Source organism: Acidisoma sp. S159, assembly GCF_009766125.1.
Classification (GTDB): Bacteria; Pseudomonadota; Alphaproteobacteria; order Acetobacterales; family Acetobacteraceae; genus Acidisoma.
Map to the genome: position 1 here is coordinate 167,802 of NZ_LMUG01000002.1, position 57,671 is coordinate 225,472.

47 protein-coding genes (1 of these 47 only partly in view) are annotated in these 57,671 nt (G+C 62.7%); 15 read left to right on the forward strand and 32 right to left on the reverse strand.

Annotated features, from left to right (window positions below):
* Nucleotides 1-107 precede the first annotated feature (107 nt).
* The 9 genes from GSQ92_RS01005 to GSQ92_RS01045 form a co-directional block, all read right to left on the reverse strand.
* Complete coding sequence (locus GSQ92_RS01005) at nucleotides 108-704, reverse strand: hypothetical protein (RefSeq protein ID WP_158801033.1); 597 nt, start codon at nucleotides 702-704, stop codon at nucleotides 108-110.
* Nucleotides 701-1,279, reverse strand: a complete 579-nt coding sequence (locus GSQ92_RS01010; protein ID WP_158801034.1) for a hypothetical protein — start codon at nucleotides 1,277-1,279, stop codon at nucleotides 701-703. Before GSQ92_RS01010 ends, GSQ92_RS01005 begins: the two co-directional genes overlap by 4 nt.
* Nucleotides 1,276-2,406 carry a succinyl-diaminopimelate desuccinylase gene (gene dapE / locus GSQ92_RS01015; RefSeq protein ID WP_254066537.1) on the reverse strand — a complete coding sequence of 377 codons (1,131 nt, stop codon included), beginning with the start codon at nucleotides 2,404-2,406 and terminating at the stop codon, nucleotides 1,276-1,278. The genes GSQ92_RS01010 and dapE overlap by 4 nt, the downstream gene beginning before the upstream one ends.
* Nucleotides 2,403-3,245 carry a 2,3,4,5-tetrahydropyridine-2,6-dicarboxylate N-succinyltransferase gene (gene dapD, locus GSQ92_RS01020; RefSeq protein WP_159012835.1) on the reverse strand — a complete coding sequence of 281 codons (843 nt, stop codon included), beginning with the start codon at nucleotides 3,243-3,245 and terminating at the stop codon, nucleotides 2,403-2,405. The genes dapE and dapD overlap by 4 nt, the downstream gene beginning before the upstream one ends.
* Before the next feature lie 58 nt (nucleotides 3,246-3,303).
* Nucleotides 3,304-4,161 (reverse strand): hopanoid biosynthesis-associated protein HpnK, encoded by an 858-nt coding sequence (gene hpnK, locus GSQ92_RS01025; protein WP_158801037.1) that lies wholly within the window; start codon nucleotides 4,159-4,161, stop codon nucleotides 3,304-3,306.
* Between the two features lie 133 nt (nucleotides 4,162-4,294).
* Nucleotides 4,295-4,801, reverse strand: coding sequence for a hypothetical protein (locus GSQ92_RS01030; RefSeq protein ID WP_158801038.1), 507 nt, complete (start codon nucleotides 4,799-4,801; stop codon nucleotides 4,295-4,297).
* Between the two features lie 73 nt (nucleotides 4,802-4,874).
* On the reverse strand, nucleotides 4,875-6,305 hold the full coding sequence (gene hpnJ / locus GSQ92_RS01035) for a hopanoid biosynthesis associated radical SAM protein HpnJ (RefSeq protein WP_158801039.1): 1,431 nt from the start codon (nucleotides 6,303-6,305) through the stop codon (nucleotides 4,875-4,877).
* Nucleotides 6,302-7,507 (reverse strand): bacteriohopanetetrol glucosamine biosynthesis glycosyltransferase HpnI, encoded by a 1,206-nt coding sequence (hpnI, locus tag GSQ92_RS01040; protein ID WP_158801040.1) that lies wholly within the window; start codon nucleotides 7,505-7,507, stop codon nucleotides 6,302-6,304. Before hpnI ends, hpnJ begins: the two co-directional genes overlap by 4 nt.
* Nucleotides 7,508-7,511: 4 nt before the next feature.
* Nucleotides 7,512-8,144: an ABC transporter substrate-binding protein gene (locus tag GSQ92_RS01045; RefSeq protein ID WP_158801041.1), complete on the reverse strand. Its 633-nt coding sequence runs from the start codon at nucleotides 8,142-8,144 to the stop codon at nucleotides 7,512-7,514.
* Nucleotides 8,145-8,452: 308 nt separating this feature from the next.
* Here GSQ92_RS01045 and ispH point away from each other — a divergent pair, with 308 nt between their 5' ends.
* Both ispH and hpnH read left to right on the forward strand, forming a co-directional pair.
* Nucleotides 8,453-9,382 carry a 4-hydroxy-3-methylbut-2-enyl diphosphate reductase gene (gene ispH, locus GSQ92_RS01050; RefSeq protein ID WP_158801042.1) on the forward strand — a complete coding sequence of 310 codons (930 nt, stop codon included), beginning with the start codon at nucleotides 8,453-8,455 and terminating at the stop codon, nucleotides 9,380-9,382.
* Nucleotides 9,383-9,500: 118 nt separating this feature from the next.
* Nucleotides 9,501-10,676, forward strand: coding sequence for an adenosyl-hopene transferase HpnH (gene hpnH, locus GSQ92_RS01055; RefSeq protein ID WP_158801043.1), 1,176 nt, complete (start codon nucleotides 9,501-9,503; stop codon nucleotides 10,674-10,676).
* A 64-nt stretch (nucleotides 10,677-10,740) separates the two neighbouring features.
* Here hpnH and GSQ92_RS01060 read toward each other — a convergent pair whose 3' ends face one another.
* The 15 genes from GSQ92_RS01060 to GSQ92_RS01130 form a co-directional block, all read right to left on the reverse strand.
* Nucleotides 10,741-11,385, reverse strand: a complete 645-nt coding sequence (locus tag GSQ92_RS01060; protein WP_256367060.1) for a hypothetical protein — start codon at nucleotides 11,383-11,385, stop codon at nucleotides 10,741-10,743.
* A gap of 1,874 nt (nucleotides 11,386-13,259) precedes the next feature.
* Nucleotides 13,260-13,523 (reverse strand): hypothetical protein, encoded by a 264-nt coding sequence (locus GSQ92_RS01065; protein ID WP_159012836.1) that lies wholly within the window; start codon nucleotides 13,521-13,523, stop codon nucleotides 13,260-13,262.
* 1,078 nt (nucleotides 13,524-14,601) lie between these two features.
* Entirely contained in the window at nucleotides 14,602-16,548 is a 1,947-nt protein-coding gene (gene shc / locus GSQ92_RS01070; protein WP_158801093.1) for a squalene--hopene cyclase, read from the reverse strand.
* Between the two features lie 7 nt (nucleotides 16,549-16,555).
* On the reverse strand, nucleotides 16,556-17,812 hold the full coding sequence (gene hpnE / locus GSQ92_RS01075; protein WP_256367061.1) for a hydroxysqualene dehydroxylase HpnE: 1,257 nt from the start codon (nucleotides 17,810-17,812) through the stop codon (nucleotides 16,556-16,558).
* Between the two features lie 124 nt (nucleotides 17,813-17,936).
* Entirely contained in the window at nucleotides 17,937-18,809 is an 873-nt protein-coding gene (gene hpnD, locus GSQ92_RS01080; protein ID WP_158801047.1) for a presqualene diphosphate synthase HpnD, read from the reverse strand.
* The gene (gene hpnC / locus GSQ92_RS01085; RefSeq protein ID WP_158801048.1) at nucleotides 18,806-19,642 is read right to left on the reverse strand and encodes a squalene synthase HpnC; all 837 of its coding nucleotides are present in this window, start codon (nucleotides 19,640-19,642) and stop codon (nucleotides 18,806-18,808) included. Before hpnC ends, hpnD begins: the two co-directional genes overlap by 4 nt.
* Entirely contained in the window at nucleotides 19,635-20,762 is a 1,128-nt protein-coding gene (locus GSQ92_RS01090) for a glycosyltransferase (protein WP_174246612.1), read from the reverse strand. Before GSQ92_RS01090 ends, hpnC begins: the two co-directional genes overlap by 8 nt.
* A gap of 76 nt (nucleotides 20,763-20,838) precedes the next feature.
* Entirely contained in the window at nucleotides 20,839-21,846 is a 1,008-nt protein-coding gene (gene hpnA, locus GSQ92_RS01095) for a hopanoid-associated sugar epimerase (RefSeq protein ID WP_158801050.1), read from the reverse strand.
* A gap of 1,657 nt (nucleotides 21,847-23,503) precedes the next feature.
* Nucleotides 23,504-25,966, reverse strand: coding sequence for a phenylalanine--tRNA ligase subunit beta (pheT, locus tag GSQ92_RS01100; protein WP_158801051.1), 2,463 nt, complete (start codon nucleotides 25,964-25,966; stop codon nucleotides 23,504-23,506).
* Between the two features lie 159 nt (nucleotides 25,967-26,125).
* Complete coding sequence (gene pheS, locus GSQ92_RS01105; RefSeq protein ID WP_158801052.1) at nucleotides 26,126-27,193, reverse strand: phenylalanine--tRNA ligase subunit alpha; 1,068 nt, start codon at nucleotides 27,191-27,193, stop codon at nucleotides 26,126-26,128.
* Nucleotides 27,194-27,283: 90 nt separating this feature from the next.
* Nucleotides 27,284-27,676, reverse strand: a complete 393-nt coding sequence (gene rplT / locus GSQ92_RS01110; RefSeq protein ID WP_158801053.1) for a 50S ribosomal protein L20 — start codon at nucleotides 27,674-27,676, stop codon at nucleotides 27,284-27,286.
* Between the two features lie 14 nt (nucleotides 27,677-27,690).
* A complete protein-coding gene (gene rpmI, locus GSQ92_RS01115) occupies nucleotides 27,691-27,894 on the reverse strand; it encodes a 50S ribosomal protein L35 (RefSeq protein ID WP_158801054.1) in 204 nt (67 codons plus the stop codon).
* A 145-nt stretch (nucleotides 27,895-28,039) separates the two neighbouring features.
* Nucleotides 28,040-28,198, reverse strand: a complete 159-nt coding sequence (locus tag GSQ92_RS01120; protein ID WP_158801055.1) for a hypothetical protein — start codon at nucleotides 28,196-28,198, stop codon at nucleotides 28,040-28,042.
* Nucleotides 28,199-28,550: 352 nt separating this feature from the next.
* Entirely contained in the window at nucleotides 28,551-28,814 is a 264-nt protein-coding gene (locus GSQ92_RS01125) for a hypothetical protein (RefSeq protein WP_158801056.1), read from the reverse strand.
* A 143-nt stretch (nucleotides 28,815-28,957) separates the two neighbouring features.
* The gene (locus GSQ92_RS01130; protein ID WP_158801057.1) at nucleotides 28,958-29,422 is read right to left on the reverse strand and encodes a DUF2147 domain-containing protein; all 465 of its coding nucleotides are present in this window, start codon (nucleotides 29,420-29,422) and stop codon (nucleotides 28,958-28,960) included.
* An 81-nt stretch (nucleotides 29,423-29,503) separates the two neighbouring features.
* On the opposite strand from GSQ92_RS01130, the gene dapF reads away from it, so the two are divergent.
* Nucleotides 29,504-30,343, forward strand: coding sequence for a diaminopimelate epimerase (gene dapF, locus GSQ92_RS01135; protein WP_158801058.1), 840 nt, complete (start codon nucleotides 29,504-29,506; stop codon nucleotides 30,341-30,343).
* Nucleotides 30,340-31,569 carry a tRNA (N(6)-L-threonylcarbamoyladenosine(37)-C(2))-methylthiotransferase MtaB gene (gene mtaB / locus GSQ92_RS01140; RefSeq protein WP_158801059.1) on the forward strand — a complete coding sequence of 410 codons (1,230 nt, stop codon included), beginning with the start codon at nucleotides 30,340-30,342 and terminating at the stop codon, nucleotides 31,567-31,569. Before dapF ends, mtaB begins: the two co-directional genes overlap by 4 nt.
* Nucleotides 31,570-32,199: 630 nt before the next feature.
* On the opposite strand, the gene GSQ92_RS01145 is transcribed toward mtaB, so the two are convergent.
* The gene (locus tag GSQ92_RS01145) at nucleotides 32,200-33,024 is read right to left on the reverse strand and encodes an IS5 family transposase (RefSeq protein ID WP_159012837.1); all 825 of its coding nucleotides are present in this window, start codon (nucleotides 33,022-33,024) and stop codon (nucleotides 32,200-32,202) included.
* A gap of 138 nt (nucleotides 33,025-33,162) precedes the next feature.
* Nucleotides 33,163-33,573: a hypothetical protein gene (locus GSQ92_RS01150; RefSeq protein ID WP_159012838.1), complete on the reverse strand. Its 411-nt coding sequence runs from the start codon at nucleotides 33,571-33,573 to the stop codon at nucleotides 33,163-33,165.
* 1,852 nt (nucleotides 33,574-35,425) lie between these two features.
* On the opposite strand from GSQ92_RS01150, the gene GSQ92_RS01155 reads away from it, so the two are divergent.
* Nucleotides 35,426-35,821: a hypothetical protein gene (locus GSQ92_RS01155; protein WP_159012839.1), complete on the forward strand. Its 396-nt coding sequence runs from the start codon at nucleotides 35,426-35,428 to the stop codon at nucleotides 35,819-35,821.
* Nucleotides 35,822-35,856: 35 nt separating this feature from the next.
* Nucleotides 35,857-39,207 carry a CHAT domain-containing protein gene (locus GSQ92_RS01160; protein WP_159012840.1) on the forward strand — a complete coding sequence of 1,117 codons (3,351 nt, stop codon included), beginning with the start codon at nucleotides 35,857-35,859 and terminating at the stop codon, nucleotides 39,205-39,207.
* 141 nt (nucleotides 39,208-39,348) lie between these two features.
* Here GSQ92_RS01160 and GSQ92_RS01165 read toward each other — a convergent pair whose 3' ends face one another.
* The 4 genes from GSQ92_RS01165 to GSQ92_RS01180 all read right to left on the reverse strand — a co-directional run bounded on the left by GSQ92_RS01165 (nucleotide 39,349) and on the right by GSQ92_RS01180 (nucleotide 44,134).
* The gene (locus tag GSQ92_RS01165) at nucleotides 39,349-42,459 is read right to left on the reverse strand and encodes a DNA polymerase domain-containing protein (protein ID WP_159012841.1); all 3,111 of its coding nucleotides are present in this window, start codon (nucleotides 42,457-42,459) and stop codon (nucleotides 39,349-39,351) included.
* A gap of 32 nt (nucleotides 42,460-42,491) precedes the next feature.
* On the reverse strand, nucleotides 42,492-42,851 hold the full coding sequence (locus GSQ92_RS01170; protein ID WP_159012842.1) for a hypothetical protein: 360 nt from the start codon (nucleotides 42,849-42,851) through the stop codon (nucleotides 42,492-42,494).
* Nucleotides 42,852-42,860: 9 nt separating this feature from the next.
* Entirely contained in the window at nucleotides 42,861-43,217 is a 357-nt protein-coding gene (locus tag GSQ92_RS01175) for a hypothetical protein (protein ID WP_159012843.1), read from the reverse strand.
* A 290-nt stretch (nucleotides 43,218-43,507) separates the two neighbouring features.
* A complete protein-coding gene (locus GSQ92_RS01180) occupies nucleotides 43,508-44,134 on the reverse strand; it encodes a hypothetical protein (protein ID WP_159012844.1) in 627 nt (208 codons plus the stop codon).
* Between the two features lie 527 nt (nucleotides 44,135-44,661).
* Between GSQ92_RS01180 and cas1 the strand changes: the two genes are divergently transcribed.
* The 6 genes from cas1 to pip all read left to right on the forward strand — a co-directional run bounded on the left by cas1 (nucleotide 44,662) and on the right by pip (nucleotide 51,506).
* On the forward strand, nucleotides 44,662-45,792 hold the full coding sequence (gene cas1, locus GSQ92_RS01185) for a CRISPR-associated endonuclease Cas1 (RefSeq protein WP_159012845.1): 1,131 nt from the start codon (nucleotides 44,662-44,664) through the stop codon (nucleotides 45,790-45,792).
* Between the two features lie 288 nt (nucleotides 45,793-46,080).
* Entirely contained in the window at nucleotides 46,081-47,301 is a 1,221-nt protein-coding gene (locus GSQ92_RS01190; RefSeq protein WP_159012846.1) for a hypothetical protein, read from the forward strand.
* A gap of 627 nt (nucleotides 47,302-47,928) precedes the next feature.
* On the forward strand, nucleotides 47,929-48,855 hold the full coding sequence (ftsY, locus tag GSQ92_RS01195; RefSeq protein ID WP_158801060.1) for a signal recognition particle-docking protein FtsY: 927 nt from the start codon (nucleotides 47,929-47,931) through the stop codon (nucleotides 48,853-48,855).
* Nucleotides 48,848-49,297 carry a thioesterase family protein gene (locus GSQ92_RS01200; protein WP_159012847.1) on the forward strand — a complete coding sequence of 150 codons (450 nt, stop codon included), beginning with the start codon at nucleotides 48,848-48,850 and terminating at the stop codon, nucleotides 49,295-49,297. The genes ftsY and GSQ92_RS01200 overlap by 8 nt, the downstream gene beginning before the upstream one ends.
* 82 nt (nucleotides 49,298-49,379) lie before the next feature.
* Nucleotides 49,380-50,540 (forward strand): DegT/DnrJ/EryC1/StrS aminotransferase family protein, encoded by a 1,161-nt coding sequence (locus tag GSQ92_RS01205; protein ID WP_158801062.1) that lies wholly within the window; start codon nucleotides 49,380-49,382, stop codon nucleotides 50,538-50,540.
* An 18-nt stretch (nucleotides 50,541-50,558) separates the two neighbouring features.
* Nucleotides 50,559-51,506, forward strand: a complete 948-nt coding sequence (pip, locus tag GSQ92_RS01210; RefSeq protein WP_158801063.1) for a prolyl aminopeptidase — start codon at nucleotides 50,559-50,561, stop codon at nucleotides 51,504-51,506.
* Nucleotides 51,507-51,698: 192 nt separating this feature from the next.
* Here pip and GSQ92_RS01215 read toward each other — a convergent pair whose 3' ends face one another.
* A complete protein-coding gene (locus GSQ92_RS01215; RefSeq protein ID WP_254065449.1) occupies nucleotides 51,699-52,988 on the reverse strand; it encodes a DNA recombination protein RmuC in 1,290 nt (429 codons plus the stop codon).
* Between the two features lie 207 nt (nucleotides 52,989-53,195).
* Nucleotides 53,196-55,049 carry an alpha/beta hydrolase gene (locus tag GSQ92_RS01220; RefSeq protein WP_158801065.1) on the reverse strand — a complete coding sequence of 618 codons (1,854 nt, stop codon included), beginning with the start codon at nucleotides 55,047-55,049 and terminating at the stop codon, nucleotides 53,196-53,198.
* 163 nt (nucleotides 55,050-55,212) lie between these two features.
* Here GSQ92_RS01220 and GSQ92_RS01225 point away from each other — a divergent pair, with 163 nt between their 5' ends.
* The 3 genes from GSQ92_RS01225 to GSQ92_RS01235 form a co-directional block, all read left to right on the forward strand.
* Complete coding sequence (locus GSQ92_RS01225) at nucleotides 55,213-56,253, forward strand: OmpA family protein (RefSeq protein ID WP_158801066.1); 1,041 nt, start codon at nucleotides 55,213-55,215, stop codon at nucleotides 56,251-56,253.
* A 70-nt stretch (nucleotides 56,254-56,323) separates the two neighbouring features.
* Complete coding sequence (locus GSQ92_RS01230) at nucleotides 56,324-57,541, forward strand: LL-diaminopimelate aminotransferase (protein ID WP_158801067.1); 1,218 nt, start codon at nucleotides 56,324-56,326, stop codon at nucleotides 57,539-57,541.
* Nucleotides 57,538-57,671, forward strand: the 5' portion of a protein-coding gene (locus GSQ92_RS01235; RefSeq protein ID WP_158801068.1) for a homoserine dehydrogenase. 1,159 nt of this gene lie beyond the right edge of the window; the window shows 134 of its 1,293 coding nt (coding positions 1-134); its start codon is at nucleotides 57,538-57,540; the stop codon falls past the right edge of the window. The genes GSQ92_RS01230 and GSQ92_RS01235 overlap by 4 nt, the downstream gene beginning before the upstream one ends.

Sequence of the window (57,671 nt, forward strand, 5' to 3'; positions counted from 1 at the left end):
TTGCCTTAGGCGACGAAGGCAAGGCATGGATGGCGCAGGGTGCCCCGCACGCCTTCGCGTGCCATGACGGGGCGTCGGGCCGTCTTTAAGGACTAATTCCCCTTTCCCTAACCAATAGAAAGCCCCTGGGACGGCAGCGTCGCAAGCAGTCCCAGGGCGACCGTCAGCCCGACATCCACCACGACCAGGAAAGCGGCCGCCAGCGGCGTCGCCTCCAAGGCCAGACGCGCGACATACCATTCGAGCCACAGCGCCCAGCCAAAGCCCACCAGCGCGGCGGTCTCGGCCACAATCGGCTGGACGTGAAACAGCGTCGGTAGCCCGGCGACCAGCAGCAAAACGTATTGCGCCAGGTTGCACCAGTTCCATGCCGTGATGTAGCGCGGCCATTTTCGCTCCTGCCCCATCTGCCGAAGGATGGGGCGAGAGAGCAGCACGAACCCCGTCCAGCCGATGACATAGGACAGAAGATCGATCGCCAGGGCGTGGGAGGTCTCCGCCGGTGCGACACCCGCGATCCAATCCAACAGCCGCAACAACACGAATAGGGGGAGGGCGATGACGGCAGTGATGAAGCTCCGACGGGTCGCGTCTTCGTCGGAACCGAAAAAAGCGATGCCGCGCTGTTTTCCGATGGTCAGAAGCGCGATCCCATGCGCGCCACGAACCATCTCGGCGCCAAGCCGCCGCAAGTCCGACTTCATCCAGCGCCGCCGATAAGATAGCGCTGCGCGAGTTGCGGCCCGACGGCCAAAACCATCGTGCCCAGATTCACCACGATGACGAGCACCGCCGAACGGCCCGGCGGCAGGCCGAGGCCATGCCGCGCGAGGAACCAATGCAGCCACAACGCATAGCCAGCGAGCAACAGCAACCCGATCAACCCAAGCACGGCAATCGGCGCACCGGCATGCAGCAGCGCCGCTCCGATGAGCAGCAACACGGCGGCGATCAGCGGCAGCATCCACTGGCACCAGTTGAAGGCGGTGGCGAAATGCGCCCACATCGCCTCGCGCCGCCAATACCGTGCCAACGCATGCGAGATCACTGGCGGCGCCAGCACAGCGCAGAGCGTGGCAAGGAAATCGGTGGCGGCGTCACGCGGCAGGCCGCGCGACAGCATGAGCAGACTGCCGACCAGGGGAAAGGCGATCATCGGCGCCAGGCTCGACAGGAAATCCTGTGCGCCAGTGCCGATCTCGTCGAACCCCTCGACCCGTCCCCGGCAGAGCAGCACTACGCCGCGCAGCAGATTGCGCGGCTTCGCGGAAGCCTTCATCGGCCGAAACTCTCCAATACGGCCTGATAGGCGACGGCCAGCGCGCGCAACTCAGCAACCGGCACCTGTTCATCCACCATATGCATTGTCGCGCCGACCAAGCCAAACTCGGCCACCGGGCAGAGCCGCGTGATGAACCGCGCATCCGAGGTGCCGCCGCCTGTATCCAGCCGCGGTTCAGCACCGAAACTCGCTTTGATCGCCCGCGCGAGCGTCGCAACGTGGCTGCCTGGATCAGTCAGAAAGCTGCCGCCGGTGTGATGCACGGCAACCTCGGAACGGGGCGCATGGGCCGCGACGGCCTCGCGAATCCAGGCTTCCAGCGAGGCGCCGCTATGCTCGTCGTTGAAGCGGATATTGAGCCGCGCGCGCGCCTCATCCGGGATAAGGTTCGTCGCAGGGTTGCCCACGTCGATGCTCGTCACCTGGAGGCTTGACGGCTCGAACCAGCGGTTGCCCTCATCCAGCCGGCGCCCGGTCAACACCGCCAGAATCGCCAGCAAACGGTGGACCGGGTTATCCGCCCTCTGCGGGTAGGCGACGTGACCCTGCACGCCGCTCACGGTGATCGCCGCATTCAGGCTGCCGCGCCGGCCGATCTTGATGACCTCGCCGAGCCGCGCGGGGTTGGTCGGCTCGCCCACCAGGCAGAAGTCGGGCACCTCGCCATGATCCCGCATCCAGTCGAGCACACGGGTCGTGCCATCAAGCGCCTCGGCTTCCTCGTCGCCCGTTATGAGCAAGCTAATGGACGATGGCGCCGTGCTGGCTTCGATAGCCCGAGCCGCGCCGGCGACGAAGGCCGCGATACCGCCCTTCATATCGCAAGCGCCTCGACCGTACAGGATCCCATCCTCGATCTCGCCCCCGAAGGGATCGTGGCGCCACCCCTCACCCGGCGGCACGACATCCGTGTGGCCAGCGAAGCAGAAATGCGGTCCAGCCTCGCCACGCCGCGCGTAAAGATTATCGATGCGGCCGAAGCGCAGGTGGTGAACCGTGAAACCCAGTCTCTCCAGCGCCGCCGCCAGAACCGCTTGCGCGCCACCATCCTCCGGCGTGACGGACCGGCAGCGCAGCAGCGCCTGCGCTAGGCCGAGCGGATCGCGGAGGTCCCCTTCGCTCACGTTCTGAGCAGCTCGTTGATGGAGGTCTTCTCCCGCGTCCGCGCGTCGACCCGCTTGACGATGACCGCGCATGCGAGCGACGGGCCGGGAGTGCCATCGGCCAGCGCCTTGCCCGGCAGGCTGCCCGGCACCACCACTGAATAGGCCGGCACGCGGCCATAGCTCACCGTACCGGTCGCGCGATCCACGATCTTGGTCGAGGCGCCAAGAAACACGCCCATCGAGATGACGCTGCCGCGCTCGACAATGACACCCTCGGCGACTTCCGAGCGCGCGCCGACGAAGCAGTCCTCCTCGATGATCACCGGATTGGCCTGTAGCGGCTCCAAGACGCCGCCAAGGCCGACGCCGCCGCTGATATGGCAATTCGCCCCGACCTGCGCGCAGCTCCCGACCGTCGACCAGGTGTCGATCATCGTCGAGGCGCCGACATAGGCGCCGACATTCACGAAGCTCGGCATCAGCACAACGTTTTTGCCGATGAAAGCCGAGCGGCGCACTACCGCGCCGGGCACCGCGCGGAAACCGCCCTCGGCAAAGCGGTTGTCGCCCCAGCCCTCGAATTTCAGCGGCACCTTGTCGTAGCCCGGACCACCGCCGCCGGCACCCGGCATGACGATCGAGTCGTTGAGGCGGAAGGATAGCAGCACCGCCTTCTTGAGCCATTGATTGACGAGCCAGCCCTGCGGCCCCGGCTCGGCGACCCGCGCCTCCCCCGCTTCCAGCAGCCCCAGCGCCTGCTCGACCGCGTCGCGATCGGCGCCGCGGGTGGCGGAGGAGAGATCCTGCCGGCGCTCCCAGAGCGCATCGATGGTCGCGGCCAGGCTCTCGGTCGTCATCGCCACTTCTCTCCTCAGCGTGAAGCGGCCGGACCATGCAAGCGGCGCGGAGGCGCTGTCAACGCGATGCGGCGTAGGTCGTACGCAGGACACCCTCACGTTCGAGGGCGGCTGGCAGCCGGGGGCTGAGCAGCGCCGCGAGTTCGGCCTCATGCTCGTAATCCGGCATGAGGCGGTCGAGCAGCGGATCGCGCCCGGCTGCCGGATGGAAGTAGATCTCGCTGAGGCCGGGCGGCAGACGCGAGATCAGCCGCAGCACGCGAGCGGTGGTCATATGGCCACTCCAGGCGAGGCCGAAGACATGGTCGTTGGCGACGAGCCCGGCGCGACGCGCCTGGGCGCGCAGCAGCCGCGTCCAGCCGAGCAGCGCGCGGGCGCCCGCTGTCAGTGGCGCGCCGAGTTCCGCCATCACCGCCGCCGGTTCAGCCGGGATGCGAAGCGCGCGAAGGCCATGCGCCAATCCGGTCTCGATCAATAGCCGCCCGACGAGGGGATGCATGTGCATATGTTTATGCGCGTTGGCGTGATCGAGCGTCAGGCCGCTCGCCGCGAAGGCCCGGTATTGCGCCGCGATCTCGGCGGCGAGTTGCTGCCGGGTGGCTGGACTGAAGGCATAGCGCCGGCCGAGGGCGAATTGTTCGCTGGGGAACTGCCCATAGACATCCACCAGATCGGGGATCACTTCGGGTGACAGCACCGCAGGCCCCTCGATCACGACGAGGTGCAGTCCAACGCGCAGGTCAGGCAGCCGCTTTGCGCGCCGGATTGCATCGGCGGCGGCATCTCCGGCGACCATCAGGCTGGCGGTGGAAAGGATGCCCTCGCGATGCGCCCGCTCGATGCCTTCATTGACGGCGAGGGAGAGGCCGAAATCATCGGCCGAGAAGATGGCGCGGCGGCTGTAGTCGGACGCCATCGGAACCACCTGCTAGGGACGGCCGGAACTCTGGATCGAATGCGGCCACGATAACATAGATGATTGAATGGCAATTGCTCAGATCAAGTCCGAGGATGAGCGCCCAGCATCAACGTTTTTTTGGCAATTGCGCCTAGCGCCTCTCGTTCTTTGCTTGTGCGAACGCACCGCGATCTAGTGCGCGGTGCGTACCGCCAGGAACGGGAATTTGAACGAATCGATTGGTGCTAATCCGATCTACTTGTCCCGGCCGCTTTTGGGCCCGCGGCGGAACTAGGTTAACTTCCTCGTCCCAGGCAACCAATTTGTCGTATTCGACACGGATCTCCTTCCACATCTTGGTCAACGAGAGGTTCGGACCGAGGCGCAGCAGAAGGCCATATTTCACGTCGCGCCCTAGGACGCCTATAGGCGCGTCGACCAGTCTGCGCTGCTGTTCAATCAGTTTTTTCCGTTCAGACGGCGGCAAAGCCTGGAAATTCAACTTCTTCCGGAACTCCCCCGTATTGATAAACACGTGAGTATTGCCGGGGCCAGGATGGTTGACGAACTCATGTGTTCCGACCTGCGTAAAACCACCCGGCTTCGGCGCGTCATTCATATGGGCCAAGCGTGGCAGACCATTAATTGTAGCAGCCATGTCCCAGCTCCCGACTTGAGGGTGCAGAAGTAAACCTGCGCCCTTAAGCTGGGATGAACTTCAGGCGCCCTCATCAAGCCGCGATCTTGTTCCGCTCGCGTAGAAACTGGAAGAACTCGACGCCCTCGCGCAACCGGCGGACCATCATCTGCGGGCTGACCACCATCTCGCCCACGATCGAGGCGATCTTCGGCGCGCGGAAATAGAACTTCTTGTAGAAGGTCTCGACGTTGTCGAAGATCTCGGTGTGATTGAGATCCGGATAGCTCAGCGGCGCGATCTGAATTCCTGTCTCGTCGATCAACTCGGCATGTCTCACATCCAGCCAGCCATTCTCCAGCGCCTGCTTGTAGAGCGCGGTGCCGGGATAGGGCGCCGCGAGCGACACCTGGATGGTATGCGGATTGATCTTGGTCGCGAAACGGATGGTCTCCTGGATCGTCTCCTTGGTCTCCCCGGGCAGGCCGAGAATAAAGGTGCCGTGAATCTTGATGCCTAGCTCGTGGCAGTCCTTCGTGAACTGCTCGGCAACCTCGATCCGCATGCCCTTCTTGATGTTGTAGAGGATCTGCTGGTTGCCGCTCTCATACCCGACCAGTAGCAGCCGCAACCCATTGTCTTTGAGAATCTTCAGCGTCGAGCGCGGAACATTTGCTTTCGCATTGCATGACCAGGTGACACCGAGCTTGCCCAATTCGCGCGCGATAGCCTCAGCACGCGGCAGGTTATCGGTGAAGGTATCGTCGTCGAAGAAGAACTCGCGCACCTGCGGGAAATAGGCCTTCGCGAGCTTGATCTCTTCCGCGACATGCTCCGGGCTGCGCACGCGGTAGCGATGGCCACCCACCGTCTGCGGCCACAGACAGAAGGTACAGCGGGATTTACAGCCGCGCCCGGTGTACAGCGACACATAGGGGTGCATCAGATAGCCGATGAAGTAATCCTCGATCTTGAGGTCGCGCTTATACACATCGGTCACGAAGGGGAGCTGGTCCATATCCTCCAGCACCGCCCGGTCCTTGTTATGCACGATCAGGCCATTGCGGTCGCGATAGGAAATCCCGTCGACCGCGGCAAAGTCCCGCCCCTCGGCGATCTCCTGGATCGTGAAGTCGAACTCGTTGCGCGCAACGAAATCGATCGGCGCGCCCGCCGCCAGGCTCTCGGCCGGCTGCACGGCGACCTTGGCCCCGACGAAGCCGATCTTCACCGAGGGATTCGCATCCTTCAGCTGCTGCGCCACTTTCACGTCGCTCGCGAAAGACGGTGTCGAGGTATGGATGACGACGAGGTCCCTGCCCTTCACATCCGCGAGGACCGGCGCCATGCCCATCCGCGCCGGCGGCGCGTCGATGAGGCGGCTGCCCGGCACCATGGCGGCGGGCTGCGCCAGCCAGGTCGGATACCAGAAGGACTTGATCTCGCGCTTGGCCTGATAGCGCGACCCGGCGCCGCCATCGAATCCATCGAAGGAGGGCGGCTGCAAGAACAATGTCTTCATCATGAGTGACTTATACCTCGTGGGAGCGGCGTTGTCCCGCTTCGTCTCAACTTCAATTTCCACCGCCGCGGGCGCGACCCGACACGGCGCAGATCATCTCCGGCCACGGCCTGCATGGTGGTGCCCCGCCAGACAACCTGGTTGCCGAGATAGGCCGCTATGACGATGCCAACCGAGAGCATTTCGCGCAGCGGCAGCAGCCAGAGCGGGAAACCGTTTTGCCGAAGCCTCACACTCAGGGCTCGGGCCGCGGTTGCACGCAGCAGCCAGACCACAACCAAAAACACCCAGGCCCATAGCCGGGGTCCAGCGACCGCCAGCGTTACCAGCGACCAGAACAAAGGGTATTGCAGCAAGGAGGTGGCATAGAATACTGGCGCCAGCGAACGGATGGTGCGCGCCCAGCGCAACTCATGCCGCAGCAGGGCGCGCAGACTACTCTCCGCCACGGTGGTCATAACGATGATCGGGGCGAGTGCCACCTGAAGGCCAAGACCATGGGCAAGGCGGCCTAGCGCGGCGTCATCGGCCAAGTGAGGCAGTAGCGCCAGCAGGCCACCGATCCGCGCGAGAGTCGTGCGCCGCAGGGCAAGCGCCGCGCCCAGGCAATCCTCGCGGCCGAGCATGTGGCCGGCAAGCACACCCGGCAGAAACACATGGTTGATATGAGCGGCGCCGAGCCGTGCGGGCAGGCCTGGGACACCGGCAACCCCCGTATACAGCGCGGTAACAACGCCAACCTCCGGGTCGATGAGGCCCGCGATCATACAATCGATGAAGGTCGGCGACACATGAACATCGGAATCCGAGAGGATCAGAAGGTCATGCCGCGCCTGCGGCAGCATATTGATGAGGTTGGCGATCTTGCCGTTGCCGCCATGCGGGGTCGAATCGATTACCAGGGCGACATCCCGCTCAGGGAAAAGCCGCCGCAACCGCTCCACCACGGCGATTGCCGGGTCCGTGCTGTCCTGCACGCCGAAGACGAGCTGATAGTTGGGATAGGCCAGCGTGAAGAATGAGGCGAGCGCCGCCTCCAGCAGCGGCTCGTCGCCCTTCAGCGGCTTGAGGATCGAGACCGGAGGTTGTTCCCCGGGCGGCATGGCCGCCCCGCCAAAGAACCGGTGCAGGCCGGCAACGCCCATCCCAGCCTGGACTAGGCCGATGCAGGCGAAAGCGGCGGTCGCATCGGCGAGCAGGGGCAAGTGATCAGGCGTTCATCGAGCCGTCCGACAGGACGGAGACCTTCTGGTCCAGGCTGCCGATAAGGCGGCTGGCATCACCCTGCGATAGCTGTGAGGCGAAGTCCGACCTTTGGACCGCGACTCGGCTAATCGTTCCATCGAGCAGGATGTCGCGCACTCTCCAACCCATCGGCGTCTCGTGCATGACATAATCCATACGAAGCGCGTCACCCTGCGGCTTGTCCAGGGTAGTGCTGATGACACGATCCGCGCCAACCGTCCGGATCGTCGGCGAAATCAGGAAGGTCTGTCCGTCGTAGGATTTGAAGTTCGACACGTAGGTCGCGATGATGAAACTGCGGAAGGCCTGCAGCAATTTCCTCTGCTGCGCCGCTGGCAGTCCATTCCAGTACGATCCGACCGATACTCGTAGCACGTCCTCCAGATCGAAGGCCTGATCCACGGCTGGCGCCAGCATGTTGTAGCGCTGGGGAAAGGGCGTTTGCTTTCCTAAACGCATGACGGCGAGCAAAGCATTGCCGAGCGTGCCGATCGGCGCGGTGAGCGCCCCGTCGGCCTGGGCGAAAGCGGGCGACGCGGAAAAAACGGCGGCAGCGACCAGGGCCTGTCCGAGAAAATTTCGACGACTGCGAGTCATTGTCTATTCGGCTCTTTGAGCCGTCTCCCTCATAAGCGCGTCGTCGGCACGGACGAGCAACACCGGGCATTGCGCCGGATGTGGCACGGAAGCGGTTTGTAACAAGCGGCGACCTGAAGGCAAGCCTGTCACGCCGGGGGCGTGACACTTAGGCCACTAGTGTGGTCTTGCGGCCACGCAATGCAGGGCTCCATGGGGTGCGGTGCAGCAAGTGGTTGCCGCATCTTCCAAAAATGGCCTATCTCACCCTGGCGCGTCCCCGTGGCTTTCTAGCGCCCCGGACGCCCGATCGGAGAAGACGAAAGAGAATGCGTGTCCTCCTGGCTCAGCCCCGCGGCTTCTGCGCGGGCGTCGTCCGCGCGATCGATATCGTGGAGCGGGCGCTCATCAAATACGGTCCGCCGATCTATGTGCGGCACGAAATCGTCCATAACCGCCATGTGGTCGAGGATCTGCGCCAGCGTGGCGCGGTCTTCGTCGATGAGCTCGACGAGGTGCCGGAAGGCGCCATCACCGTGTTCAGCGCCCATGGCGTCGCCAAGAAGGTGCAGGACTCGGCGGCGGCACTCGGGCTGCCGGTGATCGACGCCACCTGCCCGCTCGTCGCCAAGGTCCATGCCGAGGGCCGCCGCTATGCCGCGCAGGATCGCGAGATCGTCCTCATCGGGCATGCCGGCCATGCCGAGGTCGAGGGCACGATCGGGCAAATCCCCGCCAAGGTGCATCTCGTCCAGACCGCCGAGGATGTCGGCAAGCTCGAAGTCGCGGACGAGAACAAGCTCGCCTATGTGACCCAGACGACCCTCTCGGTGGACGACACGCGCGGCATCATCCAGGCGCTGAAGGACCGCTTTCCCACCGTCCAGGGTCCCGATGTGCGGGACATCTGCTATGCGACCCAGAATCGCCAGCAGGCGGTGCGCGACCTAGCGAAGTCGGTCGAGGTCATATTGGTGGTGGGATCTCGCAATAGTTCGAACTCGAATCGGCTCAAGGAGCTTGGCGAGGAACTCGGCTGCACGTCATATCTTATCGATGATGCGGACGGGCTGCGGCCGGAATGGTTCGAGGGCGTCCAGACGGTTGGCCTGACCGCGGGGGCCTCGGCGCCTGAGATACTGGTGCAGGGCGTTTTGGACGGGTTGCGTCGCTTCGATGAGGTCAGCGTGGGCCTGTTGAGCGGCGTGCCGGAGGATGTGCGTTTCCGCTTGCCGCCTGAGGTTGCGGATGTGGCATGAGTGTTATTTCCTTGAACTAGCTGCGTTTTTCCGTAAATTCCACGCCTAGTTGAGCGGCCCGCGGCTTTGCCGTGACGTCGTGCCGTTCATTCGAGCCAGCCGAGGAGCTCACACGCCTATGGGTGTTCCGCTAAACCAGGCCGTGAAGGTCGGTAGCTATGTCATCAAGCAGCATCTTTCGGGGCGCAAACGCTATCCGCTTGTGCTGATGCTGGAGCCCTTGTTCCGCTGCAACCTCGCCTGTAACGGCTGCGGCAAGATCGACTACCCGTCCGATATCCTCAATCAGCGCCTGACGGTCGATGAATGCCTGGAAGCCGCCGACGAGTGCGGCGCCCCTGTCATCGCCATCGCGGGCGGCGAGCCGCTGCTCCACCGCGAGATGCCGGAAATCGTCGAGAAGCTGCTCGCCAAGGGTAAGTTCATCTACCTTTGCACGAACGCGCTGCTGCTCGAGAAGAAGATGGAGCTGTACAAGCCCCATAAGAATTTTGCCTGGGACATCCATCTGGATGGCGATCAGGAGATGCACGACAAGTCGGTCTGCCAGGACGGCGTGTATGACATCGCCGCCAGGGCCATCAAGAAGGCCAAGGACGCCGGCTTCCGGCTCTGCATCAACACCACGCTGTTCGATGGCGCCGAGCCGGAGCGGGTCGCGCGCTTCATGGACGACGCCATGGCGCTGGGCATCGATGGCGTCATGATCTCCCCGGGCTATGCCTATGAGCGGGCGCCTGACCAGGCGCATTTCCTGAACCGGCAGAAGACGAAGGAGCTGTTCCGCGGCATTTTCCGCGCCGGCAAGGGCAAGAAGTGGAAGTTCAACCAGTCGGCGCTGTTCCTCGACTTCCTCGCCGGCAATCAGGAGTTTACCTGCACGCCATGGGGCAAGCCGACTCGCAACGTCTTCGGCTGGCAGCGCCCCTGCTATCTGCTCGGTGAGGGTTACGCCAAGACCTACAACGAGCTGATGGAAACGACGGACTGGGACAGCTACGGTACCGGCAATTACGAGAAATGCGCCGACTGCATGGTGCATTCCGGCTACGAGTCGACCGCCGTGGTCGCCGCCGTGCACAATCCGATCGCCTACATCAAGACCTCCATCTTCGGCCCAAAAACTGAGGGCGCCATGGCGAGGGAGATCCCGCTGGAGGGCCAGCGCCCGGCGCAATACGTCTTCGGCAAGCATGTCGAAGACAAAATGGCGAGCATCAAGGCGAGCAAGGCAGGCCGGGTCCGGGTGACACGCAGCTCCTCCTCGGCTGAGGTCGCGGGTACTGCTGACTGAGCGGATGCCTGAGGGGCGAGGCCATTTCGGCGCCTCGCTCCTGATGCCGACAGGCGCTTTTGGCCTAGCGTCCTAGCGCGGCCAGTCCTGGCGCCGCTTTAAGCAGCGCGGACCGTGCGCGAGCAGCATCTCTCCCGAGCGCGATAAGCCCAAAGATCTGCGCCGGATCGCGGAGCAAAGCCGCAACGAGCTTGAACGGGGCGATGCGCCCCGCCGAGTCCAACCCCTCCATGGCTGCTCTCGGCAGGTTCCGGTCTGCTCCGTCACAGATGGCGCGGAGGACCGCGAAGGGTATTCCCGCCTCGGTGGCGAGTTCGGCGACAGCGCCGCTCTCCAAATCCACCGCCGCCGCGCCGGACTCGGCATAGAGGCGAGCCTTTTCGCGGGCGGTCGCCACGATGGCGTCCCCTGCGAGCAACAGCGGGACGCTCCGGACGCCGAGACGCCGCACGAGCGCCGCGTCGCAAGGGAATAGCCGCCCGCCCGACAACACTGTCTCGGCCGCCAAAAGATCACCAGGCGTGAGCGCGGGATCCAAGCCACCAGCAAGACCAAAGCTGACGAGGCTTCGCGCGCCTTCTTGCAGCAGCTGCTCCGCCGCTACGCGCGCGCCTTGGGGTGTGCCACCGCCAATCGCGATCGACAGCCCGGACCGCCGGGCGATCCGCGCCTCGCTAGCCATGCCGACAATGAGCGCGCAGTGAATCACACGGTCAGACTAACCCAGCGGGCGTCCGGCGTCTCGAATATCCGAAAAAGATCTCTCGGGCGCGGATTTGTTCAGGCTAGCCCGACAGAAGCCGCAATCTCGTGAGCGACATTCTTGACTCTCTCGACACCTTTTCTCGCACGCTTGAGGTCGCCTTCCAGAACGTTTTTGTTGAGTGCACATCTCCCCAAGTGTATTAGCGCCTTTGTCTTCGGCAAGAATACAGCGAGATCTTCAAGAATTTCCAACGAAAACTCAACCTGCTGCCGGAGACTCTCGGTCTCATCATGGGTAGGATCGTGTGGAACTGCTCGTACATACGGATCCGCGTTCCGCACATTCGTACGGACCTCGTTGCCCTGCTTTTGGTTGGCACGAGCAAGGGGTCGCATCTGCTCGCGCACGTTAAAGCGCTGCGTAGTTCCCGTGCTTGGACTTTCGACCGCCGGGCGACCACTCACCTTTGAAACGCCCATCACGAGCCTCCAATGTTCACATTTCGGAAAACTCATGATACGAAATAATAATGAAAATTTGACGATTATTCTGAGCAGACTTGGCGCCCCGCCAGGCCATTCCATCCAGGTTAAAGTCTTTGCAGCGGACGCCAAAACCTCAGCGCACGGCGAGTCTTTTCGCGAGGAATCGCAACACTGGCATTCGCCGCGAATGACAGCTGGATGCATCTCAACAGACGTCACGCAACGGCATGCGCGCTCCTCGTGTGTCGCTGCGAGTTCCAATAATTGCCCGGATCACCAAATGATCCGGGTCTCCCTTAGAACGCAGACAACGAGAGCACGGCGGCTCACTCGACTAAACCGGCCTCCCCGACCGCGCCCCGCTCATCTGCTAGCGCTCCGCGGAGGATCCGCGCTTCGCCAAACGCTACTATCGATGGACGGGCAACAAAATGGGGCCAAGAAAGTCGCCGATTGCTGTCTTCAAGCCCGAGGAAAACCGGCGCGGCAACAAAGGTGGAGAGCCGCTTTTCGCATATTTGTGCATCGCCAATGCAACGGCTTTGAAATGGGGCCTGCGCTCAGGATCGACATCAAGGGCCAACGTGGTATACGAGTTCCGCCGCTGAAGCGACGGTGTCAGGCTAGGTGTCCGGGGAGACAGTGACTCTCGTGCTTTTGCTGGCTTCGGCTGGAAGTCGTGTGGCACTGTCTGGTAACGCCCTTGCTCGACCGCGCAGTTCCATACCCCGTCGATAGATCCCATGACCAAATCCTTATGAGTTACAGGCCAAAGCGAAGTCTGTCGAAGAACGCTCAGTATTGAGTGCTATTGTGTTAACATTTGGTTTCTTTGAGCCTACGCAAAGAGCGGCGTTGAGCCAAAAGCAACTTTACGGCGCCAAAGAACTTCGCTAGAACACAAGGCATCTAATTCGAAGCGATAAGTTCGCCCAACTCAGTCGCTATACCTGGAACTGGCGGGGCTTCGTGTTGCCGAGCAAAGCGATGTAGTTCTCCTCTAACACGTCGATAATGGGTACTGTTTTCCAGCCGCAGCGTAAACTCGACGCTCGCCAGCCGTTTGCCCATCCACACCTGTTCTTTGAGTATCCGTCTGATTTCCGTGGGCAGATCCAGTCGCCTCTTTCTGCTCTCGACGAGGTGGCCCTCGAATCTGGCGGTTGCCGCCCGTTCCGTTCGGGGCCTCGCATTGCTTCGAGGCAAGTTGGAAATTGAACTTTTGCTGGCCATGTTCAAGCTCTTTCACTTTCGGCGCACTGGCCGTGGATGAAGACGACCCTTCAGGTTAGTTGCGTCGCGCCGCCGCGCACGCGGCGCGCATTAACTCAGCGTCTCCGTCTTGGATCGCCAAGGCTTGTTCCGATGGGCGGTTGCTCGTCTTGCATGACGTTATGGGCAATTAGCTCGCAGTCTCTCGACCTCCTCCCGAAGTTTCCTGATTCGCTCTTTCAATAGAAACTGGTTCTTCAGGATGGCTTCGAGCGCCTTGGGGTAATTAAGTTCGGGCTTCCTGGAATTGACGATCGGTGGGCTGCGTAACTCCGACAGCGGGATCGGCGTCGGACCCTGCCTTCGGACTTCGAAACGCTCGCCAGGCCCCTGCACCAGCTCGATGGCTCGTGAGTTCGGATCGATTGGCTTAATCTCATTCATGATGCTTTCTCCCTCCGGCCGAGATTTTTAATAAGCGTAAAGACCTCGAGCGTGTGGTCATCTTCGAGCACACCTGGAGCGAGGGGGTCGGTAAATTCGGCATAGTTCCGGTGGTTAGGGACCGTCGCGTGGTGTGACGGCCTGTGTCTCGAATGAGTAGATGATGGCGTGACCGGCGACTCGGCCCGAGTTGGCTGGTGCCTATGGTGATGCGGGGCAACGGTGGGTGTTGGCTGTGGGTTGGCCGGATGTCGCGTCGGTTCGATGACTGTGCCGCGGGTCACAAGCGGCGCAGGCGCGGGCTGGGCGACTATGACGTGGGTTCTAAGGTGGGCAGGTACCGGCTTGGGCTGGGCAACTGTGACCTGGGTTCCAAGGCGGGCAGGTACCGGCTTGGGCTGGGCAACTGTGACCTGGGTTCTAAGGCGGGCAGGTACCGGCTTGCGCGGGTCAAAATGAACGTGGACGCAATGGTGATGATTGAGGTGAATCAACGGCGGAAGAAACCGCCGTCCTCGTCGGGCCAGATCAAACGGCGGCGACGGCGCGTCACTCTGCGAAGAGTTCCCTGGAAGCATTTGCAGACGCATTTGCGGAGATATGGCCGACATGATCTTTCCTTCCTTCGGCAGTTGCGAGGATCGCGGCAACTGCCTCGACAGGCGGTCGCAACCCGGTTTGGTCGTCGGTCCGCTTTTCCGCTCGGATTGTTGAAAATGCGTAAAAATTGGTGGGAGGCGAAATGAGAGATATACCAGCCGGCACCATGCAGGTTCGCTACCTGCCGCTCACGGTTAATTAGTGATTCAGAAAACCAACGTCATGCTCACAGTGCTTTCCATTGAACAACGAAAATTGTTTTGATACTGAATCCAACGCTATTCTGGCTGCTACTCGATAGAAACGCCGCAACGATTAGCGCGTGGCAGCAGAATACGGGAATGTCGACCCAGACCCGAATGAGATCGCTCCATAGTCAGAATAATACCGTCCCTGGTATGGACGATTTTTAATATTTTAGTGGATCGAAAACGAAATGGTCGAGGCGGCTCAGAGGCTCGAGTCGGCTAATTCCGCGTCAGAACCCGTAAGCGACCTGCCGGCTATTGGCCTGACGAAGGTTGCGGAAGCGCGCCATCGCCAGCAACGGGAAGAACAGCCGGTAGCCGTGGTACTTGAGGTAGAAAACCTTCGGGAATCCGACCGCGTTGTAGGGCGCCTCGTCCCACTCCCCGTCGGCCTTCTGCTGGCTCGCGAGCCAGGCGACGCCGCGTGCCACCGCGGGATGCTCCGCCTCCCCGGCCGCCATCAGGCCGAGCACCGCCCAGGCGGTCTGGCTGGGCAGGCTGTCGGTGTATTCGCCCGGCGGTGCGCCCTCGTAGCTCGCGCAATCCTCGCCCCAGCCGCCTTCCGGCCGCTGACGGGCGAGCAGCCAGGCGACCGCCCGCTCGACCATCGGGTCCTCGCGCGGCACGCCGGCGGCATTGAGCGCGCAGAGCACCGACCAGGTGCCGTAGATATAATTGGTGCCCCAGCGGCCGAACCAGCAGCCAGCCGCCTCCTGCTCCCGCCGCAAATAGTCGAGCGCGCGGTCGATCACCGGCCGGTCCTCGGCATGGCCGAGCTGGCCGAGGAAGGACACGCAACGCGCCGTCACATCGGCAGTTGGCGGGTCGAGCAACGCGCCGTGATCGGCAAAGGGGATGTGATTGAGGAAATCGTGGTCGTTATCGGCGTCGAACGCGCCCCAGCCGCCGCCCCGGCTCTGCATGCCGATGACCCATTGCCGGGCCAGCTCGATCGACGCCTCATGCGCCGGATCGCCCTGGCGGTGCAGCAACATGCCGATTACGGCGGTGTCATCCACATCGGGGTAGTGGTCGTTGTTATACTGGAACGCCCAGCCGCCGGGCGGCGCGTCGGGCCGCGTTTCGGCCCAGTCGCCGCGCACCTGAGTGATCTGTCGGGCCCGCAGCCAATCGCAGGCGGCATCGACCTCGGCCGTCGCGGCACCGCGCGCTTCGGCCACCGCGTGGCCTGCCAGGCCCGTATCCCAGATCGGCGAGAGGCAGGGCTGGCAATAGACTTCACCCGCCTCATCGCCCTCATGCAGCAGCTTGCGGACAGATTCCCAGGCGATGGCGTGCTGCGGATGGTCGGCCGGATAGCCCAGCGCGTCATACATCATCACGCTATTGGCCATGGCGGGGTAGATCGCCCCAAGCCCGTCCTCGCCATTCAGCCGCTCACCCACCCAGGCGACGGCCTGGTCGATGCAGCGCTGACGGTTGCCTTTGACGAAATGCGGCTCCAGCGGTTGCAGCACCGCATCCACCGCCTTGAAGAAGCGGCCCCAGCCGTTGCGATAGGGACCGCGAATCCAATCCCGCACCTGCTCGGGCGGCGTCACGAAGAGCTCAGAAATCGTGATGCCGCGCGGGTTACGGGCCTTGGGCTTCAGCGCCATCAGCACCAGCAGCGGCACGATCACCGTGCGGGACCAGTAACTCACCTTCAGCAGATGGAAGGGGAACCAGCGCGGCAGGCTCATGATCTCGACCGGCATGACCGGCACCGCACGCCACGGCACCTCACCGAACAAGGCGAGCTGGATGCGGGTAAAGACATTGGTCCGCTCGGCCCCGCCCGCCGCGAGGATCGCTTGGCGCGCCCGCACCATATGCGGCGCGTCCGGATCGTCGCCGAGTGCCTTGAGCGCGAAATACGCCTTCACGCTGGCGGAAATGTTGAAAGCGCCCGCGTGATAGAGCGGCCAGCCTCCATGGGCGCCCTGGATGCGCCGGAGATAGAGGCCGATCTTGGCCTCCAGCACCGGGTCGATGCGGTCGAGGTAATGCTCCAGCAGGACATATTCCGCCGGGATCGTCGCATCCGCCTCCAGCTCGAACACCCAATGGCCATCGGGATTCTGGCGGTGCAGCAGTGCCTGCTCGGCCCGGCCGATGGCCTCGCTGAGGCTTTCGGTGGTCACGGCGGCGGTCATCGGGGCGAGATCATGCGGCATGGCGAATTTAATTATGCCGTAATATCTGCGCGGCGGCCACATCGCCGGAGCGGATGGCACCCTCAATCGTGGCGGGCAGCCCCGTCGCTGTCCAATCGCCGGCAAGCGCCAGGTTAGCGAGCCCGCTGCCACCGGCAGCCGGGCGGCGCCTCTCCTGGTCAGCGGTAGCGGCGAAAGTCGCGCGCTTCTCCTTGACGACGCGCCAGGCGGGCAGCGCCTCCGGCAGGCCGGGAAGCGCGGCACGGACATCGGGCCAGGTCAGTTCCGCCAGCTGCTCCGGCGTCTCGTCCACCAGCCGGTTGGCGGCGCTGATGGTGATCGAGAGGACGCCGTTCTTCACGAAAACCCATTCGGCGACACCGCCGACGATGCCGACGAAGAGCGCCTCTGGCGGAGGCGGCGGTGCCTCGGCCAGGAAATGGACGTTCACGATCGCCTCGAAAGCATCCGGCGCGACGAGGCCCGGCAGCAGATCCGCCGCCACCGGTGCCGGCACAGCCAGCACCACGGCATCCCCTGCGCCGACTATCACCGGCCCGTCGGCGAAGATCAGCCGCGTCACCCTGCCCTGCTCGGCCTCGATCGCCTGCAGCCGCCGCCCGGTACGGGTCTCGGCACCATGCGCGGCAAGCCAGGCGATCGCCGGATCGATGAAGCTCTCGGAGAGACCGTCGCGCGGCACCAGGGGCCTGCAGGCTTGGCCTCCGCGTGTCAGCGTCTCCGCCACCACGGCCTGTAAGAGCGAAGCGAGCCCTGTCTCTGGCGGCGTGTTGAGCGAGGCGATGGCGAGCGGTTCGAGCAATCGACGATACAACGTCCCGCTGCCGCCGATGGCCTCTGCGACTGACCCCCGAGCGCCGCGCAGCCGAAGCAGCGCGAGGTAGTCGCCCGGCCGAGTGCCCGGCACGCGGGCGCCCGCATCGAAGAGCCACCAGGGGAGCCGCCCTCGGCTCAGCCGCAGCACCCAGCGCGCCCCATCGGCGCGGTCAACAAAGGGAAAAACCGGGTCGCGCGGGCCGACCATGCTGTTACTCGCGCCGATCCGCGCGAGATAAGCCGCTGCCGCCCGGTTGCCCGACAGCAGCAGGTGATTGCCGTTGTCGATCCGCCGTCCGAGGCTGCGGTCGAAATAGCTGCGGCAGCGTCCACCAGCCGCGGGGCCGGCCTCATGCAGCGTCACCCGCCCCCCGGCCTCCACCAGCCGCATCGCCGCTTCCAGGCCCGCGAGGCCAGCGCCGATGATGTGGATATGGCTCGCGGTCACGCGGGGTTGCCGCCACCCAAGAACCCACCCCCAACCCCTCCCTTGCAGGGAGGGGTGAAGACAGAAGCTCCCCTCCCTCCAAGGAAGGGGCTGGGGGTGGGTCCGCTCAGGTGCCACCGCAACCTCAAGCGGTCATCACCTTCACCGCGAACCACAGCTTCAGCCAAGTCGGCAGACTCACCCGCTCCGCAGGCCGCGCGAAGCCCGTCCGCTCCATCCGTGTCAGCAAAGCCCGATAAGGCGCCGCCATGATGCGCGCGGGCTTGATCGCGCGCTGATCGCATTGCGCCATCGCCTCCTCGGCACCGCGATAATGGTCGCGCGCCAAAGCCGCGACGCGCTTGCACAGAGCAGGCAAACCCGGCGAGGTCAGCGCCGCCGCCGGATTGGGCGGCACCCCCGCCTCCGCCAGCCACTCGCGCGGCAGATAAAGCCGCGACCGCTCGGCATCCTCGGCAAGGTCGCGCAGGATATTCGTGAGTTGCAGCGCCCGCCCGAGGTTATACGCCACCCGGTCCGCCGCCGCCGAAGCATCACCGAAGGCCCGCACCGCCAGCCGCCCCACGGCACTCGCCACGCGGTCGCAATACAGGTCGAGCGTCGCCAGGGACGGCGCCACGATCTCTCGCTCGGCATCCATCTGCATGCCGTCGATGATCGCCAGGAAATCGGGAATGCGTAGATCGTAAGCGCGATAGGCCCGCAGCAGCACCCGGCTCACCGCCTCATCGGCGCGGCCGTCGGCCAGAGAATTGACGCGCTCGCGCCAGCCATCCAGCGCCTCCCGCTTGGCGACCAAGGCGCCGGGCTCATCCGCGATGTCATCGACCACGCGGCAGAAGGCGTAGATGGCATAGACCGCCGCGCGCCGCTCCGGCGGCAGCATCCGCATGCCATGGTAGAAGGACGAGCCGGACTTCCGCACCAGGGTCTCGATTGCCGTGAGGTCAGCGGGTGCCGCGCCCAGCGGCGGCGTCTGCAGATCGGCGAGGCTCATGCGAAGGCGCCGAGACCGCCGAGCATCGCCGCCAGCGCATCGGTCCGGGTTAGCTTAACGCGTCGCGCCAAAGGATCGCCCTGCCGCAATCGTCGGGCCAGCCGTCGCGCCAGGCCATTGATGACCGCAGTCTCGATCCGCAGCCGCCGAGACCGGACGCGGCGCGGCAAAGCGGCGCCCTCCCGGTTGAGCGCATCGCAATGGTCGAGCAGCATCGCGAAAACCCGCCGCAGCGCTGGCGTCTCAGCCGAGGCCTGTACCGCGTTCACGTCGAGACCAGCGCCGCGCAGCATATCCTCGGGCAGGTAGCTGCGGTTCAGATCGCGGAAATCCTTCTGGCAGTCCTGCAAATGGTTGAGCACCTGCAGCGAGGCACAAAGCGCATCCGACGGCGCATGGGTCTCAATCGATTCGCCATGCAGGTCGAGCACGTAGCGGCCCACGGGCATGGCGGAGAAGCGGCAGTATTCCAGCAACTCCCCCCAATCGGCGTAGCGCAGCTTGGTGGCGTCCTGGCGGAAGGCGATCAGCAGGTCGGTCGCATGGCCGGGATTGACTCCGGTCTCGGCCAGGCTGGCGCGCAAGGCAGTCGCGCTCGGGGCGCCGCCGGTGCGGGCGCCGAGTAGCACCGCCTCCATGATGTCGAGCCGCGCCACTTTGTCCTCCGGCGTGAGGTCCGGGCTATCGGCGATATCGTCGGCGTTGCGGGCGAAGGCGTAATAGGCGTGGACGTGACGGCGGAGATTCTTGCGGATCAGCACCGAGCCTACCGGGAAATTCTCGTCGCCACGGTTCTTGCCGGACCAGGTCTCGACGTTCTCGCTCTCAGCCATAGACCCGATTCTTCCATGTCACGCTGCGGCCGCGCAGATGGTTGACCGCGGAACCGACCGTCGCCGCCATGTAGAACAAGGCGATGAGCGGCAGGAAGGGGGCCCAGAGCGGGGTCAGACCATAGCGCCGCAGGCTGGGCAGGAAGCTGCCAGCCATCAGCACCCAGGCCGCCAGCCCGCACCAGCGGGTCGCGCCATGGCCGAACAGCGCGGCGGCGGGCGGCAGCAGCCAGACCAGCAGCATGCCGAAGATGGTGCCCGCTAGCAGCAACGGCGAGAACTTCAGCTGGACATAGGCGGTGCGCGCGATCATCGCCCAGATGTCGCGCCAATGCGGATAGAGCCGGATCGACTTCGCCCGTTTCGTGTGGCCGAGCCAGATGCGGCCGCCACCGCTCTTCACCAGACTGCCGACCGCCACGTCATCGATCATAGCGCCCCGCACCGCCGCGATGCCGCCCATGCGCTCGATCGCCCGGCGGCGCAGCATGATGGTGCCGCCCGCCGCCGCGCCCTGGCGATGGCGCGGATCCGCCGACCGACCGAAGGGGTAGAGCAGCTGGAAGAAATAGACGAAGGCGGGCACCAGCGCCCGCTCGGCGAAGCTCTCGCAGTTGAGCAGCACCATCTCGGAGACGAGGTCGAGATCCCCCGCCTCCGCCTTGGCCGCCAGCCGCGCCACATGATCCGGCTGATGCGCGATATCGGCATCCGTCAGCAGCACCAGCGGCGCGGTCGTCACGCCGAGGCCCTGATGCACCGCCCAGAGCTTGCCGCTCCAGCCCTCCGGCTTGGGCATGCCGGTGATGACGGTCAACGGATGCGGTGCCCCCTCCGCCGCCTGGCGCGCCAAATCCGCGGTGCCGTCAGAACTGCCGTCATCGACCAGGATGACACGTAGCCGAGCGCCGCCGGGCAGCACCTGCCGCGTTAGGGAGCCGATGGCGGCGGCGATGGTCGGCGCCTCGTCCCGCGCAGGCACAACGACATCGACCGCCGGCAACACCACCCCGGCCGCAACCGGCGGCAGGATCGGTCCGGCCTGCCAGTAACGGCCATGGAACAGGATAAGGCCGATCCAAACGGCCAAAGCGAGCATGGTGAAGGCGAGCGGGATCATCACCGGCCGAGATAGCCTCTCCCCGCCGCTCCGTCGACATCCTGCGGCGCGACAGAAGCGGGCAAGCGCCGGGAGGTTAGCGGCGCGTGAAATAGCCCTCGGTCTTGAACCAGTCGATGGCATCACGCACCGCCTCGAAAGCGGGGCGGTGCGTGTAGCCCAGTTCGGCCTCGGCCTTGGCGGAGGAGAAATACATCATCTTGCGCGCCATCTTGAGGTGGTCGCGCGTCAGCCTCGGTTCGCCGCCGGTCAGCCGGGCGATGCGTTCCGCGAGATAGGCGGCGGGCACCAGCGGGCCGATCGGCAGCCGCGCCCGCCGCCTCGGCTTGCCCATGACGCTATCCACCATGGCCAGCACCTCGCCCATCGAGATGTTGTCGCCGCCCAGGATATAGCGCTCGCCGATGCGCCCGCGTTCCAGCGCCAGCAGATGGCCGATGGCGCAGTCATCGACATGCACTACGCTGAGCCCGGTCTCGACATAGGCCGGCATGCGGCCCATCGCGGCATCGCGGATCATGGCGCCGGTGGGTGTCGGCTTCACATCGCCCGGACCAATCGGCGCGGCCGGGTTGACGATCACGACGGGGACGCCCTCCGCCGCGCATTCGAGCGCCGCCTGCTCGGCGAGGTATTTCGATTTCTTGTAGAAGCCAGCGATCTTCTTGTAGATCACCGGTGTCGTCTCGATAGCGGGCGGCTCGCCATGCGCCGTCAGGCCAAGCGCCGCGACGCTGCTGGTATAGACGATCCGCTCGGCCCCCGCTTCGGCCGCGAGACGCAGCAGGCCGCGCGTCGATTCCACATTGGTGGTGAGCATAGGCTCGGGGTCGGGCACCCAGATGCGATAGTCAGCAGCGACATGAAAGACCCAGCGGCACCCGGCCATGCCACGCCGCAGGGAGTGGGAGTCGTTGAGGTCGCCCTCCACCAATTCCGCCGGCAGGCCCGCGACATTCCGCCGGTCGCTACCGCGGCGGACCAGGAGGCGGAGAGGGTAACCGCGTTGCGCCAGCAGGCGAGCCACGGCGGCGCCGACGAAGCCGGTGGCGCCGGTGACGAAAGTTAGATCTTGGTCCGCCATTTCACTCATCTTCCACGCGTTGCGAGCTTTTAGAGAGCGTCGCTCGCGGCGAGGCAAGGCATGCATCGGATTTGTGCGGATAGCCGAATCGCCATGCTTCAACACGGCGTCCCGCTCGCAGGGCTGCAAAAGGAAGCATGGAAGACGATCCGCAAGGGCTGAGTCCTAAGCCTGCAAGCCAAAGGACGCGCCGCCAGCGATCCCGCTTCTTAACCGAAACAAGTTGCGCCAGGCCGGAGCTTCGCCGGAAATCCCAGCCTTTCGCTTTCGACCCCACCCGCAGCAGCGATCGTCAAGCTTCAACACTCTGGTTCGCGTGGCAGGCTGCTACGAGCAGTGCGGAGGATGACCCGAACCGGTGGCGAGACCATCGACAGCACACAATTCGAGACGTCGCTCGACATCGGCCCGACATCCGCGCGCGCATCGCGATGACAGACCATGGATATGACAACCAAGCCAACCGGCGGCGGCACTCGTGCGCGGTGTCACACCGATATCTTGCGCCGCGAAAACTCCGCGCAGAGAGGAGGCTTTCTCCCGAAACGCCTTTACAAGCTCCGGGCGATCATCAAACCGACAATCGGCAAGCTCGAGCGGTTAAAACGCGTCGCGACACGCTAAAAAAACCGACATCAGTTACTGAGCGATGATCAGTTTTGCATGCGGGCTGATGCTGGCTAAATCTGCCCACACGGCCTAGCGGTAGAGCAGGAGCCTGTACAGCTCCCGCTCCTTGCAGCCTATGCTTGGATCTTCTGGAGTGGTAGAGATTTAGGGCTGTCCTACGCGGCCCCCGCCGGCCGATCGATTTTCCAGTTCTTGCTCTAGCGACGGAGCACCCGCAACGCGAGTCGGAATATAGCCAAAGACCTGCGGCGGGATTGGGAGGTTACCGAGGTAATTGGAAAATTGAGGATGTCGGACCTGGCCGTAGGTGGGAGGAAGAGTGGGTGGCTGGACGTAGGTGGGAGAATGAGCGGCAGGCCGCTGAGACGGACGCCCGAACAATCCGCCAATAGTTCGTCGGAAATTGAATCGAGTGCGGTCCTTAACCTGAGAAGCAACGGGTGGCTTTTCTCCTTTCTTGGGAACAGTGAATTTCTTTAGAGGGCCGTTCCATGGCCCCTCACTTCATGTTGAACCACTAGCTGGATTTATTTGCATCAGAACCTCCTGAAAAACGCAGTATGCGCCGACACCGTTAAAGCACTCTTTGTTTTCTGTATCGTTATCGAAATGATATATATCATTTCGAAGCTCGCTCCGAGCGAGCTTTTTCCTTTGGCTCGGGGAGGCGCCCCCAAACCGGCGTTGCTTGGGAAAGGTCTTGTTAGCGGATTCCATAGTCATGCATTTTCTTTAGGAAGGCACACGTGAGGACCAACGCTCGCGTTTCAGCAAGCTTTTGTTGGGCATGAAAGACTAAACATCAATCGCCGCTTTGAACGCAGTCACCACCAACATGGATTGTTTTTGCGTGGAAATCGAAAATTCAATATCTTCATAGGATATGCGTCGCAGGCAAATGGGCCGAGTCGGGAAATAATTCGTTTCTATCCATAAAATTGCTGAACGCACCATCGCTCTCGGCGCGACAGCTCGATCCCAATCGAGCCGCTGCGCCGAAGCGTCATTATCTCCGAGGTTTCAGACTCTACCGCAGCCGGGCCGCCGTCGCCTTCGTGACCGCAGCCACCACCTTCGCCGAAGCCTCCTCGATCTCCGCCTCGGTCAGGCTCGCCGCGCGAGGTTGAAACGTCACCTCGATACCCAGCGACTTGAAACCCGCCTCCAAACGCTCGCCCTGATAGACGTCGAACAACACGACGCTCGCCACCAGATCACGCACCGCGCCGCGCGCCGCGCGCAGCACATCATCGGCCGGCGTCGCGGCTTCGGCCAGAAAAGCGAAGTCGCGGCGGATCGGCTGGAAGGCCGACAGCACGGGCGCCACCTTGCGACGACGCTTCGGCTCCGGAATCGCATCGAGGAAAATCTCGAACGCGACCGCCTCCGTCGGAAGGTCCAGCGCGCGGACCACGCTCGGATGCAGTACGCCGAACTGCGCCAAGACCGTCTTCGGCCCCTGCCGCACCACGCCCGAGCGGCCCGGATGGTAGAAGACCGGCGCATCGGCTGAGACGCTCAACGCCTCCGAAGGCACGCCCAGTGCCGTCAGCGCCGCCCAGACATCCGCCTTCGCATCCAGCGCCGAAACACCCCGGGCCGGCTCCGCCCAATCGCGCGGTGTCTCGCCCGTCCTCAGTCCGGCCGCCACAACCTGTTGGGTATTGCGCGCGCCGTCGCGGAAAGCGGGACCGATCTCGAACAAGCCGAGATCGGGGAAGCCGCGCGCCGCGTTGCGCGCGGCAGCCGAGGCCAGGGTGATCAGCGGCGTGGTGCGTAGCTGATCGAGATCCGAGGCGATGGGATTGACCAGACGCAGCCCCTCCGCCGTGTCTCCAAACCGCGCGGCGACGCGGCTATCGGCGAAGCTGAAGGTTACCGCCTCCGACAAGCCCCGCGCGGCGAGCACGCGGCGCACCGTCGCGGCACGGACCTGGCGCGGCGTGAGCGTCGCCTTGGGCACGGCGGAGGCCGCTGGCAACGACGCCGCCGGTACCCGGTCGATGCCCCAGATGCGCAGCACCTCCTCGATGAGATCGACCTCGGGCTCGATGGCCGCGACGCCGGCTTCCATCTGGGCGATCTGATCGGGGCTCAGCGCCTTCGCCGGTTCCAGCGCGCCGCGCCCCGCGATGTCGTTGCGCCAGGACGGCACGGAAACGGTGATGCTTTCCGCATCTCGGCCGACCAAGCCAAAGCCCAGACGGCGCAGGATGGCTTCCGCCTCGTCCTCCGGCACCTCGGCGCCGCCGAAATCTCGGAGCCGGGCGAAGCGCAAACTCGCGGTGCGGCGCCACGCGGGCTCCGCACCGTCGGAGGTCACCTCGCTCGCCTCCCCGCCGCAGAGATCCAGGATCATTTGGGTCGCTGCTTCCATCGCGGCCGGCATCAGCGCGGAATCGATGCCGCGCTCGAAACGCGACCGGGCGTCAGACGAAATCTGCTGGCGCCGGCCGGTCAGTGCGATGGCGACCGGATCAAACCAGGCGCATTCGACGAAGACGTCGGTCGTGGCCTCCGTACAGCCGGTCGCCTCGCCGCCGACGATCCCGCCGAGCGACTGCACCCCGGCGGCATCGGCAATCACGCAATCCTCGGGCGTGACGGTGACGTCCTTGCCGTTAAGCGCGCGGAAGGTCTCGCCGTTGCCGGGGCGGAGCGTCAGCGTGTCACCTGAGATTGCCGCAACATCAAAAACATGGAGGGGACGGCCGAGGTCGATCGTGAAGAAGTTGGTGATGTCGACCAGCGCGCTGATCGGCCGCAGGCCGATGGCACGCAGACGATCCTGTAGCCAGGCCGGGCTCGGGCCATTCTTCACGGCGCGAATGGTGCGTCCGAGTACCCAGGGGCAGACCTGTGGCATCTCAATCTTCCAAGACACGGAACTTGCGCCTTTTCCGACCACAACCTCCGGCTGGAAAGTCTTCAACGCGCCGATCCCGGCCGCCGCCAGATCCCGCGCGATGCCGCGTATCGCCAGCGCGTCACCCCGGTTAGGCGTCACCGCGATCTCGACCACCGGGTCATCCAGCCCCGCCCAGGTGGCGTAGGACCGACCGACCGGCGCATCGGCCGGCAGGTCGAGAATGCCATCGTGATCCTCGCCGAGGCCGAGCTCGCGCGCCGAGCACAGCATCCCCATGGAGGCCACGCCGCGAATCTCGCCCGCCTTCAGCAGCATGCCGGAGCCCGGGATGACGGCACCGACCGGGGCGAAAACCCCCTTCATGCCGGTCCGTGCATTCGGCGCGCCACAGACGACCGAGACCGGTCCCTCGCCGGCATCCACCGTGCAGACACGCAGGCGATCGGCATTCGGGTGCTGCACCGCCTCGATGACGTGGGCGATGCGAAAGGGCGCCAGCGCCGCACCGGGATCGGCCACGCCCTCAAGCTCCAGTCCGACGCCGGTGAGCTTGTCGGTGATGGAGGCGAGATCAGCCTTGGTATCGAGATGGTCGCGCAACCACGAGAGGGTGAACTTCATGGCTGCGAGATCCTGCTGAGAACCACTTGGTCGACGCGCATACGCCCGTCACGCTCGGATCCACGCCTTGCTTGCTCCGCGCAGAAAAGGCGCGGATGGCACGCCTGCGCGTGCCATGACGGTGCAATTGCGGCCTGGGGATTAAGACTGGTCACGACCTCACACCCCCTCATGCAACATCGCCGGCTGGAAGGGCGAGCTGCCGTAATGCCGCAGCCAGCGGATGTCGCTCTCGTAGAACAGCCGAAGATCCGAGATGCCGTGCTTGAGCATGGTCACCCGCTCCACCCCCATCCCGAAGGCGAAGCCCTGCCATTCCCGGGGATCGATGCCGCAATTGGCCAGAACCTTGGGATGCACCATCCCGCTGCCCAGGATCTCAAGCCAATCGCCCCCGGCGCCGAGTTCGCCGGTGCGGCGGTTCCAGCCGATATCGACCTCCATGGAAGGTTCCGTGAACGGAAAGTAGCTGGCGCGGAACCGCACGGGCAGATTGGAGATAGCGAAGAACGCACGGAGGAAATCCGTCAGGCAGCCCTTCAGATGTCCAAGCGTGATGCCGCGATCCAGCACCAGTCCCTCGCATTGGTGGAACATCGGGCTATGCGTCGCGTCATGATCGGCGCGGTAAGTGCGGCCGGGTACGATGAGGCGCAGCGGCGGCGGCTCCGACAGCATCGAGATGATCTGCACCGAGCTCGTATGCGTCCGCAGCACCAGCGGCTGCCCGCCGTCCATCCCGGACAGGTAGAAGGTGTCCATGTCGCTGCGTGCCGAGTGATGCGCCGGCATGTTCAGCGCGCCGAAATTATACCAATCGGTCTCGACATCCGGCCCCTCGGCCATGCTGAAGCCCATGGCGCCGAAAATCGCGACCATCTCCTCGATGGTGCGGCTGATCGGGTGGATGACGCCGCGCGGCCCCAATGACGGTGGCAGGGAGACATCCATCCGCTCGCTGGCCAGCCGGGTATCGAGCGCCACGGCGTCCAGCACCGCCTGCCGCATCGAGAGCACAGCCTCAAGCCCGTCCCGCAGCGCATTGACCGCCGCGCCACGTGCCTTGCGTTCATCAGCTGGAATCTGGCCCAGGCCGCGCAACAGGCCGGTGATGCGCCCCTGCTTGCCCAGGAACGCCACCCGTACCGCATCGAGCCCGCGCGGGTCGGCGGCGGCGGCGATGGCCGCCTCGGCCTCGGCCTGGAGGGCGGCGATGTCATCTGGCATGGCTGGGCTCCGATACAGCAAAGGCCGCCTGCGAACAGGCGGCCCTCGGTTCTGTCACGCGACGCTTGCGCCCGTTTCCGGGCAGCGACGTCAGGCGGCGGCGGGTTCTGCCGCTGCGGCGGGCGAGGCTTCGAGGACGGCCTGCACCTGCTTCACGATGGCGCTAAAGGTCGTCGCGTCATCAAAAGCGATGGCGGCCAGGACCTTGCGGTCCATCTCGACATTGGCGAGCTTCAGCCCGTAGATGAACTGGCTATAGGTCAGCCCCTGCTCACGCACGGCGGCGTTGATGCGCTGGATCCAGAGAGCCCGGAACTCCCGCTTCTTGTTGCGCCGGTCGCGGTAGGCATATTGCAGCGACTTCTCGAGACGCTCGAGCGCGATGCGGTAATTGGTGGAGGAACGGCCGACAAAGCCCTTGGACTGAGCGAGGACCTTCTTGTGCCGGGCGTGGGTAGTCGTGCCGCGTTTTACACGTGCCATGGTTCAGTGCTCCCTCAAACCAGCCCGTAGGGGGCCCACTGCTTCACCGTCTTCGCATCCATGTCGGTGAGCGTCTGGGAGCCGCGATTGGTCCGCTTCATCTTCTGCGGGCGGTTGATCAGGCCGTGGCGCTTGTTGCCGGGGCCGGCCAGAACCTTGCCGCGTGCCGTGATCTTGAATCGCTTCTTGACCGACGACTTGGTCTTCAACTTGGGCATTTCGAACTCCTTCGGATAAGCCCCGTCCAGCGGATCCCCAATGGGATCCCGGGCGAGCGTCGTGGCCAGGCATGCCCACACAGGCCTGGCGCACAGACGAATGAGGGGCGGCGTATAGCCAAGCCGGCCCGTCTCGGCAAGTGCCTCAGCCGGCGGCCGAGGTTTGCGGTCTCAACCGGCCCTCCGCGCGGTCCGCCAGCATGCGTCCTCCGTCGAACACGGCCCCCGCTCCGTCGGAAAGCGCCCCTGTCACGTTAGCCGCTACATCGACCCGCGACAGAGCATCCATGCGATCCATAATCATAACCCTCTCGTTGGTGGCGACCCATTGTGGCGCGGGCCGATCGTGACGGCGACGAGGATTATGTGAAGCCGATGCGGCGTGCCACAGGTGGCAGCGGCCTTCGATTGAAAGCATGCGCACCAATTAATTTAGATCAGCAGTTAGAACAGACGGTTCGGCAGCGCGATCCAGTAACGTTATTATATCGCGACTATATAATTTCTATCTAGTGAGATCGGCTTACTGAGTCCCAAAGATTTATCGCCGATGCGCTGACGCGGCCGGACACATACCCAACAGCAAACATCATGTCCAAGATCCCCCGGACATGATGTTTGCAACACTTCGGTGATCGCGGCGACGCCCGAAGTGCTTAGAAAGCGGTGGCCGAAGCCTGCATTACGTGTTGGAGAACTAGCTCCCAGCGCAGCGGCGGGGTTTCGTCGTCGGTGTCATAGTCACTGTCACCATTGGAACTCCCTTCCTGCGCCTCCAACGATTGGTGTGTCTGCCGATCGAATTGGTGGTGTATCGATGTCGAAGCTGGCCCATTGGAGGTGTTCGCCGGCTGCGACTGCCATTGCCATTGCAGCCGGTAGCCCACCATCGGGGAAGACGCCGTCACGAAAGCGCTCATCAGGCCCTCCTTTGTTGCGCTCTAGATACAATCCCACTCTTGACGCGGCGCGACAACTTTAGAAGGTCGTCGCGGCACGTCGTTCGGCAGTGCGTGAAGCCTGGATGCGAAGCTCGGAATTGCGCACCGCCGCCAGAGACTTCTTAAGCGGGACTGCCCGCGATGCGTTCCCAGGTCTGCGACCGGCCGATGAGCGAAATGCCGATGAAGCCGCGCACATGGAGAATGCGGCCACCATCGCTCAGCCGCATGTGGCAGCGATAGACCTTGCCCGTCGAGGGATCGAGGATCGTGCCGCCGCCCCACTCCCCATCATCCGGCGACATGCCCCGCAGCACCTCGAGGCCCAGCACCGGCTGGCCGCTGCGATCGCCCGAACAATTATTGCAATGACGGCCGGCATCGGCCGGATCCAGCAAGCGTTCCACCCGGCCGTAGAGCAGTCCGCCCTTGTCGAAGACCTGCACCACGGCGCGCGGCTTGCCGGTATGGTCGTCGATGGCGTTCCAAAGCCCCACCACAGACGTGGTTTGAGCCGCCGCCAGCGCCGGCCAGGCGCCCAGCGCCACGGCGGCCAGAGCTGCCGTGAAAATCCGTCTTGTTGTCATTCTTTTCCCTTGTCCCGCAGCATTGGCGGGTCCCGCTGATCGCTCTTCCGAGGTCTGACCCCGGCCTCTATAAACACCGCAATGGGCATTCCATTCATCAAGATGCACGGGGCCGGCAATGACTTCGTCGTGCTCGACGGGCGGTCGAGGGTGCTCGGCCTCAGTTCCGCCCGCATCCGGCTGCTGGCCGACCGGCGGCTTGGCATCGGCTGCGACCAGCTCATCAGCCTCGAACCGGCCGACGGTGCGGACGTCTTTATGCGCATCCATAACCCCGATGGCAGCGAGGCAGGCGCCTGCGGCAATGCCACGCGCTGCGTCGCCGCTTTGCTCCAGGCCGAGACGGGCCGGCGCGACCTGACCATCCGCACCATCTCCGGCGACCTTCCCTCCACCATGCTGCCCGATGGCCGCGTCACCGTCGACCTCGGAGCGCCCCGCCTCGGCTGGGCCGAGGTGCCGCTGGCCGCCGCGATGGACACGCTGCACCTGCCGCTATCCTTCGAGGGCCGCGCGGCTGCCGCCTGCTCGATGGGCAATCCGCATGCGACCTTCTTCGTGCAGGACGTGGACGCCATCGAGCGTCTGGGTGCCGACCTGGAGAGGAACGCGCTTTTCCCCGACCGCGCCAATATAGGCTTCGCCCAGGTCCTAAGCCCCGACCGCATCCGGCTGCGAGTGTGGGAGCGCGGCGCCGGCCTCACCCTGGCCTGCGGCTCCGGCGCTTGCGCGGCACTGGTGAATGCCGCCAGGCGCGGCCTGACCGGGCGCGCGGCACGCCTGATCCTGGACGGCGGACTCCTCGACATCTTGTGGCGCGCGGACGACGGCCACGTTTTGATGACCGGCCCGGTGGTGACCAGTTTCGCCGGAGAAATCGACCTCGACGCGCTGATCCCAGCCGAAAGCCTCGCGGCGTGACCATCGAGGTTCTGAGCTTCGGTTGCCGTCTCAATACCTATGAGGGCGAGGTCATGCGAGGCCACGCCGCCGCTGCCGGCCTCTGCGACACCATCATCGTCAATACCTGCGCCGTCACCTCCGAAGCGGAGCGGCAGGCGCGGCAAACCATCCGCCGCTTATCGCGTGAACAGCCGGGCGCGCGCATCGTCGTCACCGGCTGCGCCGCGCAGATCGATCCGCTTGCCTGGAGCGCTTTGCCCGGCGTTTCCCGCGTGCTGGGCAACGTCGAGAAGCTGGACGCGGCGCATTGGTCGCCGGATGCCCCCTCCGCCGTTTCTGACATCATGGCGGCGACCGAGACCGCGGCGCATCTGGTGACGGAATTCGTCGGCCGCGCGCGGGCCTTCGTGCAGGTGCAGCAGGGCTGCGACCACCGCTGCACCTTCTGCATCATCCCCTTCGGCCGAGGTCCCAGCCGTAGCGTCGCTCTGGGTGCCATCCTCGACCAATGCCGGGCGCTGATCGGTTCTGGCTATCAGGAGATCGTGCTCACCGGCGTCGATATAACGAGCTATGGCGGCGATCTTCCGGGCAAGCCGCCGCTCGGCCAGATGGTAAGGCGACTACTGGCGCTTTTGCCCGAATTGCCGAGGCTACGGCTGTCCTCGCTCGACCCCTGCGAGATCGACGAGGATCTGTGGAAGCTGATCGCCGAGGAGCCCCGGTTGATGCCGCATCTGCATCTCTCGATCCAGGCGGGGTCCGATCTCATCCTCAAGCGCATGAAGCGGCGGCATCTCCGCGCCGACGTGCTGGCCGTGGTCGCCCGCGCGCGCGATCTGCGGCCGGGCATCGCCTTCGGCGCCGACCTTATCGCCGGGTTTCCGACCGAGACCGAGGAAACCTTCGCCGAAAGTCTGGCGCTGGTCGAGGATGCCGACCTGACCATGCTCCACGTCTTCCCCTATTCGGAACGCGCCGGCACCCCGGCGGCCCGGATGCCGAGCGTGCCTAAGGCGCTCCGCAAGGAACGAGCGGCTCGGCTACGCATGGCGGGTGCCGCCGCCGCCGCTCGCTTCGACACGAGCCGCATCGGCCGGACGGTGCGGGTGCTGGCCGAAACCGAGACCAGCGGCCATTGCGAGCATTTCCGCCCGGTCCGCCTGACGACGTCCGCGACGCCAGGCCACATTGTGGAAGCCGAGGTCACCGGCACGGACGTTCATGGCTTGCTGGCAGCGTGAACCAATCTTCTCCCCTCCCTGGAAGGGAGGGGCCGAAGGTGGGTCGGCGTGACAAAGCGAGACACGCGGCTTAACCACTCGGCGACCACGGCCCAAGCGACCCACCCCCGACCCCTCCCTTCCAGGGAGGGGGTATAGTGATCGTTAAAATTAAATACGCCGATGACCACACCCCACCTTCTAGGTCATATGGGGCTGGACCTCCAAGCTATGCGCTGGAGAACAATCACCGGCCCGCGGATGCCCGAAAGCTAGCTTTTTTTACCCTCCCCATGCGTCCGAACGATTTTGCCCGACCTCTTCTTGCTGAGGGGGCGGCCTGCGGGTCAGCCTCACTGATGGGGGCTCCGCTGGTCTCAGAAGGTGTTGTGCAGTCAACCAGAGGTTGTGATTGCAATAAGATGAAGGTCCAAGATGGGTGGGAAGCCAATAGTCCGGTTTCGGGCGATAGTCGAAAACCGGACATTTCCGCATGGCATTATCTGGACGACAGCCGTCCTGAGGCCGCGACAAGCCAATCCTTCGTGGTGAGGGGCGTCATTATGCCAGATATGGCGTCACGAACCGAGGCTGTCGGCGTTCAATCCTACTCCTGTCTCTTAGAGTCCGATCAGAATGGACGCCCTGATATCATTGTCTTGCCAGAGTGCGGGTAAGGCGCCGGACATGGGCAATAAGGGTCCATGCTGTCGAACTTGCCAGGTTTGTTTCGAAGTCTTTTCCGAGCCTGCGGCATCTCCCGAGCCACGCAAACGTCCGCTCGACGACCCAGCGCCTCGGTAGGACTTCGAAGCCCCGAGCTGCGTCAGATCGTTTGATAATCCGCACCGTCCAGCGGCCGAAGGCGAGCAGCGCGTGACGCAGCTTGTCGCCGGCGTAGCCGCCGTCAGCAAAGATGTGCCGCAACCAGGGATAAAGTCCGCGGATAGAAGCCAGCACGGCCACGGCGCCATCCCGATCCTGGATGCTGGCGACATGCACGACCAATCCGACGAGGTGACCGGCTGTATCGGTGACGATATGCCGCTTGCGGCCCATGATCTTCTTGCCAGCGTCAAAGCCACGAGGACCGCCACTCTCTGTGGTTTTGACCGATTGGCTATCGATGACGCCGGCGGTCGGACTGGCTTGCCGCCCGGCTTTCTCGCGCGACGCCATCACCAGGGCATGGTTGATCAATTCCCAGCGTCCATCCAGAACCCAGGCATAGAAGTAGCCTTGCACGGTTGAGTATGGCGGGAAGTCCTTTGGCAACTGGCGCCACTGGCATCCCGTTGAGGCGATGTAGAACATGGCCTCGACGACCGCCCGCAATTGGGTGGAGCGTCGCCGCCCGAAGCGGCGCCGCTCGGGCATGAAGGGCACGATCATCGCCCATTCCGCATCCGTCAGGTCACTTGCATAGCGTAGCCCAGCACGCCGACACTGCGGCCGAGTGATTTCAGTCCAGGCCATTGTAATTTCCGTCGTGACTCGCAATCCGATAGAATCACAACCCACTGAAATCACTCAACCCTTTCTCAGTCAGACACTTACCAAGGATGAGGTCAGCCAATGAATCAGGGGCGTCTCCAAGAATTTTGGGGGCGTTCTTCAATCGGATTCCACGGTGCAGGCCACCGGTCCAGCAATAACGATGTTAATCGTTCCTATGATGGCGTTAGGCCTGTAAAGCGCCATAAGTTGGGGGCAGTGCAGTTTTTGTCCTTGTACTTCGACATCCCGCGACAGATCCACGATACCACTTGAAATTCGCGGATTCAACAACGTCACTTGATCGTTGGCCGGTCCTTCTATCGCTGAAAATGAGCCTACAAACTGCCCTTGCTGATAGATGCCGGTCGGCAAAGGCGGCGGCGCTTGATAGAGGTAGTTATTCCCTTTCTGACCCTGGGTGATGATACCATTGTTGTTTGGCGCGTTGATCGTCGGATTGTCCTGCGCAACACCCGCAAGAGGTGCCATCAAGGTCAGCCCTAATATCAACCCGTACACCGTGCGCATCCTACTTGCCTACAGTATTTGAGCCTGTTTGATCTTGGGTAACGATACCGCTGTTGCTCGACGCACTGACCGTCGAGTTTGAAACCGCATGATCACCCTGCACTGAAGGAAACACCCCCACCATTACCAGCACTAACCCTCCCGCTCCGACAATTGACACAAAAAACAATACTGCCGACACCCTTCGCCAGAGGGGCCGAGACCAAAAGCCCTTAACATTCAGAGCTGCCAGGGAGATCGCCAGGATTCCAGTGACACCGAGCGCGAGCAGACCTACAAAAGTTCCCGCCCATCCATCACTAGTCATTGAAGCGGCCGACTCCGAGGTGCACTTTGATTATTAGACAGTGTTTTAATTTCAGTAAACTATTTCCCTCTGCGGGCAGCATTGGCTGCCGGAGAAGTGCCCATTCTCAGCGACGGGCATTCAGTGTCCGCTTCCTGGAAGTCGCTTGCGCTGTGACTACGGCGAGGGGGTCGAAGCAGGTGGTCCAAATTGCTGCTCTTGCTGCTGAATCAAACAACAACCCGCGGCTAAACTTATGACACCTTCTCGTGGAAGCTTTCACCCGGCCCAACTTCTAGCGAGCCAGTCGATCGACCTATAACGGCCCCCGGGATCAGCTGAAGTGGCCATCTTGATCATCTTTGCGAGCTGTGGGGAAAGGCGGCAAGCTCCGTCCTTGCGGATGACGAAGTCTTCGGCAGGGAAATGTCTGCCGCTTGAGCAGATCCAGAATCAGGCCGTCGACATGCGGTCGCTCGATTACAATCAGGTCGTAGGCGAAAGCGCCCGTTGGCCGCCGCATGTTGAGCTGCCGGGGATCGAAGCGATCGACGAGTTGCATTCCGGCCGAGTAGCCTTCTTACCCGTAGTGAGATTTTGCCCTCGAGCATCATGCTCGTTACGATTGAATAAATCGATGAAACAAAGGCATAATTTCTCTTTACAACTCACTCGCTAGAGGGCCGACCGTGCCAGTAAAAAGCCGTTCACTCGTGCCAGGCTAAGAGTTTCGAGCGTCCCTCACATCCAGAATCATTGAGAGACGACTGGGTTGAGAATCTATCTAGAGAGCTAGATGGAAATGGCCGAGCGGACGAGGCGTTCCATAGCTTGTTGATCGGGTAGGTACAAGTTTGCTCCAGGACTGTTCGCAGAATTGCCGCTTTGCTACCACCTTGACATGGGAGGGGCGTTATCCGCGCACTCCGGAGCGAGCTGGACCGGCCGATAGCGGGCTGGCCGCTCTTGGGTGGGCGCCAAGAAAACAGCGGACGATAAAAGCAGGTCCTTACCGGCTACCGAGCCAAGTTGGTCAACAGCATAAAAGACGCTTGATCCAGCAACTTCGGATCGTGGCAAGCGGTGTCGCTCCGTGCATGAGCCTGGCGCGGCACGACACTTAGATAGCCACTGCGCTCCGCGGCGAGGGGAAGCAGCGTCGATCGGATGCTCCCTGGTGTCGGCGGCACGTCCTGCAAACCCATGTCCAGTGTGCGGTTGAGGTGGTTCGCTGCACGGCGCGATGAGCGAGTGGCGTGCGAGGACGCCGAACCGCGCCTAGCGCCTCTAAGGGCGGCCCACCGAGAGCCGATGCCATATATCGGAATCGACTGCCGAAGTGCAGGAATTTATTTCCGACATTGAATAACAGACTTCTGTCGATCTCGAAAGTGTCGTATTTGTCGAATTTGGTGTGGACCCTTCGTGTCTTGCAGGCGTTGTGGATAAGCAGCCGGCAAAGGCTGCCGCTTCAGCGGCGACCTCTGCCCGCTCGCGCCGCCTAGAACAAGCCGTTAGCAGTGGCTAAGCGTTGCCCGCGACTTGATTGGCAAAAGGGAGAGGGGCATGCAGGTGGTTGGGTTCTGGCAGGTGTTCCTGGCCGGCGCGGGCGGTGGATGCATGATCGAGATGCTCAGGTGGTGGAAGTTGAAGGAAAGTCCCCAACTGCCGGAATACGCAAAGAGCAAGTTTTACTGGTTCATTACGCTCACGATGATTATTGCAGGCGGCTTCCTAGCTGTGCTCCACGGCTCAGCGATCCCCGTGAACGCCTTCACCGCCGTGAACATCGGTGCATCCGCCCCGGCTCTGCTCGGCGCACTTGCCGCCCAACCCGCTTCCATCAATCAGGGCAAGCCGAACTCCAGGCGCCGCGGCGACCAACTGCGCGCGGAACCAGACGCCAGCAGTGTGGCCGCCGCCACCACGCAGCCAATATGGAATTTCCTTAGCTTTCGTTGAGGTACGCAGCCTCAGCACAAAGCAGGAGACTGCAGATGAATTGGCTGAAGCGAATCGTCTTCCTAGTCCGGAGTGGATCCAGCAAAGTCACCGTCCCGACCGACGACCCCGATCTAGCGGGGCTCGTCAGTAGCTTGGGCGCGCTTCCAAAATCCCAATACGATGATTTCATCTTCCGGAACCCCGCACTGCTGTCACGGCGCCGATTTGACAAGGTGCTCGCGCTCGAGGGCGAACGGCACCTGCGGAACAAGGATTTCGCGGCTGCCGTTGCCTACCTCGAGATGTTGCGGCACGTGCTCGTCGAGGACATAGGAGCGTACCCACTTGGCCGCGGCCCAATCGAAATCCTATCGGACCAGCTGGCCAACGGGGAGATTTCCCTTGAGATGGCCTTACGCCAGGCGGCCGGCCCGAACGTAGTGTTCCATCTGTCGCTGCTCTATGTCACGGCGCTTTCCGACGCCAATGAGCGGATGGCCGGATCCGATGACTGGCGCTACGCCGTCAATTGCCATCAGTTGCTGGTGGTCGCTGTCGACTGCCTCGAGCCTTACGCCGAAGACGACGAGTTCAGGATGATGAGCGAGGCCGTCCTAACTTGGCTTCATATTGTCAGGGCGACGATCGCGAAGGTCCCCAACGGCGAGCTGTATGTTGACGCCATGACCAGAGGACGGCTTTGCGCTGAAGCCGCCAAGCAGCGCGGCGTTCTCGACGAATTGGCGTCGGCACTGCACCGTATGGGTACGCTCAATCTGGATCCGTACACCGTCGGGCATTCATCAGGCGACCCGGATTCTTATCATCGATGGCTATCCGCAGCTCGCGATACGTTTGGGAACGCCGCGGCAGCGGCCAAGCTGGCGAAACTTCCATCTCCCATGGAAGCGATCAAGATTGCGGTTGATCTGCTGACGCAGGCGAGCGAACTTCGGAGCGGAAGGCGTCTGGGACTAACCTTGAAGGCGTTGGCGCAAGCGCAAGCCAAGCTTCATGATCTCGGTGGCTCCATTGATGCACACACGGTTGCCGAGACAGCGCATCGGTCGACTTCGTTGCTGGATTCGGAAATTGACCAGGAACCGCTTCAGGTTGCAAGATTGATCATGCGGGCATTCGGCCCAAAATCAGCCGACCAAGGAAACGTGCCGACCGGCGAACCCAAGCAGGTCGATGATGACAACGAATTCGAGCAGGCGTTGCTTATCGCAAAGTCAGTCCTTGCTAACGAAATGGAGGCAACGGGGGATGAGAAAAACACAGCTCTCAGACTAGTCAACGCAGCCAAGGTGGAGATGCGGGGGCGGTTGTTCGACAAGCTCGTCTTGTTCAAGGCCGCTGACCTCCTGATGCGTGCGCATTCCGGTGGAGACCGGCTGGTCATGTTTGTGCACCAGGAATGCGTTGTGATGCTGTGCCAAGTCTTTGTTCGCGCGAGGGATGCAGAACTTCCCGACGACATCGATGGGTTGACACGATTTCTGGACGAGCAGGCTATTGTAGGCGGTTACCCTGGTAGAGGGGCGATCTTCGCTCGGGTTGCGCTTGCCGCTAGCCTGACTGCCAAGAATCGGGAAGATCTCGCACTTGAGATAATCAGGGGCGCCCATGACGACCCCGGAGAGTGGGACCGGTGGTCCCCTGCGTTCGCAAGCTTCCCCGCCGTCCTCCACACGGGTGCCGGCGAAAATTCCTTCGAGGCCGGTAGGCTTGAAGAAGCCATCCAATGCTACCTCGAAGGCTTTGCCGAATATCTGCGGGTCAATGTCCCGACGCCGGCAGTCGACTTGCTGTTGCGTGCGGTCGACATCGCGCAACAGCTCAAAACCATTGACCTCGTCCCGCTCCTTCCGTCACTCATCCCTGCAATCATGAACGCCGAGCGAATTGGCGACGTAGCAGTCACCTACACGCACCTGCTTTGCCGCGAGTTGCTGGCAGCAACTTACCGCGCGGGGACGGGTGAACCCCGTGCGCTTGCGATGATGTTCCACTTGGCAAAGGGATTCCGGTTCGGCGAACTCGTCGGCGTGGGCGCCATCGAGGGTTTGCAAGAGACTGACGCCGATCGAAAACTCATCGACTCCATTATAGGACTGGAAGCCGTGGTGCCTCGCTTGCAGTCCGTGCCCGCTAAGCGGGTCAGCGAGGGCAGCCTTTGTAGCTACCTAGGGGTTACCGAGGCCGCCCCTGGCGGCGATGGTGGGGAAAGGCTGAGAAACCTAAGACACAGCTTCGATCGCCGCCAAGTCGAAAAAATGATTCGCGCCGTTAGGCCTACACTAGCCCGCACCATGAAGACATTGGACAGGTTTGACGATTTGCTCGGGCCGGACGATGTGCTGCTGAGCTACTACTTCGGCGCTGGGAGGAATGGGAAGCAGGCACTGTTTTGCCTACTTTCGACCTCAACCGACGTGTCACTCGTGGTCAATGAGAATCTAGCCGACTGGACAGACGAGGTGGATATATCGGGCAGGCTGGTCATGGCTACGAGGACGACCGTGCTGCAGGAGGCGCCGCCTGGAAGCCACATCTCCGCAGCCGGTGCACGAGCGTTGGAGGTGCTGGGCACCTTCATGCTCCCGCCGGACATCAAACGCCTGCTGGCGGAGAAGCGCGACGAGGGTAAGAGACACCTGTGCATCATTCCCCATCATGCCACACACTTCTGCCCCATCCACTTGGCGGATTTGGGCGGCGGACGGTTGCTGGCCGACGAATGGATCGTGACCTACATGCCAAGCTTGACGGTTCTCGGTCAGGACTCGCTCAGAGAAGGCGCTGAACGCTCCAAAATTGCGGTCTTCGGCATGGCGTTCCTCGAAGGTCAGGATGGATGGGGCTGTTTGCCGGAAGCCGCGACCGAGGCGCGGGCCATCTCCCAATTCTTTGGTACTGAGCCAATCCTGGATCGTGAGGCGTCCGTCGAGCGGGTGCTGGAAGCGTTTCGGACATCGCGCCGGGTCCATATCGCCTCGCATGGACGGCACAACGCGGAGGCGCCCGCCTTCCAGTGCGTCATTCTCCACGGCGCCGACAGCATGCGTCCCCTCTCCGCGTACGAACTCCAGGGGATGGACTTCGCAGGATTAGACCTCGTCAGCCTCTCCGCATGCGAGACGTCCCTTGGTCGCGTGGACCTGATGGACAACCTCCGGGGGCTGTCCGCGACCCTGTTCATGGCCGGCGCCAGAACTGTCGTTGGCACCCTGTGGCCGATTGATACGGACGCTGCCGAGTTCTTCTTCACCGAGTTCTACCGAGCAATCTCATCAGGGGACGGAAAGCTCGCCGCGTTCGACGCCGCCCAAGGGCTAACCCGCGCACGCTTCCCAACGTACAGTGATTGGGGTGCGATGTACCTTTCCGGAAAGTGGTGATAGCCGATCAAGCGCACCGCCGGTTGGCGTAGGCAAATTCAGCGCGCGGCTTCTCTCAGTGCTACGCCCTACAGTCGACAGGCAGGGGTGCCATGACACGCGTGCCGAGAGCCAAATGGTCGTCCGGAGGGATCACTCATCTCACATGGCCACTTTGGATCGCTTTCGCCGCTTCAGTTTCCGTCTCAAGTTTGATGGATCGACGCCAATCCCCCGCGCAACCTTGCGCAGGCCCACGCGATCGACACGCTTCGCGATAGTCAATCCTGCTTCAGCTTCCTCCCGCCTAGCCGAATCTGCGTTCCTAACTGCTCTCTGTAGTCCAGAAAGAAGCTCCGGAAACCGAGCACTATCTGGTGTGATGGCTCCTCTTTTGACGAGTTTTTTTACCCTCTGGTTTGTTACCCCTAGAACGCGAGCGGCGGCGGCGACGCCCATAGCATCGACAAAGTTCTGAAGAAGATCCGTGAAAGCGGCCCATTCCTCCGGGTTGATATTGTAGTCGACGATGGCGTCTTTGTCGAAGCCCAGGATCGCCTGTCGCTCCCAGTCGTTAGATTCTTTACCGATATGGCGCACACTATCGACCTGAATGTGTCGGCGGGAAGTGATGCCGCGGTCGAGGTAGTCTCCGTTGAGGAATTTTGTCTCTGGGGAAATGTGATATTGCGCCAACGCATCGGCGTAGCTACGCAGCGCCGAGACAAGCAGTAGCGCGCCTGTCTCGCGATCGAAGACGTGCAACAAGGCCCTATTATGATCACTATCGAAGGGCGCAACCGGTTTGATCGCCGTGATCCTCTTCCGGCGCCCTCGTCTGACCTCGACAAGCTTTCCGTCACGCTCGAAAATGCGGGCCGCCGACATTGTTAGAAGGAAATTGAATGGTTTAACCTGGTCTCGATAGGATCGGCCTGCGTTGTAGGATTTAAACCAGCTGAGCAAGTCTGGCGAGCTAGCGGAATAGCGGCTAATAGCCGGACCCTGGAGCGTCGGATGATAGTTTAGGCTGACTTGATCAGGCTCACCCTTTAGCGCGGCGACCACAATTTGATGCCAGAGATCGCAGTGCCATCGTAGCGTGCCATCCTTCAACACCGACACGTCAGGTGTCGGAAAGCAGATAGGCGGATCGTCCTCGCCATAGGGTGGTCGCAGATGGCCAAGCCCGTGGGCGGAGACTTTCCGCATGATCGGACTGCTGTTTTCAGTCAGGTTAAATAGCACGTAGCGCTTTGACGAAACCGCAAAGCAGTAGAGTGGTTCTGGTTGGTGGGTGGCGATGCGGTTGTTTACATCCTCGATCTTCAGGATAGAGCCGGCAAAATTGTATGGGTTAAGCCCCTCGAACCAATGGGCAATCGCTTCCACTTTGCCGCGGAACACTTCCGGGTCCAGGCCGGCTGGCTTGGCGATAGCCATGCTGTCGGTATCGCAGAATACCCAGTCGAGACCGTGGTATGAAATCAGCCTCTCAGTCATCGCCAGCATGAGACGAGCAGCGCCGGTAATCAGCGTCGCCAGCAGCGGGTGAAAGAAGGTGCCGGGCATCTCGACCTTATCCACGAGCTGCTCTAACGCTTGTCCAGTCGCGCTATGTATTTCGACGGTTTGCGGCTGCGGCCGATAGTCGACGTTTATCTCGACCCAGATACCGTAACTCGTCGAGTTGGCGCAGATTTTGATAGCATGTTGCTCGGTATCGAGCCGGTCTTGTTCGAAGAGAGCTTCTGCCGACTTCATTGCCTTCTTGACCGACTGACGTAGTTCAATGACCCTCTGGAAAAAGTCGCCCGTCCTCGGATCGACGGCATAGTCGGGATTGCCGGCAACCGCGATGGGCTTTAGTCCCGACTGAACGCCTTGAGGCGCGAACGAAATCGCCTCAACGACCTGCGGAGCCTTCCCGCTCAGCAGTTTGGCTGCGATGCAGTCTGCCAAGGTGAACCATAACGGCTTCTCAGCACTGAGGTAGTTCGCGCCGATCGTCGACTGAGCGGCGCCGCCGTAGGCCGCACGGACGGGGAAGATGTCCGCGTCTGGTAAGACCCGCACAAGCACGGCCAGCGAGCCCCAAGTGGCCTTCGATTGTAAGCCGTTGAGGTCAACTTTATTCAGGAAGAGCTTCGTCTCCACCGTTGCGTCGTGCCAGTCTAGACCGTCTGCAATCGCGAAGCGCCACAACCCCATGAGTGTGCAAACCGTGGGATACATCGACAGAAAGTCGCATAGGATGACTTGCCGTATTTCTCGTCGGATACGGACCTCTGACCGGCCGCCGTAATAGGTGCCCATAACGCGCCCGATCAGATCGGTCGGAAAATCGGGCTGGACTTCACGCCACGGGCGGACGCCCATCGCTCGGATATAGCCCTTGCCGATACCGGCCTCGCTGTAGATTTTCTCAGGGAGGCTTTCGGCGAGGTGGAGACTGTTAAAGCGGTGGATCAGCTCGACGTAACATTCCCAGGTCGCCTGCACGTCCCTGACGGCATAGCGTATCATCTCCTCCGTGATTGATTCGTCGAAAGCATCGAATTCAAGCTTGGGGTTCTGCACCTGTAAGAATTCAGATAGCCGATTCAGGGTGAAGCCCCTCGCCAGGAGTGCATTGGCGAGGGTGGACACATCGATAAAATGACCACGCCTGATCCCGGTAGAAAGGTTCCGCCGTCGCTGACCGCGACCATCCCGCTGACCCATGGTCGCAGCGAAGGAGATCAAGGCCGCTTTACGTGATAGATGCTTGATCCGAACGTTGGGGTAAATCTTCTGCCGAGAGAGCCTGAAGGTGAAGCCACCTTGCATCACGGCCGCAGATTCGCTGCTGCCTGGCGTCCGCGCCGACCCGTGGGAGATCGCAAGCCGAGAGATATCGAAGGGCAGGTTGAAGCCCACGATCGCAGCTCGCAGCTTGTAGGCGCGCTCGAAGAAGATGTCGTCGACGAATGAGCTGCGGTCGCGCAAGGTAAGCCCTTCCCTTTCGGCATGCTGCCGCAGGACGCCCATTTCCTCGGACGTGACGCCTTCGGGGTCAAAGAAGATGCCTTTTTCATCTAGGCTATCGCCATTTCGCAGTTGATAGGCGCCAAAGCGCAGCGCTTGGCCAGCATTCGTAGTCGTTTCAGTATCGAAGACGAGCGTCCACTTCGACGCCCGAAGAGTCGGCTTCTTCTTCCGGCCGGGTTTCCCGGCACCTTTAGCAGGCTCGATTCCTTTTTTGACTGCGTAAGCTCGGACCGCGACGGTCATCTCTTCAGCCTCAGGAGGTGCTGAACGGGTCATTACGCCACCTCTCGGTGAGCATAGGCGTGTTCGACGAGCTGCCGACCAAAGTCGGTGAGCCGATCACCGGCAAGTCGAAGCAAAGAGGCAAGACCGAGCAGAAAGTTTCCGATGCTAACCAGCGTAGGATCTGACGCGACCTGTGCTTCGGGATGATCCTGCTGATCATCGCTTACTTGGCGGTGGCAATTTCGGCAGAGGATCACCGTCGCGTCGCCATTCTTCTGGCCAGCGACATGATGTAATTCCAGCGCCCGATAATCGGTGTGGCCGCAGACACCACAACGCGGCTCATCTGTCCCCAGAGCTTCCAAGCGCTTCTGCTTGCGATGCTCTTTAGCAAGTTCATGGGAGTTCATGTTTATCTCTCAGATTGTTAAACGGTAAACGTCGTGGAAAAACTCGTCACCAGCGGCGAAAATGCGGTGGAGGGCGTTCGGGTCGTTTTCCAGCGGATGGGACCGACCGGCCGTGTCTTTGACCGACAGACCCTCAAAAGGCTTGAGCCTGTCGATATCGTTGGTGCGGATGAAAGAACGCGCTGCCGACAGATGCTGTCCCGCTCGAGACGCCTCGTCGAACCCAGCCAATAGGAGGGTCTTCTCCTGACCCTTGGAAAGGACCCGCATCTGTCTTGGTCGCCGATCGTTGATCTTGAGGCTTGGGCCTCGGCCAGAGGCCTCGACAGTCTCGCGAAGAAATCGTCGGAAGCGCTCGGGCGACACCCCTACATCCCTAGCGGCCGCCTGCTGGCTTCGAGACTTCCGATAAAGCCGAAGAGCTGCTTCGAGGCGACTCTGATCAGCTTTGGACGCGGCGCGGACTGGCGCCTCGCCGGCTCGGGCATGACCCCGAGCTTGTGCCCGGCTTAAGCCTCGTGCCCCAGCCCGCTCTAGGCGCCGTTCATATTCCGCTTGATAGTCCCGTGACCGAGCCACTTACGCCACCACCCTGGTTGCCGAAGGGCAGACTGGCTCCGCAAGTCCGGTTTAGTATATTGATTCAACTGGAAGATTTAGCTTCTTCCGGTTTCTTCCAGTTCCTTCCGGAAGCGCTTCAGGTGATCTCGAAGAGTGCGCGATGATATAAGAATTTCGGGGTGCCCATGTTCCCGAGCCCGCTGCCGGTAGAGTGAGACGAATTTCTCGAGCAGGCGCTCGGCCGGCATCTTGATTGTTGATGGATCGGCTTCGTGCAGTTCGCGCAAGACATCTCGTGCCGGGCCGTAAGTAGACCGTCGGCCAGTCTTCGACGGGGCCTCCTTAAGCCCTTCGTCTCTCTCATTTTTGGCTGGATTTGAGGCGTGGGTTGACTTGACAATCCTGACGCGTTCATAACGCCACCCGGACGCTGTGATGACATCTTGGTCGCATTCGGCAACATTGGGGCGAAGCTCGAAACAGTGGCCGGGGATCAATACCGGTCCGTCAGCTACGACGGGAGATACCTGAAAGCCCCAAGATTCTAAATCTCCGGAAGAGATCAGATCAAACAAATCACCGTACATCAGGAACTTATGAGCTTCGATTGCGGCTACCGAATCAAGATCCCGAAATTTCCCCCGGGCATATTCATCCGCAAATTCAACGAATGCGCGATCTAGTTCGATCCCGGACCGCCAAATGCGTAACTGTTCTTCCATTACTCGAAGTAGATCCGATTGCTGCAAAATCCTAATAGGGGCTACATCGGAACGTCGCGGAACGCCATATGGTAAAGATTCACAGTATCCGTGGGTTGCCCGGCCCATCCGAGCCCTTAGAGCGCTTCATGCCGCCAATCCGGATAAAAATTGCAGATGTTTTCCCAAATTGGCTGGATTACTACTTCGGGACCCTTCAAAAAAAATGCCCATTTTGGGCAGTGCGATAATTCCCGATATACGGTAATGATCGGTCGGCAATTCGGTGTTACACTCGCAATATAGAGATCGGACATTCGACCACGAAAGTCCTGCGGGCTACGGTCAATCCACTTGCAATTGCAAAACTTCATCTTCGCAAACAGGGCCCCAAAGAATCGCGGCCGCAATCCCTAGCCTGCTTCTGTCGCCCGGTCTTCAATGATTTTGCGAGATCGGGGAAGGAGCTTCTAATGATTCTCCATTGACGATTGATACGATCCGGCATAAAGAATTGGTAACTGATCCCCACTTTCATATTCGTCAGTATGACCCACCGGAAAGAACCTGAGCAAATTCCCGAGCGAGATGGTTGGGCCGAGCGATCGGAGTATTGGATCTCAGAGATCTCTAAATCGTCGCGGCGTCGCAAATTGAGGGAACGTCAATCGGAACCGCTTATTTTATGTGGCCATGGGATCTCTCTGCGGATCCAGAATGGAGCGCTCATTGTTCGAGAGGGCTTTACGCACCACCCGCAGGAAACCACCCTCCATCGGTTCTTCAGGGGTGACCTTAACTTGCCCACGCGCCTTATATTGTTGGACGGCAGTGGCACCCTGTCCTTCGACGTCATGACGTGGCTAGTGGAACAAGGTGTCTCGCTCATTAGGATGACCTGGGACGGCCAATATTGCGCCTTGGTCAGCGGTTCGGCTTTTCCCTTAGTGCCAGCAAAGGTTGCTTTCCAGCGGCGGCTGCAGGCCGACAGGCTCGTCCGGCTGCAATTCAGTATTGGCCTCATCGCGGAGAAGCTGCGCGGATCCATCACCACGCTCCACAGTTATCTACCATCGGAAGCTGCGGTGGCCGCCATCGAGAAGGCCGAGAAGGGCTTGTCGATGCTCGATCACCTGGATACGGACGACATGCAGAAAGTCCGCGCCATCGAAGGCCAATGTGCCGCGGCGTATTTTGGGGCTTGGCGCACTGTCACCCCGCAGTGGATCGGCGAGAAGCGCTTTCCTATGCCCAGCGACTGGAAGATTTACTGGTCACGTAGCTCCCTGCGGACGAAGCGCACGCCCACCAACAGCCGCGCCGGTCATCCTGTCAATTCAATGCTCAACTACGCTTACGCGGTGAAAGTCTCACTCCTCCAGGAACAACTGACTGCCCGCGGTTTCGATCAGCGTCTCGGCGTCATGCATCACTCCAGAGACGAATACGCTGCTTTCGCCTACGACCTGATCGAAATCGAGCGACCGCATGTGGACGGTCTGATTCTGGATCTGCTTAAGCGGCAGACATTCTCTGCCGCCGACTTCGTCATCCGCAAGGACGGAGCCTGCCGCCTTTCTCCACAGCTCGCAAAGATGATCGCCAAGATGGTCACTTCAGCCGGTGCCGGCGGCCGCTACAGGTCGATCGACTGGCTCGCCAGAAATTGGGCCGGGTGAAAGCTTCTATGAGTGGGTATCATAAATTCAGGCGCGGATTGTTGTTTTATGCAGCAGCAGCCGAATTTAGGCCTCTCGCCTTGGACCCATGCCCGGCGTCTGGGGCAACGTTATCGGACGGGTCCTCGACTGAAGGCGGCATAACGAGCGGGCCCTGCGCCGCGGCGCCTCCGCCGAATGCTTTGCGACCCCCGCGTTAGTGTCGAGGCGCGGCGATCCCGAAGCGGGTATTGATCTGTTTTGTTTGCAGCTACTCTTTTAACTCGGAATTGAGATTCGAGGTAAGCTATGTCGGAAGACAACGAAGTTCCGTGCGCGGCGCCGACCGCTTGGACACTTGGAGATGACATCGACTGGAACGCTCCTTGGGTAGAAGTATATTTGCGCGTGGAACTTCCGTTTTGGATGATGGTTGCGCCAACCGATCTCGAAGTGGAAATCAACGGACACAAGTTTCCGGTGACGGTTTCGGATCATTTCTTTGAATACTCGTATGGTCACATGTCGGATTCCAAGCACACCGTGCTGATTCGTGGCTCACGAAAAAGCAGCGAAGATCTTCGGCCGATTACTGATTATATCCGGACGCAGCAGCCCGAAGCTCATCTATCCGAACGAAAATGCAAGACCATTGTCAGAATGACTACGAGATGTAACTCCTCTGTAGCCACGAAAATATACAAGGTTGGAAAAGGAGGGGCGATTCCGCCAAGTGCTGCACGATATATTGAGGATTTATCCCGAGGTCATCTGGCGGTCGTTAATCGTGTGATTCAAGCTTATCGCTTGGCAACCTATGACTATTTCGCCCACGAAGTAGCGGCCTGGGACGTTCCTTTTTGGTATATCGACTTCAAGAATGGTGCAGAAGTGACGGCCACTTTAGTGCCATGTAAGGGATGGGATCATAAGCCATTCTTGTTCACGAGGGACGGCGGCCCTCCGGCACCCATATCCTATCTAGACCCTGCGACATTCCGCGACGCAATGGATCTTTCCGCTTCCCCCGGCGAGGCTGAACTAATGGACGCGATCAACTTGATGGAGCGCGGCGACTACGGGGGAGCCGTAAGGCGCGTAGTGACATCTTTGGAGGTTTTGGTCGAGGCACAACTTCGAGATGCGTTAACGATCGCAAGCGATGCCGAAGCTGCAGCGACCTATCTCGCGGAGACTGAAGACGCATTCCTTAAGCGGGTCGGGAAGTTATGCGGACTGAGAAAGAGCAAGCTTCCATTCTGGAGGCAGATTAAGGATGCGCGAACCTTGAGACACAAAGTCGTTCATGGTGGATTTAGGTTAGAGCCCCGCGAGCGGGGGAAGTGGCAGAAAACGGTCGACGTATTGCGTTGGGCCTACAATTGGTTTGAAGACGATCCAGTTAAGCGCGACGTTCGAGAGAAGCGCATCGCCTTGCGGTCGCTGGGCCGCGATATGACGGCAGGCATATTTAGACCAGTCATCAAGCACGATGGCATTCATCTTTCGCCAATCGATCCACAGTCATGAAGGCTCACTCATCTGCTCAAACAACTGTGTCATTCAAAGAAAGGTATGAGCTCAGCCGCGACTACTGCCCGTCGTCCGGCCTCCGCTCGTCGTGAGGCAGTTCATGGGGATCGTCCGCTCGAATGGCAGCTTTTCGCCGGAGCGGCCGTTCGCATTGGACGCGCTGATGATCGGGACTGGTCAAAAGCTTGAGACATGGGCTACCGGCAATCGGGTCCCCCTCTTCACTTTGTCCCAAAAAAGACAGGCGGCTTCCCACCCGATCTCTCGGCTCTTCATCTTCTTCACTCAACCAAAGGTTGAGTTTGAATGCCTTCTGAGACCCGCAGACCCCCATCAGTGAGGCGATAGATGATCATCCCTCTGACCTGCAGGCCGATCCCTCAGCAAGATGAGGTCGGGCAAAATGGTTCGGACACATCACTGAGGGTTAAAAAAAACAGCCCGCTTTCGGGCATCCGCGGGCCGGTGATTGTTCTCCAGCGCATAGCTTGGAGGACCACCCCATATGACCTAGAAGGTGGGGGTGTGGTCATCAGCGTATTTTCTTTCAACGATCACTATACCCCCTCCCTTCCAGGGAGGGAGATCCACCGCACATAAACATATCTTTATGAGTGATCGCTGATGGCGCTGTCCGGTTTCTTCTCGCGGCTGAAGGAGGGGCTCACTCGCTCCACTCAGAAGCTCAGCAGCGGCATCACAACCGTCTTCGTCAAGCGCAAGCTGGACGAGGCGGCGCTGGAGGAGTTGGAGGAGCTGCTGCTGGCCGCCGATCTCGGACCCCGCGCGACCCGCCATGTGCTCGGCGAATTCCGCAGCACCCGCTTCGGCAAGGATGTGACTGACGAGGAGATCAAGACGGCCCTCGCCGAGGAGATCACCAAGATCCTGGAGCCCGTCGCGGTGCCGCTGATCATCGACCGCAGCCACGCGCCGCATGTCGTGCTGGTGGTCGGGGTGAACGGCACCGGCAAGACCACAACGATCGGCAAATTCGCCCAGTATTACCGCGAGCAGGGTTTCCGCCCCATGCTGGTGGCGGGTGACACCTTCCGCGCCGCCGCTGTCGAGCAATTGCAGATCTGGGGCGACCGCACCGGCGTCCCAGTGGTCTTCGGCAAGCCCGAGACCGATGCTGCTGGCCTCGCCTTCGGCGCGCTGGAACGCGCGCGGGCCGAGGGCGCCGACCTTCTTCTGATCGACACCGCCGGCCGGCTGCACAACAAGACCGCGCTGATGGACGAGCTGACGAAGATCATCCGGGTGATCCGCAAGCTCGACCCGACCGCCCCCCATTCCGTGCTGCTGGTGCTGGATGCGACCACCGGCCAGAACGCGTCCAACCAGGTCGAGGTGTTCCAGGACATGGTGGATGTCGACGGGCTGATCGTGACGAAGCTCGACGGCTCGGCGCGCGGCGGCATCGTGGTGTCACTGGCGGCCGAGTTCGAGCTGCCCATCCATGCGGTCGGCGTGGGTGAGCAGGCGGGCGACCTGCGCCCCTTCGTCGCCGCCGAATTTGCCCGTGGCCTGGTCGGCGCGGATGGCTGACCGCCTAGTGACCGAACCCGACCCCACACTCCGCGAAACCTATCGCCTCTGGGGCCGCGAGACGGTGCGCTTCTCCGACACCGACGCGCTCGGTCACGTCAACAACGTGGCCTATGCCGCCTTCCTCGAGACCGGCCGCACCACCTTTGGCCTCGCCTGCGGCCTGCCGGTTGGTGCGGCTGGGACGACGATCGTTCTGGCGCGCGTCGAGATCGACTACCGGGCGGAGGTGCGCTGGCCGGCGCAGCTCGACATCGGTGTCGGCCTCGTGGCGCTCGGCCGGAGTTCGATGACCTTGATCCAGGGTATCTTCCAGGGCGAGCGCTGCGTCGCGACAGGGCGTGAGGTCATGGTGCTGCTCGACACGGCAACCCGGCACTCCACGCCATGGCCTGACAGGCTGCGGGAGGTTCTGACGGAACAGGCCCTGGTCGCGGGATAAAGGCCGGCGCAAGCGCTGATGCATCATAGACGTGTTGCGCTTCCGCTTTGCAGACCGCGGTTCGCCTTCTAGAAGCACCTCCATGCATCGGCCGACCTCCCTCCCCGTTCCGTTCCTCGACCTCAAGGCGCAGCAGGCGCGGATCGGGGATGAGATGCGGCGGCGCATCGATACTGTTCTCGCCCACTGCCAATTCGTTCTGGGACCGGAGGTAGTGGAGCTTGAGGCCGAACTCGCCCGCCGGGCAGGCGCCGCGCATTGCGTCGCGGTGAGTTCCGGCACGGATGCCCTGCTCATCGCCTTCATGGCGGAGGGCATCGGTCCCGGCGACGCCGTCTTCCTCCCCGCCTTCACCTATACCGCGACGGCCGAGGTGCCGCTTCTGCTCGGCGCCACGCCGGTCTTCGTCGATATCGATCCGCTGACCTTCCAGATCGACCTCGGCAGTCTCGAGGACCGGATCCTCGCCACGGCGGCGGCCGGAAAGCTGCGTCCGCGAGCAGTGATCGGCGTCGATCTCTTTGGCCAGCCGGCGGATTGGCCTACGATTCGCGCGCTCGCCAAGAAGCACGCACTCTTCACGCTCGACGATTGCGCTCAAGCTTTCGGGGCCTGGCTGGGAGACCGCCCGCTCGGCGTTGAGGCCGATGCGACGGCGATCAGCTTCTTTCCCTCCAAGGCGCTGGGTGCCTATGGCGATGGCGGGGCGCTGTTCACCGAGAGTGAGGAGCGCGCGGCGCTCTATCGCAGCCTGCGGACCCATGGCGAGGGCAAGCTGCGCTACGACGTTCAACGGATCGGCATCAATGGCCGCCTGGACACGTTGCAGGCGGCAGTCCTGCTCGCCAAGCTCACTGTCTTTGACGACGAGCTAAAGGCGCGGGAGCGAGTGGCGAAGCACTACGATCGGCGCCTGGGCAATCTCCTGACGGTTCCCGCGCGCGTGCCGCAAAGCGCCAGCGCCTGGGCGGTCTATGCGGTTCTTCTTGCGGATGATGCCGCGCGCACCCGCGTTCAGGAGGCGTGCCGCGCCGCCGGGATCGCGACCGCCGTCTACTACCCGAAGCCGCTGCACCACCAGCCCGCCTATGCAACGCATCATGACGGCGCCGGCTTGCCGGTGGCCGAGAATGTGGCGACCCGGATCATGGCGCTTCCCATCCATCCCGATCTGACCGAGGCACAGCTCGACCATGTTTGCGACACCGTGACAGCGGCGCTGACGGCGCCAGCGCTGACCTGACGCAGCGAAGGATCCGGCATGCCGCGCGGCGATCTCTTTCCGGACACCTTTCCCTACCGCTCCGGCTTCCTGCCGCTCGATAGCGGCCACAGCATCTATTGGGAGCAAGTCGGCAATCCGCGCGGCCTGCCCGTTTTGTTCCTGCATGGCGGCCCGGGGGCCGGGGCTGGCGCGGTCCATCGCCGCTTCTTCGATCCCGCCGCCTGGAACCTCACCATCTTCGATCAGCGCGGCGCCGGACGGTCCCGCCCCTTCGGCAGCCTCGTGAACAACACGACGCCCGCCTTGGTGAGCGACATCGAGGCGCTTCGCGACCATCTCGGCGTGTCGGACTGGCTTCTCTTCGGCGGCTCCTGGGGCTCAACGCTGGCGATCGCCTATGCCCAGGCGCATCCCGAACGGGTGCGCGGCTGCGTGCTGCGCGGCATCTTCCTCGGCCGCCCCAGTGAGGTCGCCTGGTTCCTGCACGGCCTCGCGACGGTCTTTCCGGACGCGCATGCGCAATTCGTGAACTTCCTGCCCGAGGCGGAACGCGGCGACGTGCTCGGCTCCTATATCCGCAGGCTGGGTGATCCCGAGCCTCGCATCCACGGACCGGCCGCGCGCGCCTGGTCGATCTATGAGGGCTCCTGCAGCACCTTGCTGCCCAGCCCCGACGCGGTGGTGTCCTTCGCGGAGGATCGTTCCGCCCTCGCCCTCGCCCGCATCGAGGCACATTATTTCGCCAACGACCTGTTCCTGCCGCCCGAGGGGCTGCTCGGCCACATGCACCGCATCGCCGATGTGCCGGCCGAGATCGTGCAGGGCCGTTACGACATGGTGTGCCCGCCGATCAGCGCCTTCGATCTCGCCGCCGCCTGGCCCGCCGCGCGGCTGACCGTGGTGCCGGATGCGGGACATTCGGCTTTGGAGCCGGGCACGCGGGCGGCGCTGTTGTCGGCGGTGGAGACGTTTCGGCGGCGCTGAGCAGTCGTTGAGCGGATCCGACTCAGACGAACCGGAGCCGGCAACCCGTCTCCGCCGTCATGCTCGGCGAAGGCCGAGGATCCACGCCTTGCCTTCATCACGCTAGCAAAGGCGTGGATGCTCGGCCTTCGCCGAGCATGACGAAACACTCGCGAATCGATCAGACTTCATGATGTCTGAGTCCACTGAGCCTCAAATCTCCTCCTGCAGATCCGTGGCGATTTCCAGCTCCAGTAATTCCTCCGCGCGCGCACCTTCCACCACTTCCAGACTGCGCAGCTTGCGGCTGACCTGGCGGGCGCGGACGCGGGCCTTGTCGATCGTGCTGCTCATGGCGTTCGCATTCTTGGCGAGACGTTCCAGCACCTCGTCCATCTTCACCATCTCGGTCTTCGTGGCACCGAGCAGCACGCGAATCTGATCGGCTTTTTCCTCCAGCGCCAGAGTCACGTGCCCGAGCTGCACCGTGCGAAGTAGCGCCGGGAATAAGCTGGGCCCGAGGATCAACACGCGAAACTCGCGGCTCATCTCCTCAAGGAGACCGGGCACGCGCGCAACCTCCGCATAGAGGCCATCGGTCGCGAGATAGAGCACGCCGAACTCGACCGTCTTCGGCGGATGAATATATTTCTCTCGGATTTTGCGGCTTTCCTCGCGCAGCCGGCGTTCGAGGCCGCGGCGTGCCAGACGCTCGGCGTCGATGTCGCCGATCTCGGACGCCGCGATCAGCCGCTCGTAATCCTCCAGCGGAAACTTCGCATCCACCGGTAGCCATACCCTCACATCGCCGCGCATCGGCATGGCGACGGCGAAATCGACCATCTCGTCGCTGTCGTCTCGCATCTTGGCATTCGCCTCGAAGCTGCCGGCGGGCAGGATGTCGTCGAGCAAGGCGCGCAGCTGCGCCTCGCCCCAGCCGCCGCGCGTCTTGACGTTGGAGAAGAGGCGTTTGATGTCGCCGATCTGCGCGGTGACCGCCTGCACGTCGACCAGTGCTTTCTGCACTGCGGTGAACTGGTCGATGACGCGGGCGAAGCTCTGCTCCATCTGTTTCTCGACCGCAGCGTTGAGCTGCTCGTTGACGGTCTTCTGAATCTCGGCGAGGCGCTTTTCGTTGCTTTCCCGCAGCGTGGTGAGCTGGAGGTCAAGCGTCGCGGCAATGCGGCGCTGTTCCTCGACGGCGGCCTGGCGCATGGCGTCCATCGCCGTCGAAACGCCGGTGGTGGCGGTGGTGATCTGCGCGAATGCCTGCTTGAGCGCCTCCGTGGTGCCGGACTGAATGGCGGCGGCGAGCGCGCGTTCGGTCGCGGAAAGATGCGCGCGTGTGGTTTCCGATTCGGCGCGGAGGCCGGCCTGGATCTGCTCGTTGAAGATGCGCGCGCGTTCGCCCTCCGCCGAGGGGTCGGCCGCACCCCGGCGCGCAAGGAAGATCGCCAGCAGGCCGAGCAGCAGTGCGACGAGGCCGAGCGCCGTCGCGATCACGTCGATGTTCATCTGTGCAGATTAGACTGTGACGGCGCGCAGGCGCCAGACTGGCAGTCCGTGAGCGTTCAGTCAGCAAGCGTCATCTTCGGCGAAGGCCGAAGATCCACGCCTTGGTCGCGGCGTGAAGGCAAGGCCTGGATGCTCGGCCTTCGCCGAGCATGACGAAGCGTTACGGAACCATCCGGTGTTTGTAACGTTCAACCCTCAGCTCATGACCCGCACATAGGACCCCGGCGCATCCTCCAGCGCCGGCGCCTTCTGCGAGCCGGGCTCGCGCGCGGGAACCGTTTGCGGTGCGAGCTTGGAGATCCAGCGCTGCCAGTCCGGCCACCACGAACCGGAGATTTCCGTCGAGGCCGTCAGCCACTCATCCGCGTCTTCCGGCATCGCGGAGCCGACGTTGTGGCTGTATTTCCCAGACTCCGGCGCATTGACCACACCGGCGATGTGTCCAGACGCCGCCAAAACGAAACGCTTCGATCCCCGCAGGTTCTGCAAGCCGCGATAAGTCGATTTCCAAGGCGTGATGTGATCCTCCCGCGCCGCCAGCATATAGACCGGCAGGTCGACCTTGGAGAGATCGATCGGCACATCGTTGAGCGTGATGCCGCCGGGTTCGATCAGCTTATTGAGCTGGTACATCTGGCGAAGATAGAAGCTGTGCATCGCCGCCGGCATGCGCGTGCTATCGCCGTTCCAGTAGAGCAGATCGAAGGGAAACGCCTCGTTGCCAAGGAGGTAGTTATTGACCACGAAGGACCAGATGAGGTCGTTGGCGCGCAGCATATTGAAGGTCTGCGACATCTCGCCACCTTCGAGATAGCCGCGCCGGCTCATCTTTTCCTCGATAGCCTGGATCTGTTGCTCGTCGATAAAGACGCTCAGCTCACCGGCTTCCGAAAAATCGAGCAACGTCACGAAGAAGGTCGCGGATTTGATACGGCGATCCTTCTTCACCGCCATCCAGGCAAGGGTGCTCGCCAGCAGCGTGCCGCCGAGGCAATAGCCGATCGCATTGATCTCACGCTCACCGGTGGCGGCTTCGATGCCGTCCAGCGCGGCAAGGATGCCTTCCTTCATGTAGTCGCCGAAATCCTTGGCGGCGAGCTCCTCGTCGGGATTGACCCAGCTCACGATAAAGACCGTGTGGCCCTGAGACACCGCCCAGCGCACGAAACTGTTCTTCGGCCGCATGTCGAGAATGTAGAATTTGTTGATCCAGGGCGGGATAACGAGAAGCGGCCGCTTCAGCACATCCGGCGTGGTCGGCGCATATTGGATGAGCTGCATGAGCGGCGTCTGCCACACCACCTTGCCCGGCGTCATCGCGATATTGTCGCCAAGCTTGAACGCCTCGTCATCCGTCATCCGGATCCGCAGATTGCCTTTGCCACGCTCCAGATCGGTGAGGAGGTTGGTCAGGCCCTTGAGCAGATTTTCGCCGCCGGTCTCGACCGTCTTGCGCAGCACCTCGGGATTGGTGAGGAGGAAGTTGCTCGGGCTCAGCGCATCGACGAATTGGCGCGAGTAGAAATCGACCTTCTGGGCGACTTTCGGCTCCAGCCCATCGACATCCTTCACCACGTCCTGCACGAAGCGGGCGGAGAGCAGGTAGCTTTGCTTGATGAAGTCGAAGATCTCGTTGTCCCGCCAGGCATCATCCTTGAAGCGGCGGTCGCGCGGATCGGCCTGGATCACAGGCGTCGTCTCGATGCCCATGATGCGACGCGTGGTGTTCTGCCACAGCGTCATGTAGTCCTGCCACAGGCCGAGCTGGGCCTGCATCAGGCGGCTGGGGTTGGACATCAGCCGTGTCGTCATCTCGAGAAAGGCGCCGCCGATGTTCAGCGGATCGGCGCTCGGCGTGGCGCCCTGCCCCATCGGCTGCCCCATACCAGGACCCTGGCCGGGCGTCTGCGCCTGGGACGAGCCCTGGCGGCGCAGCCAGGTCGAAACGATGCGCTGTGAACGCTCGGCGATGTCCGACATCGTCCGGCGGACAAGCTCTGGATCGGGCAGCCTAATGTCGGAAGCGTCGGGTTTCTCTCGCGCGTCCATGAAGCTGTCCTTTCCGCCCGTCTGTCATTGGGCTAGATCAGGCGCCGCCTACAGGGACATGCGCGGGATGTTGCTAGCCAGATCACAAGGTACTCCTCGGCAGGGTCCGCTTCAACCCATGCGGCGGCGCGCGGCTGCCCCACCGGCGGCGCTAGGCGCGGCCATGCTTTTGCTGCTCTCCGGCTGCGACCGAGTGCCGCCACCGATCAACCCGGTGAGCTGGTGGCATGGGCTGGAGGGCGGCGAGATTGCCGCCAACCGTCCGCCGCCGCCGGGCGACAAACAACCGTATCCCATGCTCGCGGCGGCCCCGACTCGCCCGGCCGGGATGCCCGACTGGGAGTGGAAGAAGCTGACCGAGACCCTGGCCGAGCAGCGCAGCGCGGCACAGGGCTATGCCGCCGCGAACCCGGTTTCCACCTTGCCGCCGGCTACGCGCCCGGCCGCGATCGCGCAGGTTCCGGCGATCACCACCGGCGCGCCGCTTCGCTCCTCCGACGACTTCGCCGCCTTATCGCCCCCGCCCGCTCCCGCGGCCGGGGCGCCCGCGGCCGGTAACGCCGCGGCGTCCAGTGCTGGAAGCTCCGCGAGTGATCCGCTCGCCGCGATGAACTTCGATGCCGCCACGCCCAGCCGAAAAACGAAAGCGCCGAGGACCACGGCGCTCCCCGCCGCCGGCGCGGCAGCCCCCGCATCCAGTGGCTTCTTCGCGCCCACCAACGAGCCGAGCATTCCCGGCGCGCTGAGCCCGGCCGCACAGGCCGACGAAGCGATGCTCCCCGCCCTGCCGGGCAGCCTGCCGATGGCGCCGTCTGTGCCGGGCTTCGGCATTCCCCAGACGCCCCGTGTTTTCGTCGCGGCCGTGCCACCGCCGCAGCCCGCGCCCTATGTGCCGCCGCCGCCGCTGCCCAAGGTCGCGCCCGTCATGGTGGGCTTCGCGCCGGGTTCCGCGATAATCACGGTGCCCATGGACAACGCGCTGAAGGCGCTCGCCCATCAGCGCAAGACCGCGCATATCGAGGCGACCGGCTATGGCGGCGCGAAGACCGACGCCATCGGCGTCCAGGCCGCCGCCATGCCGCTCGCCATCGAAAGGGCCCGCGCCATCACCGTCCGCCTGCTCGCTTCCGGGGTAAAGCGCGACCAGATCCGCACAGAGGCGCGAGCTACCGGCACGGGTGGCCTCGCCCGCCTCATCGATTGAGGGCCGGGCCGCCTGCTGCGGCGCCTTTCACCGCCTTCCTCGCCTCTCCTGCCCGGATCGATCGACCGTCATGACCGAAGAGTTCCACCGTATCCGCCGCCTGCCGCCCTACGTCTTCGCGGAGGTCAACAAGGCCAAAGCCGCCGCCCGCGCCGAGGGCGCCGACATCATCGACCTCGGCATGGGCAATCCGGACAGTCCCACGCCGCCGCACATCGTCGCCAAGATGATCGAGGCGGTGCAGGATCCGCGCACGCATCGCTACTCCACCAGCCGCGGCATTCCCGGCCTGCGCCGGGCGCTCTCGGGCTACTACCAGCGGCGTTTCGGCGTCACGCTCGATCCTGAGACGGAGGTCATCGCGACGCTCGGCTCCAAGGAGGGGCTCGCCAATCTCGCTGCCGCCATCACAAGCCCCGGCGACACCATCATGGTGCCGAACCCGTCCTACCCGATCCACCAGTTCGGCTTCATCATCGCGGGCGCGGCGGTGCGCAGCATTCCCGCGACACCCGATGACGAGATGCTGCGCGCGATCGACCGCGCGGTGCGCCACTCCGTTCCCAAACCGACAGCGCTGATCGTCAACTTTCCGTCCAACCCAACGGCGCATCTGGCGTCGCTCGATTTTTACAAGGAGCTGGTGGCGCTCGCCCGGCGTCATGAATTCTACATCCTCTCAGATCTAGCCTACGCGGAGCTTTATTTCGACGGCGAGCCGCCGCCTTCCGTGTTGCAGGTCGCGGGCGCGCGGGAGGTGACTGTGGAATTCACCAGCCTGTCGAAAACCTATTCGATGCCCGGCTGGCGCATGGGTTTTGCCGCGGGCAATCAGCGGCTGGTGACGGCGCTTGCGCGGATGAAATCCTACCTCGACTACGGCGCCTTCACGCCGATCCAGGTTGCCTCGGTCGCGGCACTGAACGGGCCTCAGGACTGCGTCGAGGCGGCGCGTTCGCTCTATCGCGAGCGGCGGGACGTGATCGTTCCGGGTCTCGCCGCCGCTGGCTGGCAGATGCCGAGCCCGCGCGGCTCGATGTTCGCCTGGGCGCCCATCCCGCCGCGCTATGTCCATATGGGCAGCCTCGACTTCAGCAAGCTGCTGCTGGAGCGGGCGCGCGTCGCGGTGGCACCCGGCATCGGCTTCGGCGAGCATGGCGACGGCCATGTCCGCATCGCGCTGGTCGAGAACACGCAGCGGCTGCGCCAGGCGGTGCGCAACATTCGCGGCTTCCTGCACACCGAGAGCAACGCGCCGACCTCACCAGCCGATCAGGTGCCAGCATGAGCGTGCCTCTCCGCATCGGTCTCGCTGGTCTCGGCACGGTTGGCGGCGGCGTGATGACGCTGCTGCGCGACAATGCGACGCTCATCGCCGCGCGCGCCGGCCGCCCGATCGTGGTCACAGCAGTCTCGGC

Bases quoted from the DNA above. Each gene is read 5' to 3' on its own strand.
- GSQ92_RS01005 (WP_158801033.1), bottom strand. From the start codon at position 704: ATGAAGTCGGACTTGCGGCGGCTTGGCGCCGAGATGGTTCGTGGCGCG.
- GSQ92_RS01010 (WP_158801034.1), bottom strand. From the start codon at position 1,279: ATGAAGGCTTCCGCGAAGCCGCGCAATCTGCTGCGCGGCGTAGTGCTG.
- dapD (WP_159012835.1), bottom strand. From the start codon at position 3,245: ATGACGACCGAGAGCCTGGCCGCGACCATCGATGCGCTCTGGGAGCGC.
- hpnK (WP_158801037.1), bottom strand. From the start codon at position 4,161: ATGGCGTCCGACTACAGCCGCCGCGCCATCTTCTCGGCCGATGATTTC.
- GSQ92_RS01030 (WP_158801038.1), bottom strand. From the start codon at position 4,801: ATGGCTGCTACAATTAATGGTCTGCCACGCTTGGCCCATATGAATGAC.
- hpnJ (WP_158801039.1), bottom strand. From the start codon at position 6,305: ATGATGAAGACATTGTTCTTGCAGCCGCCCTCCTTCGATGGATTCGAT.
- GSQ92_RS01045 (WP_158801041.1), bottom strand. From the start codon at position 8,144: ATGACTCGCAGTCGTCGAAATTTTCTCGGACAGGCCCTGGTCGCTGCC.
- ispH (WP_158801042.1), top strand. From the start codon at position 8,453: ATGCGTGTCCTCCTGGCTCAGCCCCGCGGCTTCTGCGCGGGCGTCGTC.
- hpnH (WP_158801043.1), top strand. From the start codon at position 9,501: ATGGGTGTTCCGCTAAACCAGGCCGTGAAGGTCGGTAGCTATGTCATC.
- GSQ92_RS01065 (WP_159012836.1), bottom strand. From the start codon at position 13,523: ATGAATGAGATTAAGCCAATCGATCCGAACTCACGAGCCATCGAGCTG.
- shc (WP_158801093.1), bottom strand. From the start codon at position 16,548: ATGCCGCATGATCTCGCCCCGATGACCGCCGCCGTGACCACCGAAAGC.
- hpnD (WP_158801047.1), bottom strand. From the start codon at position 18,809: ATGAGCCTCGCCGATCTGCAGACGCCGCCGCTGGGCGCGGCACCCGCT.
- hpnC (WP_158801048.1), bottom strand. From the start codon at position 19,642: ATGGCTGAGAGCGAGAACGTCGAGACCTGGTCCGGCAAGAACCGTGGC.
- GSQ92_RS01090 (WP_174246612.1), bottom strand. From the start codon at position 20,762: ATGATCCCGCTCGCCTTCACCATGCTCGCTTTGGCCGTTTGGATCGGC.
- hpnA (WP_158801050.1), bottom strand. From the start codon at position 21,846: ATGGCGGACCAAGATCTAACTTTCGTCACCGGCGCCACCGGCTTCGTC.
- pheT (WP_158801051.1), bottom strand. From the start codon at position 25,966: ATGAAGTTCACCCTCTCGTGGTTGCGCGACCATCTCGATACCAAGGCT.
- pheS (WP_158801052.1), bottom strand. From the start codon at position 27,193: ATGCCAGATGACATCGCCGCCCTCCAGGCCGAGGCCGAGGCGGCCATC.
- rplT (WP_158801053.1), bottom strand. From the start codon at position 27,676: ATGGCACGTGTAAAACGCGGCACGACTACCCACGCCCGGCACAAGAAG.
- rpmI (WP_158801054.1), bottom strand. From the start codon at position 27,894: ATGCCCAAGTTGAAGACCAAGTCGTCGGTCAAGAAGCGATTCAAGATC.
- GSQ92_RS01120 (WP_158801055.1), bottom strand. From the start codon at position 28,198: ATGATTATGGATCGCATGGATGCTCTGTCGCGGGTCGATGTAGCGGCT.
- GSQ92_RS01125 (WP_158801056.1), bottom strand. From the start codon at position 28,814: ATGAGCGCTTTCGTGACGGCGTCTTCCCCGATGGTGGGCTACCGGCTG.
- GSQ92_RS01130 (WP_158801057.1), bottom strand. From the start codon at position 29,422: ATGACAACAAGACGGATTTTCACGGCAGCTCTGGCCGCCGTGGCGCTG.
- dapF (WP_158801058.1), top strand. From the start codon at position 29,504: ATGGGCATTCCATTCATCAAGATGCACGGGGCCGGCAATGACTTCGTC.
- GSQ92_RS01145 (WP_159012837.1), bottom strand. From the start codon at position 33,024: ATGGCCTGGACTGAAATCACTCGGCCGCAGTGTCGGCGTGCTGGGCTA.
- GSQ92_RS01150 (WP_159012838.1), bottom strand. From the start codon at position 33,573: ATGCGCACGGTGTACGGGTTGATATTAGGGCTGACCTTGATGGCACCT.
- GSQ92_RS01155 (WP_159012839.1), top strand. From the start codon at position 35,426: ATGCAGGTGGTTGGGTTCTGGCAGGTGTTCCTGGCCGGCGCGGGCGGT.
- GSQ92_RS01160 (WP_159012840.1), top strand. From the start codon at position 35,857: ATGAATTGGCTGAAGCGAATCGTCTTCCTAGTCCGGAGTGGATCCAGC.
- GSQ92_RS01165 (WP_159012841.1), bottom strand. From the start codon at position 42,459: ATGACCGTCGCGGTCCGAGCTTACGCAGTCAAAAAAGGAATCGAGCCT.
- GSQ92_RS01170 (WP_159012842.1), bottom strand. From the start codon at position 42,851: ATGAACTCCCATGAACTTGCTAAAGAGCATCGCAAGCAGAAGCGCTTG.
- GSQ92_RS01180 (WP_159012844.1), bottom strand. From the start codon at position 44,134: ATGGAAGAACAGTTACGCATTTGGCGGTCCGGGATCGAACTAGATCGC.
- cas1 (WP_159012845.1), top strand. From the start codon at position 44,662: ATGACCCACCGGAAAGAACCTGAGCAAATTCCCGAGCGAGATGGTTGG.
- GSQ92_RS01190 (WP_159012846.1), top strand. From the start codon at position 46,081: ATGTCGGAAGACAACGAAGTTCCGTGCGCGGCGCCGACCGCTTGGACA.
- ftsY (WP_158801060.1), top strand. From the start codon at position 47,929: ATGGCGCTGTCCGGTTTCTTCTCGCGGCTGAAGGAGGGGCTCACTCGC.
- GSQ92_RS01200 (WP_159012847.1), top strand. From the start codon at position 48,848: ATGGCTGACCGCCTAGTGACCGAACCCGACCCCACACTCCGCGAAACC.
- GSQ92_RS01205 (WP_158801062.1), top strand. From the start codon at position 49,380: ATGCATCGGCCGACCTCCCTCCCCGTTCCGTTCCTCGACCTCAAGGCG.
- pip (WP_158801063.1), top strand. From the start codon at position 50,559: ATGCCGCGCGGCGATCTCTTTCCGGACACCTTTCCCTACCGCTCCGGC.
- GSQ92_RS01220 (WP_158801065.1), bottom strand. From the start codon at position 55,049: ATGGACGCGCGAGAGAAACCCGACGCTTCCGACATTAGGCTGCCCGAT.
- GSQ92_RS01225 (WP_158801066.1), top strand. From the start codon at position 55,213: ATGCTTTTGCTGCTCTCCGGCTGCGACCGAGTGCCGCCACCGATCAAC.
- GSQ92_RS01230 (WP_158801067.1), top strand. From the start codon at position 56,324: ATGACCGAAGAGTTCCACCGTATCCGCCGCCTGCCGCCCTACGTCTTC.